A 55,180-nucleotide genomic window follows, 5' to 3' on the forward strand; every position below is an offset into this window, starting at 1 on the left:
CACCCCCGAACGGGTCGCCGAGATCTGCGGGATCGACGCGGGCGACCTGGTCGCGGCCGCCGAGGTGTTCGGCACCTCGTCACGGGTCCTCTCGACGGTGCTGCAGGGCTTCTACCAGTCCCACCAGGCGACCGCGGCCGCGGTCGGGGTCAACAACCTGCACCTGCTGCGCGGCATGATCGGGCACCCGGGGGCGGGGGTGCTGCAGATGAACGGGCAGCCCACCGCGCAGAACAACCGCGAGTGCGGCGCCGACGGCGACCTACCCGGCTTCCGCAACTGGGACAACGCCACGCACGTTCGCGAGCTCGCCGAGCTGTGGGACGTCGACGTGTCGACGATCCCGCACTGGTCGTCGCCCACCCACGCGATGCAGCTGTTCCGCTACGTCGAGCAGGGCTCGATCCGGTTCCTGTGGATCGCCGGCACCAACCCGGCGGTGTCGATGCCCGAGCTGGCCCGCATCCGCACCCTGCTCGGCGGCGACCAGTGCTTCGTGGTGGTCTCCGATGCCTATCGCACCGAGACCACCGAGCTCGCCGACGTGGTGCTGCCCGCCGCGCTGTGGGGCGAGCGGACCGGCACCTTCACCAACGCCGACCGCACCGTGCACCTGTCCGAGCAGGCCGTGCACCCCCCGGGCGAGGCCCGCAGCGACCTGGACCTGTGGATCGACTACGCCCGCCGGATGGACTTCCGCAGCCGCTCCGGGCGCCCGTTGCCGTGGTGGGACTCGCCCGAGGACGCCTTCACCGAGTGGACCCGCGCGACCGCCGGACGACCGTGCGACCAGACCGCGCTGACCTACGACGTGCTGCGGGAACGTTCGGGTGTGCAGTGGCCGGTCACCACCGACGCGCCCGCGGGGACCGAGCGGCTCTACACCGACGCCGTGTTCAACACCGACACCGACTACTGCGAGACCTACGGACACGACCTCGGCACCGGGGCCGCCGTCACTCGCGAGCAGCACCGTGCGTGGCGTCCCGACGGGCGGGCGGTGCTCAAGGCCGCCCGTCACAGCACCCCGCCCGGGGCCCCCGACGACGCCTACCCGATGCGGCTGATCACCGGTCGCACCGTGCACCACTTCCACACCCGCACCAAGACCGGCCGCGCCGAACAGCTCGAGGACGCCGCCCCCGCACCGTGGGTCGAGCTCGCCACCGCAGACGCCGCTCGCCTTGAAGTAGGCGAGGGCGACACGGTGCGGGTGTCCAGTCCCCGCGGCGCGCTGAGCCTGCCCGTGCGGGTCACCGGCGTTCGAGAGGGCACCGTGTTCGTCCCCTTCCACTATGGACGCCAGGCCGCGAACGAGCTCACCATCACCGCCTGGGACCCGGTGTCCAAACAGCCCCAGCTCAAGTTCTGCGGTGTCCGCGTCGACCCGATCGCTGAGGTGTGACCGTGCCGTTGCGCACCTATCTCGGACTGCTCCACGACGCCGAACAGACCCTCGCCGACTCGTGGCGGCTGGTCGCCGACGGGTACGCCGCCGAAGCCGACATCCACCACCTCGGGCACGCCCTCGCCGAGGAGTGCGAGGAGCACATCGCCCGCCTCGCTCCTTTGATCGCCCGGTACGGCGAGCGGCGCCACGACGAACCCGAACGACTCCGCGAGGGTCCGGAGCCGGGGAGGTTCTCCTGGCCGGTCTGCCCGGCGGCGGGCGCGAGGTCGCCCACTTCAACGGAGACGTCGCCCGCGTGGCGCACATGGTCAGTCGCTGGTGTCCTTGTTCTGGTCGATGATCGTCTGGCGCTCGGGGGTGATCCAGAGGATCACGCGTTCGGACTTGATGCCCTCGGGCGGGTAGTCGGTCCCGAGGTACTGGTGCGCGACCTCGTCGATGTGCTCGCGAGCCTCGGACCCGGTGGTGGTGCGCTCGACGCGCCCGCGAATCTCGGCGTAGCGGTAGGGGTCGCCCTCGTCGCGGATCAGCACCGTGATCCGAGGATCTTTCTGGAGATTCTGGTACCGCTTGCGGTGGGTCTCGGTGTTGAGGACCAGCGAGCCGTCCTTGATCGCGACCCACAGCACCTGGGTCTGCAGCTTGCCGCTGGGCAGGACCGTCGTGACCGCTGCGAAGTTCTTGCCGTTCGCGAGCTCCTCGGTGACCGGGTGGAGCTGCGGTCCGTTCTTCGTGTCCGCCATGAGGGGTCCTTTCGTGTCGCAAGGGGTGGGGCTCCGGAGGCGTGGCCGTCGGGGTCAGGGCTGGAGCTGGGCGAGCAGGCCCGCCATGTCGGTGGCGCCCCACCGCTCGACGATCTGGCCGTCCTCGAAGCGTCCGAGCTGCAGCCCGCGCACCTCGATGCGCCGGCCGGTCGCGGCGACGCCCTCGAAGTCGCCCTGATGGGTCCCGGTGAGCGTGTAGGCGAACGCGATCGTGTCGTCGTCGGCCACCATCCGCTCCGGGGTGATCGTGAAGTCGGGGAATGCACCGACCAGATAGTGGAAGAACCGGCGGTACCCCTCGCGGCCCTGCTCCTGGAACGGCGCCGGGTCGTGGTCGACCGCGTCCGGCGCGAACATGATGTCCACCCCGGCGTCGACGTCCCCGGCGTTGAGACGCTCGGCGGCCTTCTCCTGTGTCGCGATGTTGTCGTCTCGGCTGCTCACGGGTCCTCCTGGGGTTTGAGGTGGATCGGGCGGCCCGCGGTGCCGCGGGCGTCACCCCGCGGCACCGCGCCATCGGGGTCAGGCGGCCGGCTTGAGCAGGACCTTGGTCCAGCCCTGGAGGCGCTCATCGAAGCTCTCGTAGGCCTCGGGGGCCTGGTCGAGGGACAGTTCGTGGCTGACGATGAACGAGGGCGCCGCCTTGCCCTGGTGGATCAGCTGGGCGAGCTGACGGTTGTAGTTCTTGACGTTCGCCTGCCCGTTGCCGATGCCCTGGCCCTTGAACCACGTGGTGCCGTAGTCGAGCGGGTAGCGTCCGATCTTCGCGTCCTCGCTCGGCGCGCCCGGGTCGCCGGGCAGGAACAGTCCGACGACGCCGATCTTCCCGGTGGGCCGCACGGCCTGGAACAGCGAGTTCAGGGTCATCGACGGGTTCTCGTTGCCCTGGGCGTCGTGGGCCTGGTAGCCGACGCACTCGCAGCCGCGGTCGGCGCCGCGGCCGTCGGTGAGGTCGAGGACCTGCTGGGCGGGGTCGCCCTGCGAGTCGTCGATCGGCGTCGCCCCGGCCCGCTCGGCGAGCTTGAGCCGGTCGGGGTGGCGGTCGACGACGAACACCTGGCTCGCGCCGCGGATCACCGCCGAGTAGGCCGCCATGATCCCCACCGGGCCGCCGCCGTAGACCACGACCGACTCGCCCGGTCGCATCCCGGCGAGCTCGGTGGCGTGCCAGCCGGTGGGGAAGATGTCGGAGAGCATCGTGTAGTCGTTCTGCTTGTCCTGCGCGTCCTCGGGCAGGACCAGGCAGTTGAAGTCGGCGTAGGGCACCCGGAGCAGCTCGGCCTGGCCGCCCGCGTAGGGGCCCATGCCGTAGAAGCCGTAGGCGCCGCCGGCGGTGCCGGGGTTGACGGTCAGGCAGAAGCCGGTGTTGCCGCGCTCGCAGTTCTCGCAGAACCCGCAGCCGATGTTGAACGGCAGGCTGACCTGGTCGCCGACCCGGACGCGGTCGACCCCGTCGCCGACCTCGACGACCTCGCCCATGTTCTCGTGACCAAGAATCTTCCCGGACTCGAGCCCGGTGCGTCCCTCGTACATGTGCAGGTCCGACCCGCAGATGTTCGTGGTCGTGATGCGTACCAGGACGTCGGTCGGTTTCTCGATCGTGGCGTCCGGTACGTCCTTCACCGACACCGACTTCGGGCCCTCATAGACCAGTGCCTTCATGTGAGATCGATCCTCTCCAACTAGCGGGAAAGACAAGTACGACGTGCACGAGCGCTGGCGCGGCCCGATCAGTTGGTGACGGCATCGTGCAATTCCGCTGGCGGCGGCGGGATCGTCGGCGTTGCGGGTTCGACTCATCCGCGATCGCGCAAGTGGCCTCCGCGGCTTTCACGTCGCGAATGCTGTGCAGTGATCATCGTGGGTGCGCCCGGTGACGAGGTCGCGGGGTGCCGGCACGGGCTCAGGCGGAGGGGGCGGCTGTGTCCACCACCCAGTCATGCCCTCCTCCACCACAGGGAGGCTGGTGCGCGAGGGGTGGCCGATCGGCGGACGACGTCAAACGTCACGGATGCCGCAGTCGGACCCGGGTTGCCACGCATCGGGGTCTGGGTAGCCGCTGCGATGGCCATAGCAACGACGAACCCCGCCACGGGTGAGGCCGTCCGCGAGTTCGACACGCTGACCGAGGCGCAGCTGGAGGAGAAGCTCCAGCGCTCGTGGGAAGCGTTCGGGACGTATCGGGACACGACGTTCGAGCAGCGCGCCGGCTGGCTGCGCCGCGCGGCCGACATCTTCGACGAGGACAACGGACGGCTCGCGCAGCTCGCCACCCTGGAGATGGGCAAGACCCTCGTGGCCGCTCGCGTCGAGGTCACCAAGTGCGCCGACGGCTGCCGCTGGTACGCCGACCACGCCGCGGAGTCATGGCAGGTCAACGCCAAGACGATCTGGGTCCAGTGAGTACCGCGACCTTCTCCGGCGTGGCCCACGTGGCGCTGGTCGTGCGGGACATGACGACGAGCGTGCGCTTCTATGAGGAGGTGCTCGGCTTCGAGCGGGTCGGCGAGGTCACCGAGGGCCCGCCGTCCGAGGGCCATCCCCGGCGGTTGATGCGCCATCCCGGCGGCGGACTGACGCTGGGCGTCCACGAGCCCTACCGGCGCAGCGGGGACCGCTTCGACCCGCAACGCACCGGGCTCGACCACGTCGCGGTGACCGTGCCAGACCGGGCCACGCTGGACGCGTGGTCGACGCGGTTGGCCGAGCACGACGTCGAGCACTCCCCGACCCGCGACGTGGGCTACGCGCAGTTCGTGTCGTTCTGCGACCCGGACGGCATCGCCTGGGAGATCTGGCTGCCCGCGGCGGCGTGATGGCACCGACAGCCATCCCGGCAGGGGCGAGTAGCCCCACGTCCGGGGCGACGGGCGAGTCGCCCCGCCGTGGCACGACATATGCGACGACCAGCAGTAGCTCACGTCAGCCGAGCAGGCTGCCCCTCACGGGCGACGAGATCGACGGCAAGGAGATCGCAGGTGAGCGAGCGGGTGTGCCTGATCACCGGAGCCAGCCGAGGCATCGGCGCCGCCAGTGCGCGCGAACTCGCGGCGCGCGGTCACGCTGTGGTCGTCAACCATCGTGACAGCGCGACCGATGCCGAGGCCGTCGCGCACGACGTCCGGGCAGCCGGCGGGGCGGCGCTGGTGGTGCAGGGCGACGTGACCGAGCCGGGCGACGTGACGCGCGTGATCGACACGGTCGTCGGACACTGGGGACGGCTCGACGTGCTGGTGCACAACGCCATGACCCCGTTCCCGATCACCCCGTTCGCCGACCTGAGCTGGGAGCAACTCGGCACGAAGCTCGACCAGGAGATGCGCGCCGCGCACCTGCTGACCCACGCCGTCCTGCCGGAGATGATCGACCGCCGCTACGGACGGCTGGTCTACCTGTCCACCGGCCTGTCACGTCGCCCCCGAGACGGGATGATCGCGCTCGGTGTCGCCAAGGCCGCCCTGGACTCCTTCGTGCGCTACGTCGCCGCCGAGGTGGCGCCCCACGGCGTCACGGCCAACGTCGTCGCCCCCTCCACGGTCGACGACACCGCCGTGAGCGGGCGGCTCTCCGACGAGCTCACGGCACAGCTCGCCGCCGCGACCCCGATGCGCCGCCTCGCCCGACCCGAGGACGTCGCGCGCACGGTGGCCTACTTCGCGGGCGACGACGCCGCCTTCACCACCGGCAGCTGGGCACCGGTCAACGGCGGCCTGATCATGCCCTGACCCCGGGTCGCGAGCACCCCGACAACTCGACCCGCACCAGGAGCAGCGCGTTGCACACCCTCGACCTCACCTACGTCGGTCACGGCCTACACGAGGAGCTCGTCGCCTACGTCGCCGACCAGGAAGGCTTCCCCGAGCAGGAGGGCGTGCACCTCGCGGTGCGCGACGGGGTGAACTGGGACGACCAGCGGCTGCGGCGCGGCGCCACCATCGGGCTCGGGCGCTCGGTGTTCGCCCGGCTCACCGACGGCGTCGAATGGACCGCCCTGTCGGTCAGCACCCATCGCCCGCTGTTCTGGTTCGTCGGCGGCCGCGACGTGCGCGCCGTGGACGAGCTGCGGGGACGTCGCCTGCTGGTCCACGCCCCGCACACCGCCCCGGGATGCTTCGCCCGCATCGTCCTGCGCCGTCACGGCCTCGACCCCGACCGCGATCTGGAGTGCGTGATCCGCCCGCCCGGGGACTACGGGATGGACCTGCGACGGCTGCGCGCGGGCGAGGTCGACGCCGCCTACCTCGGCAGCACCCTCGACCCCGCACAGATCGCCGCCGAGGAGGGGTTCCACGAGCTCGCCTGGGTCGGCGACCACCTGGCCATCCCCACCGTCGGACTCGCCGTCGATCCCGCCGTCGTCCCGCTCGACGATCCGGCGGTCGCCGCCGCGGTGCGCGCGCAACGGCGGGCCCTGGCCCTGCTCGCCGCCGACCCGGAGTCCGCCGTCGCCTACCTCCAGCGGTTCCTGGGCCGCGCCACCCCCGACGAGGTCCGGCGCTACCACGCCCGCTTCGTCGCGCCCTGGTTCACCGCCGACGGCCAGGTCGACCTCGCCGCGGCCGACGAGGGCCTCGCCGCCGTCGCCCACGAGCTCGGCGTCACCCACGTGCCCCGAGCCGCCGACGTCTACCGCACCGACCACGTCACCCTCTGACCGGCGTCCCTTGCCAGCACTTGGGGCTCCCGGGATCGAGACGATGGGCCCGACGACGTGACTGCCGTGACTCCCGGCCGTGTGGTGACCACCGAGGACCGCGACTCCCGCGACTGACACCGCTCTGCTCGCGCTCATCGAGAGGATCTCGAGGGTGCCCGTCGCGACCTTGGCCACGCCGACTCCGTCGAGCTGGCCGCGATCGCATTGATCGTCCACGACGCGCGGTCCGACGGTGGAATCCTTACTCCCCATGGCGCGGATTACGGCCCGCTTACGTCACAACACAGACGATGCCGACGGGCCTCCGCTCATGATCGACACTCGGCAGCACGTCCACTGACCTGCACAAACGAGCACCGGAAATCACCGTCGTCGCCGTGACTCCTGTCCACTGGGTTCGGGGTTCGAGTCCCTGACGGCGCACCCTTTCTGCTGTCAAAGTTCTGCGGACCGATCTTCGAGGTGACTCCGGGCCGCCCCTACGGGCCGTTTACCCCGGGCGATCGCGCCATCTCAAGATCGGGTCTAGAGGGCTCAAGACCCGGTCCTGCGCCGCCACTGACTCGCAAACATCCGCGTCGGATGCCGCACGCTCACTCGCAGATCGTTGGCAGAGCGTGCGTCGACTCGGTGACCGCTGTCGCCCGTCGACAGCCCGAGCCGATACCCGCTCGACCGCAGCACTCGCCCGCGGTCGTTAAGCAGGGGCCGCTCCCCTGGGACGCCGCCCGCTCCGGCTTGGTCGGCGTTCAGGTCTTCGCCTGGCCGCGCCGCCACGGCGGGACCGTGATTTCCCCGGCCGGCCACTGACGCGCCCCCCACCCGAGCGCCCGGCGTCCTCGACTGATCACCCGATCCGGGGGCATCCAGTGTGCGGTCTGGTGCAGCCGTCGGTGAGCGGCAGGCTCATGGACATGGGGGACCTCCTCACGCCCCGCGACCTTGGCCAACGACCGTCTCATATGTTTGGCGCAGGCCGTTCGGCTGATAGGCCGCCGCAGAGGCTCGGGGCTGGGTGTCGCCGCTCATGAGATCGCCGATCTCGATGGCGCCGCCACCGCTGCTTCGATGACCTGTCGTTGGCTCCCGAGCCGATCGATGTGTGTCTCGACGACGTCACCGGGCTGCAGGTAGGGGAAGCGCCCGGACAATGCGACCCCTTGCGGGGTCCCGGTCAGGATCAGGTCGCCGGCCTCGAGCGCGACGTATTGGGAGAGATCGACGATCAGGGCCGCGACGTCGAAGATCATGTCGGCGGTCGTCGAGTCCTGCCGTGGTTCACCGTTGACCCAGGACGCGATACGCAGGTCGCTGGGGTCGATCTCGTCGGCCGGCACCAGGGAGGGGCCGACGGGGCAGAACCCGGGCGCGATCTTGCCCTTGGACCACTGCCCTCCGGAGACCTCCATCTGCCGGCGCCGGTCGCTGAGGTCGTTGGCGATCGTGTAGCCCGCGATCGCGTCGGCGGCGTCGCTGCGCTGGGCGAGTCGGTGGGTTCGTCGGCCGATGACGACGGCCAGCTCGACTTCCCAGTCGAGGGTGTCGCAGCCCGCGGGTCGCGTGACGGTGTCGTGGGGCCCGATGACGGTGTTCGGGTGCTTGAGGAAGACGATCGGATCCGTCGGAGGGGCAGAGCCGGTCTCGGCCGCGTGGGCTGCGTAGTTCTGGCCGATGCACAGCACCGCGGTGGGGCGGGCCACCGGCGGCCCGACGCGGAGGTGCCCGGGGTCCTCGATGAGCGGCAGTGCCCCGCGTTGCAGGGCGTCGCGGGCGGCCGCGAGACCTCCGGCAGCCAGCCACCGGCCGTCCACGTCCCGGGTCAGGGGGGAGAGATCGAACAGGTCGCCGCCCACACGCGCGATGGGACGTTCCCGGCCCTGCTGGCCGAGTCGCAAGATGTCCAACCGGCTACCTTCCTCCTCCTGGAGCTCGAGGCGTGCTCCGACGCTTGGTCGTCGCGTCCTCGGCGGTGTCCTGGGCCCGCCACTCGCGGGTGATGCGCGTGGTGAGGTTGTCGAGATGGCGGATCATCGCGGTTTCCGCGGCCTGCCCGTCCTGGTCCTCCAGCGCGCGCAGGACCCGTTCGTGCTCCAGGACCGCCGGTCCGCGGCTGGTGACCCACGCGGTGGAGTAGGCGGCGAGGATCACCTGCGTGCGCACCCTTTCCAGAGACTCGGCGAGGCACTCGTTGCCCGCGAGATCCTGGATCGCGTGGTGGAAGTCGGAATCGGCGCGACGTGCGCCGTCCTGGTCGCCGCTGTCCACGGCGCTGCGGAACCGGTCGTGGACGATGACCAGTTCCTCGAGGGTCCGCTCGTCGATGCGTGGGGCGGCCAGCCGCGCGGCGAGTGCTTCGAGCTGGGTGCGGACTGCCAGGGAGTCCAGGAGCTCGTAGCGGTCGGGGGCGGCCACGGTGATCGTGCCCGCCACCCGTCGCAGCAGTCGCTCGGAGAGCAGCCGCTCGACCGCGTAGCGCACCGGGCTGCGGCTCATCTCGAGGTCGGTGGCCAGCCCGAGCACGCTGACCGGGGCACCCACCCCGAGGACGCCGTCGAGGATCCGGTTCCGGATCAGACCGTAGGCGGCGTCGGCGAGGGAGTCGGTCCGGGGGTCGGTGCGGGGGTCGGAATTGAGGTCTGCCGAGGTCACGAGTGGCCCTCTCGCTCGGTGCGCTTCTGAGTGGTGGGCGGAGAAGCCTAACCAGCCGGGATCGCCAGACCGGCCTCGGCGAGGTCTGCCCACCGGCGATGCCCCCCAGCCTCGGGCGCGGGGACCAGCCGAACGAGGTCGGGGGTCAGCTCGGCGATCGAGCGGGCCCCGAGCAAGGTCATGGTGGTGGTGATCTCTTCCTCGAACAGGGCTGCAACCCGACGCACGCCCAGCTCGCCGGCGGCCATGAGGCCATAGAGGTAGGCTCGCCCCACGAGCACGGCGTTCGCGCCGAGCGCAAGGGCCGCCACGACGTCGGCGCCGGAGGTGAAGGCGCCGTCGACGAAGACCTCGCTGCGGCCGTCGAGGCGATCGAGCACCTCGGGCAGCTGGCGGAGCGGGGTGGCGGAGCGGTCGAGCTGGCGGCCGCCGTGGTTGCTCAGCACGATCGCGTCGGCGCCCGCGGACGCGATCCGGGCCGCGTCCTCCGCGGACTGGACTCCCTTGACCACGAGCTTGCCCGGCCACTGCTCGCGGAGCCAGTCCAGGTCCTCGAAGTCCACGGCGGGGTCGAAGAGCGTCGCGGCCAGCTCGGCGACGGTGCCCTGCCACGAGTTCAGCGACGCGAAGCTCAGCGCGCGGGTGGTGAGCAGGTCGATCCACCAGTGGGGGTGGCGCGCACCGTCGATGAAGGTCCGCAGTCCCAGTGAGGGTGGGAGGGTCATGCCGTTACGGACATCGCGCAGTCGCCGGCCCGCGACCGGGGTGTCGACGGTGAGCACGAGGGCCTCGTAGCCGGCGGCGGCGGCGCGGTCGATGAGCTCGCGGCTGCGGCCCCGGTCGCTCCAGAGGTAGAGCTGGAACCACCTCCGACACCCCGGGATGATCTCGGCGACGTCTTCCACCGAGCAGGTGCCCATGGTCGAGAGCGCGAAGGGCACGCCCGCCGCCCCGGCCGCGCGCGCGGTCGCGAGCTCGCCCTCGTGGTGCAGGACGCGCGTGAAGCCGGTCGGGGCGAACACGATCGGCAGCGCACTCGGGGCGCCGAGGATCGTCGCGCGGGTGTCGACGGTGGACACACCGCGCAGTACCCGCGCGATGAAGTGAACCGAGTCGAGATCCTCGCGGGCGCGAGCCAACGATCGCTCGGACTCCGCGCCGCCCTCGACGTAGTCGAAGACCGCTCGAGGGACGCGGCGGCGGGCCATCGCGCGGAGATCCTCGACGCTGGCCGCCCGCGAAGCCCTGCGCCGGTCGCCGTCGAGCACCACCGGGCGCGGGCGCAGTAGATCGGCGAGCTCCGCCGCTCGCGGCAGCCGACGCGCCCCGTCCAGCCCTGTCCATCGCATGACCGGAACACTGCATCCACAGGATCGCGTCGTCAAGCTCGATTGCATCCATCTGCGCGGGATACACGCGCGTAGTGCGTAACCTGGTGTTGACTGAGTCACGGTTTCGGACTACACCTGAATTCACCCCAGACCGAGGAGGAGCTTGTGTCATCGCGTCCGCCGTCCGTGCTCGTACCGCTGCCCGACCGCGACTTCGACACCACCGAGTCGTCGATCGCGTGGCGCGCCTTCGTCGACGCCGGCATCGAGGTCACCTTCGCCACCGAGACCGGCCGGGTCGCCGCCTGCGATCAGCGGCTGCTGCGGTCGGGCTTCTTCAACTGGTTCCCGGCCGGGCCGGACGCCGTGGACGCCTACCGGGCGATGTCGAGCTCCCCGGCCTTCCGGTCCCCCATCACCTACCGCGACATCGACCCCGCCGACTTCGACGCGGTCCATCTCGGCGGCGGGCACGCCCAGGGCATGCGCCAGTACCTCGACAGCGGGGTCCTCCGCGAGCGCGTGCTCGGGTTCCACCGCCTGGACAAGACGATCGGCGCGATCTGCCACGGCTCGCTGATTCCGGCCAGGACCATCGATCCCCGCACCGGGGCCAGCATCATCGAGGGTCGCCGTTTCACCACCTTGACCCGCCCGATCGAGAAGTTCGCGTTCCGCTGCACCTGGTTCCGGGTGGGCCGCCGCTACCGGACCTACTGGAAGTACACCGAGACCGAGGTCAGACAGGCCGTGGGGCACTCCGGCGCGATCGAGCGCGGCGAGACCCGCTTCGGCGCCTTCGGGTACTCCCTGACCCACGACGAGCCGATGGTGGTCGAGGACGGCCACTTCCTCAGCGCCCGCTACCCCCTCGACGCGCCGCGCTACGCCGAGGCGTTCGTCCGTCGCCTGGTCGACGACCGCGCCGCGGCGACGCCGTAACGGCTCCCCGCTCCCCCTTCTCCGGCCGAGGCTCACGCTCGGCTGCCGTCGGCTCCCGCCGCGGCGAGAACCACTGCACCCGCCACCACGCCGGCCCGTGGCCGGCACCAGACGACCTTCGAGAGGCAACACCCATGTCGAACCACGCCCCTGCCGACGAGCGCCGGGATCGGCGCGGCACCAACGCCCTGTTCTCCGCGAACCCCCTCAAGCTCGGGCTCTTCGGGCCCAACTGCGACCGCGGCTGCGCGATGACACTCTCCGACGACGTGCCGCTGCTGACCTGGGACTACACCAAGAAGATCGCCCAGCTCGCCGACGAGGCCGGCTTCGAGGCCCTGGTCCCGGTCGCCCGCTGGAAGCAGATCGGCGACAACGGCTTCAACGGCCGCAACTTCGACACCTACACCTGGGCCGCGGGTCTGGCCTCGGTGACCGAACGGATCACGCTGGTCACCACCGCGCACGTCCAGGCATCTCACCCGGCGGTCGCCGCCAAGCAGGTCGCCACGATCGACCACATCAGCGGCGGCCGGACCTGCCTGAACATCGTCAACGGCTGGTTCGAACCGGAGTTCAAGATGCTCGGCGGATCGTTCCTGCCGCACGACCAGCGCTACCGATACACCAGCGAGTGGTTCGAACTGCTCGAGCGGTTCTGGCTCGAGCAGGACGACTTCGACTTCCGCGGCGAGTTCTTCACCGTCGAGGGCGGATACTCCCAGCCCAAGCCGATCCAGCTCCCCCGGCCGGCCATCATGAACGCCGGGGGCTCGAAGACCGGTCGCGACTTCGTCGCCCGCTACGCCGACTCCGGCTATGCCCTGCTCGCTGGCTACGACCTCGCCTCGACCCGGGCGCTGGTCGAGGAGCGCCGGGCTGAGGCCGCAGCCTACGGGCGAGAAGTGGACACCTGGACGACCGCCTACGTGATCCAGCGCGACACTGCCGAAGAAGCCGAGGCCTACCGAAAGCTGGTCTTCGTCGACGAGGTCGACGAGAGCGCCGGCCAGACCGCCGCGCACTATCTGGGTCTGAACTCCTCGGCCATGGCGCCCGACCAGTGGGAGGAGTTCAAGCTGCACCTGCGCGCCGGCTACGGCGGCTACCCCTTGGTCGGCACCGCCGAGCAGATCGCGGAGAGCCTCATCGGGCTGAGCCAGGCGGGGGTCACCGGTGTGTCGCTGTCCTTCGTCGACTTCGTCTCCGGCCTCGACCGTTTCGTCGCCGACGTGATGCCGCTGCTCGAGAACGCCGGCGTGCGCAAGCCGGTCTCGGCGCTGTCCGCGGTCTCCTGAACCCGCCCGCTATGGCTGACCGCAACCCAGGAGCCGACGGCCCCCCGCCCGCGGGCCCCAGCGCGGGACCGCTGGACGCGTCGGGACTGCGCCTGGTGCTCGGTGCTCACCCCGAAGGGGTCGTCGCCCTCGCTGCCGTGGTGAACGGTGCCCTCGAGGGCATCGCGGTCAGCACCTTCACCCCCGTGAGCCTGGAACCCGCCCTGGTCTCGGTCTGCGTGGCACACACCTCGACGACGTGGCCACGACTGCGCACCGCGGCGCATCTCGGGATCAGCGTGCTCGCCGAGGACCACGCACAGCTGGGACGCCGGCTCGCATCCACCGGCCAGGACCGGTTCGTCGGAACCTCAGTCACCGTTGGGGCCTCCGGGGCCGTCCTCATCGACGGGGCCTGCGCCTGGTTCGACTGCTCGGTCGACGACGAGATCACTGCCGGTGACCACCTCATCGTCGTGCTCGCCGTGCTGGAGGTACACCATCGTCCCGACGTCCGTCCCCTGGTCTTCCACCGCAGCGGCTTCGCCCGCCTCGCCTGACCCGAACAGCGGTCCCGTCCTCTCCCCCGCGTGCCGCGCCTTGCGGGCCGCGAACCCGGTGATCCTCGAAGTACCAGAGGGGGCCGGTTCCGCGGCGTTCCTCGTCTGCTGGGCCGGTCACGGGAATTCCGAGCTGCTGGGCTACACCGCCCGCGTCGCGGGCGGGCCGTCGTTCCTCGCCGCGTCCCCGGCCACCGCCCAGGCCACCACGGTGCTGGCGGCGAACCACATCCCCGTCGCCTGCACCATCGCCGAGCGCGCCGAGATCATCACCAGTCTGGCCGGCCGCCCGGGCTTCGATGCCGACACGGCCCGCCGCGCCGGCATCCCGGTGGTGGTCGCCGCCGCCCAGGGGACGCTGGGTGCCGCGCCGGGGATCGCCGAGTTCGCGGTCGACCTGGTCCAGGCGGCTGGACTGGGCCAGCTCGCCCTGGTCACCGAGATCGTCCTGGACGACGGCACCGGACCCCACGGCCTGGACGGTCTCGCCACACAGCGCGCCCTCTTCCGCGTTACCGGCCAGGAGATCATCGCCGAGCGACTGCGCACAGAAGGTCTCGCCGTCCGCGGGCCCGAAGTCGTCCTCCCGACCGACCACGGCCTCGTTCTCGCCACCGGCTACCGCGACACCCACTCGGGCGCCGAGCACCTCGTACTCCGAGGCCCGGCCACCGAGCGGTCCGCCCGACCCGTCGTCCACGTGCACCGAGAATGCCCGACAGGCGACGTCTTCAGCTCCTTGAGCTGTTCGTGCCGGTCGGAGCTGGACACTGCGCTGGCCGACATCGCCGGTTCCGGAAGCGGCATCGTGGTGTACCTGCGCGGCAAACCCGATCGGCCGCTCCACCACGGCCCCCACCTCGACGACCGCCAAGCCCACCTCGTCGCCTTCATGATCCAGGACCTCTCGCTACACCGCATCCACCTCCACCACGGCGACACCCAGCAACGGGCCGCCCTCAGCAGTCGCGGCATCGGGTGCTGACCACCTCCGGCCCGGCGAGCCGGCCATGACCCTGCGACGGCCGAATTGCCCTGATCACTGTCCCCTCGCGCAAATCCAGGCCTCTGTTCGATCCACTCGCCTCCACAGCGGCTCTTCGATGATGTCGTACACGTAGACGGCATCCAGAGTCCCTCGACGAAGAACTGTGTCGCCTGCTCGAGGTCGGCAACGGTGACCCCGACATGGTCGATACCGCGGACAGCGACGCCTTCTCCTCACAGCAGCGTCATTGAAACCGTCCCGCCGACGCCCGGTCGTACCCGAGGCGGAGGCGGCGCACTCATCATGACGACGATGCGACTGTCGCCGCCATCCACTCAATGGCGAGAAGGAATGCTCCCGTTCTTCCCGCTGTGTGAGCTCGGCGGGCGACAGACCCTGCGTGCCGTCTGGCCCGGAATCGGGCATGGAGCCGTGGCTACCGCTGTCCTCAACCGTGGAAGTTGCGCCGATAGGCCGATGGCGACACCTGCATCACCGCGCGCATGTGCAGGCGCATCGCCGCCGAACTTCCGAAGCCGCATCGCGCGGCGACCATGTCGACGCCCAGCTCGGTCGTCTCGAGCAGCTCGCGTGCCCGCTCGAGACGGCGTGCGAGGAGCCACTGCGTGGGCGAGGTCCCGGTCTCCTCCCGGAAGCGGCGCGACAGGGTGCGGGTGCTGATCCCTTCCCGTTCGGCCAGGTCACGCAAGTTGAGCGGCTTGTCAAGATGCTCGAGCGCCCAGCTCCGCGCGCGAGCCGTCCCCGCGACGCCGTCCTCCGCCACGGGACGCGCGGTGAGCTGTGCCTCGTCGGCCTGGCGGTGCGGCGGCATCACCACGCGACGAGACACGACACCGCCCACCGCAGCGCCATGGTCGCTTCGCACCATGTGCAAGCACATGTCCGCCACCGAGGCCACCCCGGCAGAAGTGAGGATATTTCCGTCTACGGTGTAAAGCACCTCGGGGCGCACCCGCACGGTTGGGAAACGCTCGCGGAACGCCGCCACTCGAGCCCAATGAGTGGTGGCGTCCCGGCCGTCGAGCAGCCCGGCCGCGGCCAAGAGGAATGCGGCGGTACAGATGGAGGCCAGGCGCGTGCCAGGTCGGACGCGGCGCAGGGCCGCTGTCATCGCGCTCTGTTCGGCATCCGAGACTCTCACCGCGTCGTGATCGGTCGAGGCCACGATGACCGTGGACACCTCGGAGAGCAGTTCCGGTCCACGCTCGACTTCGAGGGAGAAGTCCCCGTCCGTGCGGACCGAGCCCGCCTCGAGAGCGCACGTCGTCACATCGTAGAACGGTCGACCCTCGGCGTCGCAGGCCTCGCCGAACACGCGATGCACGACTCCCAGTTCCATGGCCAGAACGCCGTCTCGAACCAGGACCGCGACCCGATGCTGCTCCATGGCTCGATCCTTCCACTCCGTGTCCCTGCGACGGCTCGTGTCGAGCAGAACAACGGCCGACACTGCCCTCGTGCTTCCCCCCTCGGCCCGAGAACTCATCCTCAGCGGGACAGCCCTCGCCCACATGACGACCTTGAACCCCGACGGCTCACCCCAGATGAGCGTCGTCTGGGCGGGCCTGGACGGCGACCGCATCGTCACCGGGCACTTCGGCCGCTACCGCAAGATCACCAACCTTCTCCGGGATCCACGGATCGCCCTGTCATTCGCCGGCCCCACGCCGCTGCCCAACGGAATGCACCCCAACCTCATCGTCTACGGAGACGCCGAGATCAGCGACGGTGGCGCCGCCGAGCTGGTCGGACGTTTAGGCAAGGCCTACATCGCCCCGGACTTCGACTACCCCATGCCGCCTGGACCGCCGCCCGGTCATGTGATCACCACGACCGTGCGCCGCATCGCCGGTGTCGGCCCCTGGATGGACGCATGAGCGCCCGAGCGCCGGGACCCGGGCGTCGCACCATCGGCGACATCACCCCGAAGCTCGCCGAGCTCACCGACGACGTGCTCTACGCCGACGTCTGGGAACGTCCCGGCCTGAGCAAGCGCGACCGCAGCCTCGTCACCGTGGCCGCACTCGTCGCGCTCTACCGCGCCGACGAGCTGAACCTGCACCTCGGGCTGGCCCTCGACAACGGCGTCACCGCCGACGAGCTCACAGAACTCATCACCCATCTGGCTTTCTACACCGGCTGGCCGTGCTCGGTGACCGCAGCCAAGCAACTGCGCGCCATCCTGGCTGATCGCCCACAGAACGAGACCCTCCGACCCTGAACGGCCCCGGCCCCGACAACGTCCGGGTGAGCACGAGCGAAGATCGACGCCTCGTGGCGGGCGAGAAACGAGCCAGAGACCGACCTTTCGAGGGCGACCTCCCTCGACCCCAGGGTCGGCAGCAGGACCCGCACGCAGGGGCGAGACAGCGAGCACGCAGGCTCGCGGCTCCGCCCGGCCAAGGGCCCCTCCTCGATCTGCTCGAGCGGAGGGGCCCTTCCCGTTGGTCCTCCCGACGTCGTTCAGCCCGAATGGGCGGCTGCAGGTGATCTCACGGGGGTGCCCCGGCGGGGACCGCACGGTTCGAGCGTGTGTGTCGCTTCTCGAGCGCGGCCCGCAGCTCGAGCACCATCGCCGACACCTCGGCGGGGAGCTGCTCGAGCGCCGCGGACACCTCGTCGTCGACGTGGACGACGTACACCGGCTCAGATGCCGGTGTGCGACCGAGTCACCGACAGCGGCTCGTCCTCGGGTCGCGGCGCCCCGGTGTGCAGCTCGGCCGCTCGGCGCGCGACGCGCCGGAACACTTCCGGCTCGGACTGCAGCACCGCAAGGCGACGCCAGTGCTCGAGCACGGTGAACAGCTCGGTCAGATCTCGGCTGGCGCCCGCCCGGGTCAGCGCCTGCTCGTAGTCAGCATCGAAGCCGGCCTGGTCCTCGGGCAGCAGCGCCGACCGGATCGCTCCTGGCGACGCTCCCTTCCGCAGCGGGTGCCCACGGGCCGGCTCGTCGTCCACCGAGTACATCGCCGTCACGAACTCGACGGTAACGGCTCGACCCGGACCCGGCGAGCAGCTGAAGCCGAGCCGCACGAGTGTTTGCGGTACCCGGGCGTGCGCGCTTCGGGTACCGCTTACGCCACGCTATCGCTCTACACGACACTCAACCGAACATGATCGAGACCGGCGAGCACTGTCACTGACCAGCACGAACGCTCACACACGTCACGGCCGACGACGTGACTCTCGTCCACTGGGTTCGGGTTCGAGTCCCTGACGGCGCACTCTTTTCGCTGGCCACGCTCTGCGGAGCGATCTTCCACGGTGACCCCCTCTCCTCTCGGGCACGCTAACTCCTGCGCGCACCCCGCCAGCGGTCGTTCGAAGATCGCCATGGCCTGCGTCGCTGATCGTGTCGGGCCGGAGGTCCGCGGATGGGACCGACTCCGGGTGATCGGATTGGTCGGATGCTGCTCCTGGACGCCGAGAGAGTTCCTCGGTGGGCGCCGAGGCGGGGCACGTGCCGGGCTGTTTCGCTTTCCGACCCTGTGGCGGAAGGAGCTTCGTCGAGAGTGCTGCCGGAGCGGGTCCGGGCGCGTACTCCTGGATTCCTCCACCGCGACCCGCCCGAGAACGAACCTCCTGTTTCCTCGGTGGAGCTGACCGCGAGGACGGCGATGATCGGGACGAGGTCCGGCGAGGACGCGCTGGCGTCGGCGCTGCGGGAGCTGGCAGCAAGACGCAGCGTCCGCCACGCGCACCGGACCCTCGCCGAGGCGGCGGCGGTGGTCGCGACCGTCCCTCACGGTGACGGCCGGGTGCGAGCCGCGCCCAACCTCGACGCCACGGCCCCTGACGTCGTCGACGCCGAGGCCCACCAGATCGTGGGACCGTTCGGGGTGCGGGGCGCGATCCTGCCCCACGGCAGTGAGCACGCCGGTCACGGACAACGGGCCGTCGGCAGCCGTCTCGTCGGCCAGGCCGAGGGAACCCCCCTGGAACGCTCCATCATCGACGATGACGAGGCCTTCCACCGGACGCTGAAGCGCTCCCCGCAGGAGACCGAGTCGAGCTCGTCGACGTCGCCGCGCGGCTTCGCATCGAGAACGCTCGACGGGCGCGCCCAGGAGCTGAGCGCCTGGCACGACGAACTCGGCGAGCGCCGCGCCGCCGCGGTTCGCTCACCCGAGCAACGTCAGACCACCCTGGACTCGGTGCGCCGCTGCGCGGCCGCCTCGCACGACGCGGCGGCCCTCGCCCGGAGACTCAAGGACGATGCCCGCGCCCGCTTCGCGCGTGTCCGCCGGCGAGCAGGGGAGCTCGCGGGCCCTCCCGCAGCGCCCCTCGCCGGGGCGACGCGGTGACCGCGGCGACGCCAGGTCGGGCGGTGCTCGTCTCCCGGAGATCGACCCGCCGTCGACTCCTCCGAGCCTCGTCTCGAGAGACCTCGCCGGCCCGTCCGCCGCTCCCGTGACCACGATGGCGTGACGGGTCCGACGGTGACGCAAGGCCGTCGACGACGCCCCGGCGCGCCGGCTCGCACGAGACCGTGCCGTGACATCCGCGACCGAGCGCGCCCACGCCGCCATCGAGCACCTCGACCTCGCCCGAGACCACTCACCGACGCCGGCGAAGCCACGAGGCGCACCACCAGAGCTGCCAGCGCTCTCCACCCTCGGGCCGGGGACGCCCCTCGGACCCACGACGGCGACGCCGCGTGAGGACCAGCCGCACGGGACGCCTCCAGCCGGATGTGTCCGGTCAGGACGAGCCCGCTCGGTCCGCCACGTCCGCCGAGGCAGCTCCAGCACGAACGCTCGAGACACCGATGGGCACGACATCGCGGTCAGCGGCGCAGGGTGTCGCTGGGTGAGCGGCCGTAGGTCCGGCGGTAGTCGACGGCGAAGCGTCCGGGGTTGGCGAAGCCCCATTGGGCGGCGATCGCGCCGACGGTGTCCCCGAGCGTGGGGTCGGCGGCCTGCAGGTCGCGGTGGGCCCCGTCCATGCGCACCCGCCGTAGGTAGGCCAGCGGGGTCTGGTCCCGGTGCTTGCGGAAGGCGGCCTGCAGGCCCCGCGGTCCGAGCCGCGCCGCTTCGGCGATCTCGGTGATCCCGATGTCCTCGCCGGCGTGGGTGTCCATGAACTCGGTCGCGCGCCGCACCGCCGCGGGCTCACCGTCGTCCGGGCTGCGCAGCTGCTCGCGGTGGGTCGAGTTCGGGAACACCAGCAGCGCGGCCGTCGCGAGTTGGCGGAATGTCTCGGCCAGCAGCAGCGGCGGCGGGTCGAATCCCTCGGCGAGCACGTTGTCGTTGACGTACGCGGTCAGGGCGGCCCAGTACCGGCCCAGCTCGGGCGCGACGGGCGCGACGCCGGCGAAGACGACCCCGTCGGCGGGCAGTCCGCTCATCCCGGCGCCCAACCGCGCCACACCGGCCGCGTCCAGGGTGGTCAGCCGCAGGTCGAGGCCCTCCCACTCCGCGGTGAACGGCGACCAGGTCGGGGTCAGCATGACCGGCGTCGAGACGGTCCGGCGCTCGCAGGAGATGCTCAGCGGCATGTGGTTGAGCGGCTGGTTGATGATGAGGAGTCCGGTCGACGGGGCCGAACGTCCCGAGAACTCAGCTGAGAAGCCCATTCGGTCGACGCTGAACGAGCCTGCGGTCGTCGTGCTCCGTGCGAACACGAAATCGGTGAGGTCGCCCGACAACCGCGGGGTGTGGTCGGTGTAGGCGGTCCGCATCAGCTCGTGGGCTTCGTCGGGTCTCGTCGTCGACCAGACCTCCCGGCGCACGCCCGGCGGGAACCGCGCGGACGGCGTCGCCGTCACCGGATGCTCCCCGCACGCACCACCGGGGGCAGAGGCACGTCGATCACAGGACACCTCCACCACCAGGCAGACCTGGGACTCGCGCTGGCCGACGAGCGAAGTCGCTGCTCGCCGAGGCGCACCGTAGCCCCGGCGCGCCCGCGTTGTCGTCCCTTGCTGCGGCGTCCCCACGCTCAGCGCCCCTGGCGCCGACCACCCCCATCGATGGACACTGCACGAACTGCCTGGCCCATCACGGTCAAGCGGCACCACGTCGGTGTCGAAAGGAGGTCGCGATGCCCGAGCCTGAGTTCGCCCCGGCCGACGGCGTCGCACCGCGACGGTCACAGTTCGCCACGACCGACCCGGACGAGGCCCAGGAGTTCATCGACCAGATGTACAGCGCCCGGCCACCCAAGGTGGGGAACCTGTCGCTGTCCGCGCCGGTGGCGATCTCTCAAGTCAGCGCGGGCGGGCTCAGCTACGTGGACTTCACCATGCCCCCGGACGTGACCCTGCACCTCGACGGCACCGACGACCTGTCGGTCACCACGCTCATCGCCGGGGGCACTCACGCCGAGCTCGGCAAGGACACCGAGCGCTACACCCGCGGGGACGCGTTCCTGGGCAGCTTCCCGCGCGGGGACTACCTGGTCCGGTGCGTCGATTTCCGAGCCGGGATCCTGACCGTGCCGGCCGCCGCGTTGGCCCGATCGGTCGCGGCACTGCCCGACCGCAACCCCGCACCGTTGCGCTTCGACTCGCTGGCCCCGAGCTCCCCACGCGCCGCCGCGCAGTGGAAACGCGCCGCCGCCTTCGCGCGCGAGGTCCTCGACGACGACCAGACCGCCGCGAGCCCGCTCGTGCTCGGCAGCACCGCCCGGCTGCTGGCCGCGACCGCGCTGGCGGTGTTCCCCAACAACCTGCTGCCCGAGCACGGCGTCACCGGCGACCAGAGAGCCACCCCGGACACGGTGCGTCGGGCCGAGGAGTTCATCCACGCCCATGCGCACACCGACATCGACCTGACCGATCTCGCCGCCACGTGCCACGTCACGCCCCGCGCCCTGCAGTACGCCTTCGCGCGCCATCACGACATGTCGCCGATGCAGTACCTGCGTCGCGTCCGGCTCTTCCGCGCTCATCAGGATCTCCTCGACGCCGACCCCACCAGCGGCACCACGGTGACGACCGTCGCCGCCCGGTGGGGCTTCGCCCACCCGGGCCGCTTCGCCACCGCCTACCGCCGGACGTTCGGGGAGCCTCCGAGCAGCACGCTGCGCAGCTGACGCCTCGTTTCGTTTCCCGGCTCGCGCTCCCGGCACGTGTTCGGTCCACGTGCTGCCCGGCGACGGCACCACCGACGACGATCGGCGTACATCCGGGGAAACCGGAGACAGGACCGCCGATCCGCGCGCCGAGCCCGTCGGAGCGGGTGTCGCCGCCCCGTGCCAGTCCGGAGGACCACACGATGCTCGATCCGGGTGGCATGGCGCCGACTCCGTGCATCGCGGTGGACCGCTACACCGGCAACGACCGCGACGAGATCGAGCGTTTCCTCACGGAGACCTACGGCGTCACGTCCCTGCATCACCCCCGACGGGGCGACGAGGTGTGGTTCGAGCACACGACCGTCGCCACCGGCGATGTCGCTCTCAACCGCCTGACCAGCACCCTCCCGTTCGCGACGACGACCGGACCGCTCCGGCAAGTGATCGTGGTGAGCCCACGCGGCGGCACCCTGACCTGGACCACCAACCGCCACGGCGAGGTGCGGGTCGCCGATCGAGGTGTCGCGCTCGCTCCGGTCGGGGAGGACTTCGGTTGCGTCGTCGAGCCCTGCGAGATCGACGTTGTCGCGCTCGATGCGCCACGGCTGGCCGACTACGCCGCCCACCACTGCGGCATCGCCCCCGGCACCCTCGAGTTCACCGCGCTGCGTCCCCTCTCGCCTGCCCTGGCACGCCACTGGCTGAACATCGTCACCCACGTCCACGACGACGTGCTCGCCAACCCCTGGGCCGCTGCCCAGCCGATCCTGCGCGACCAGGCCTTCTGCGCCCTGGCCGCCGCCCTGCTCTCCACGTTCCCCAACACCGCCCTGGACCACGTGACCGACCCCGACACACCTCGGATCACGAGCGAGGTCTCGCCGACGACGCTGTCCCGGATCCTCGACGACCTCGAGACGCACGAGCCCGGCATGGTCGCCGCGCTCAGCGGACTGCCCGTCCATGAGGTCCTCGATGAACTCCGCCGCCGCACCCGGCCCCACACCGCATAGGCGGCGACTCGTCGGGCGAGCCCAGGTGCTGATGAACCCCTGAGGTGTGGGTCGCCGGCGTGTCCGAGGTCGCATCCGCTCTGCCGGAGCACGTCGTCACAGCTCACGGGCCGCGACGCACGTCGACTCCGCCCATCGCATCCCGGTTCGACGTGACGTCCTGACCGCTGGACACCGGGACCGGGGACGGGACTCCTCGACGACCGAGACGCAGTTCGCCCGGCTCGAGCAACGACCGTCGGGAACGAGGCGGCTCTTGACACACCCACTCCGGCCTCCCTAGATTCCGTCGAGTTACCGCACGGTCGAGTTTCCAACCACTTGGTAAGATCGGCGGTCACCTCAGTCACCACTCTCGATCCTGAGGAGCGCGACGATGCGCGCACACGATGCTCTGTGGCAGCCGATGCAGATCGGTCCCGTCTCGCTCAAGAATCGAGTCGTCGTGACTCCGCACGCCTTGGCGTACGGTCGCGACAACATCATGACCCAGCAGAGCGTCGACTATTACGAGGAGCGCGCGAAGGGCGGCGCGGGGCTGATCCTCACCGAGGCCCAGGTCGTCCACCCGTCGAGTCGCGGCATGATGCTCCGGACGCTGCAGAGCTGGCCGACCGAGGTGATCCCGGTCTACGAGCGGGTGGCGAAGGCCGTCCACCGCCACGGCGCACGGGTGTTCGTCGACCTCTCGCACTTCGGGGCCGAGGACAACAACACGATGCACCTCGACAACTGGCGGGCGCTGTGGAGCGCCTCGGGGCTCCCGTCCGCGATGTTCGGCGAGATCCCGCGCCCCATGTCCGAGAGCGACATCGCGGAATTGGTCGACGGATTCGCCCGGAGCGCACGGAACGCCGAGGTCGCCGGCATGGACGGCGCGGAGATCCATGCGGCCCACGGATACCTGCTGTGCAGTTTCCTCTCCCCGCTCACCAATCGGCGGACCGACGCCTACGGCGGTTCCACCGAGAACCGCTGTCGCCTGGTGATCGAGTGCGCGCGGGCCGTGCGGGCCGCGGTCGGGCCGTCGTTCGCCGTAGGCGTGCGCCTGTCCCTCGACGAGTTCGTCGCGGGTGGGATCGACCCGGACGAAGGCGAGCGCGTCCTCCGGACCCTCGACGCCGCCGGGCTCTTCGACTACTTCAGTGTCAGCGGCGGGAGTTCGACGACGTTCCACTACACCGTCTCGCCGATGAGTGTCGCCGGGACGCCACTGGTGGACCTGGCGGCACGGGCCAAGACGATCGTCGACAAGCCCGTGATCACCGCCAACGGCATCGCCGACCTGGACACCGCCACCGGCATCATCGAGCGCGGCGACGCCGACCTCGTCGCGATGACCCGCGCGCACATCGCCGACCCACACCTCGTCACGAAGGCCCTGACCGGACGCGAGGACGAGATCCGGCACTGCGTCGCCGGCAACCAGGGCTGCTTCTCGCGGATGGCCAAGGGCTGGTCGCTGACGTGCACCCAGAACCCGTCCGCGGGACGCGAGGCGGAGCTGGGGCTCGGGACACTGCAACCCGCCGTCGACCCCCGCACGGTCGTGGTCGTCGGCGGCGGACCGGCCGGGATGCGCGCCGCCGAGACCGCCGCCTCCCGGGGCCACCGCGTCGTGCTCCTCGAGCGCAGCGACCGGCTCGGCGGCCAGATCCGCTACGCGGCGCAGCTCCCGACACGCGGACGCTGGGCGACCATGGTCACCGACATGGAGCGCACGCTCGACAAGTTCAAGGTCGACGTCCGGCTCGCGACGACGGCGTCGGTGGAGACCGTCGCGGCGGAGGACCCCGACCACGTCGTCGTCGCGACCGGCTCGTCCTGGCGCACCGACGGCTACCTGGCCGCCGTCGGCAACCACGGTGGCATCCCCGGCCTCGAGCACACCGTGACGCTCGACCCGATCACCGCCATCGTCGACCCCGACCGTGCGGGGCAGCGGGTCCTGATCATCGACGACACCGGCGAGTACCTCGCCCTCGGACTCGCGGAGAAGCTCGCGGGCGAGGGCCGCAGCGTCGAGATCGTCAGCACGCGCATGGTCATCGGCGACAACACGCTGATGAACCTCGACGTCGCGCACGTCTATCCGCGCCTGCACGCGGCGGGGGTCGTCCTCAGCCCGCAGCACGCGGTCTTCGCGGTCACCCCGCAGGGCGCGGTGGTCGGGCGCATCTGGGACGGGGCGCAGCGCGTCGTCGAGGTCGACTCGATCGTCACCGTCGCGATGCGCGACCCCGAGGAGTCCCTGGTCGAGGACCTCCGCGCGCGCTGGCCCATCACCCAGATCGGCGACTGCGTCGCGCCCCGCCGGGTCGACGAGGCCATCTACGAGGGCGAGATGGCCGGCCGCGGGGTCTGATCTCCCACCAACCTGCGAGGAGGCACCCGTGCCCACATGGAAGATCGGCGACATCACGGTCAGCCAGATCCTCGAGATGCCCCTCGAACCGGGCGAGCTCGACGGGCTGATCGAGGAGGCCACACCCGACGCCGTCCGGGCGATCGAGTGGCTGCACCCGCACTACGCGAACGAGGCCGGCCAGACCCTCTGGAGCCTGCACGCCTTCGTCGTCGAGACGCCGGAGGCCCGCGTCCTGGTCGACGCCGGGTGCGGCAACCACAAGAACCTGCCGCTGATCCCGAACTGGGGCGGTCTGCACAATCCGTTCCTCGAGAGGCTCGCCGACGCCGGCTACCGGCCCGAGGACATCGACTACGTCCTGGCCACCCACCTGCACCTCGACCACGTCGGCTGGAACACCGTGCTCGACGACGGCCTCTGGCGACCGACGTTCCCGAACGCCCGCTACACCTACGTGCGCGACGAGTTCGACTACCACCGCGGGCTGGCCGAGGGCGAGTCCACGACCTCGGACCTCTCGCACGCGGTCGTCTACGAGGGCGCGAACCCCGACATCCACGTGCAGACCCGGCTCGTGTTCGCCGAGTCCATCCAGCCGTGCCTGGACGCCGGCCTCGTCGACCTGGTCGAATCCGACCACGAGGTCACCCCCGGGGTGCGCTACGCCTCGACACCCGGTCACACCAAGGCCCACCACAGCGTGCGGCTGGAGTCCGGCGGCGAGGTCGGCGTCGTCACCGGCGACTTCATCCACCATCCGATCCAGCTGGCGCGCCCGGCGTGGAGCTCCCGCGGGGACTGGGACCGCGAGCTGTCCGCGACGAGCCGCACCTCCTTCCTGGAGTCGGCGGCGGGCACGGAGACGCTGGTCCTCGGCACCCATTTCAGCGGTCCTGCCGGCGGCCACGTCGTTCCCGACGGCGAGGCGTTCCGCTTCGCGCCGATCCAGGGGAGCTGACCCGTGCCCGACGCAGTCATCGTGTCCGCGGCCCGCTCGCCGATCGGGCGCGCCGTGAAGGGCTCGCTCGCGGACATGCGTCCCGACGACCTGACGGCCCAGATGGTCCGGGCGGCCCTCGACCGCGTCCCCGAACTCGACGCGGCGCAGGTCGACGACCTGATGCTCGGATGTGGCAACCCCGGCGGGGAGCAGGGCTTCAACATGGCCCGGATCGTCGCCGTCGCGCTCGGCCACGACCACCTGCCCGGCACCACCGTCACCCGGTACTGCGCCTCGTCGCTGCAGACGACGCGGATGGCGTTCCACGCGATCAAGGCCGGCGAGGGGCACGCGTTCGTCTCGGCCGGCGTCGAGACCGTGTCCCGCTTCGGGAACGGCACCTCCGACTCCCTGCCGGGCACGCAGAACCCCCGGTTCGACGAGGCGCAGGAGCGCACCGTCCGGCAGGCCGAGGAGAACCCGCCCTGGACCGATCCGCGCGAGGCGGGTCTGCTGCCCGACGCCTACATCTCCATGGGGCAGACGGCGGAGAACGTCGCGTCGCACACCGGGATCGGGCGCGACGAGCAGGACCGGTGGGCCGTGCGCTCGCAGAACCGCGCCGAGGAGGCGATCGCGCGCGACCACTTCGCCCGTGAGATCACCCCGGTGACGACGCCGGACGGGCGGACGGTCACCACCGACGACGGCCCGCGGGCCGGGACCACGCTGGAGAAGGTCGCCGCCCTGAAGCCGGTGTTCCGGGTCGACGGGACGGTGACGGCCGGCAACTCGTGCCCGCTCAACGACGGCGCCGCGGCCCTGGTCGTCATGTCCGACTCCCGGGCGCGGGAGCTCGGTGTCCGGCCGCTGGCCAGGATCGTCTCGACCGCGGTCTCCGGTCTGTCACCCGAGATCATGGGTCTCGGCCCGGTCGAGGCGTCCCGCCGGGCCCTCGCGCTGGCCGGCATGGCCGTCGACGACGTCGACCTCGTCGAGATCAACGAGGCGTTCGCCGTGCAGGTGCTGGGCTCCGCGCGGGCGCTCGGGATCGACGAGGACAAGCTCAACGTCTCCGGCGGCGCCATCGCCCTCGGCCACCCGTTCGGCATGACGGGGGCCCGGATCACGGCATCGCTGCTCAACAACCTCGACGCCCACGACGGCGAGGTCGGCCTCGAGACGATGTGCGTGGGCGGCGGCCAGGGCATGGCCATGGTGATCGAGCGGCTCCGATGACCACCGTGATGAACCGGCGGGACCTGGAGTTCCTGCTCTTCGAGTGGCTCGACGTCGCGTCGCTGACCGAGAGCCCCCACTTCGCCGAGCACTCCCCGGAGACGTTCACCGCCCTGCTCGAGCTGAGCGAGGACCTGGCCGAGACCTACTTCGCCCCGCACAACCGCCTCGGCGACACCGACGAACCGCGCATCGCCGACGACGGGACGGTGACGCTGCCGGCCGAGACCGGCGCCGCACTCGCGGCGTTCGCCAAGGCCGACCTCCTCGCGGCCCAGTTCGACGGGTCCGTCGGCGGGATGCAACTCCCGCTGTCGGTCTTCCAGGCCTGCATGGCCTTCTTCCAGGCGGCCAACACCGCGACGACCGGCTACGCGTTCCTGACGATCGCCGCGGCCAACCTCCTCTGCGCGCACGGCAGCCCGGAGCAGGTCGACGCCTGGGTGCGGCCGATGCTGACCGGCGAGACGTTCGGGACGATGTGCCTGAGCGAGCCGGAGGCCGGATCGTCCCTGGCCGACGTCACCACCCGTGCGACGCGCAGCGCGGACGGCTCGTACCGCGTCGTCGGGACCAAGATGTGGATCTCCGCCGGGGACCACGAGCTCGGGAACATCGTCCACCTCGTCCTGGCCCGGACCCCGGGGGCGCCGGCCGGGGTCAAGGGCCTGTCGCTGGTCGCGGTGCCCAAGTACCTGCCGGACGGACGCCGCAACGACGTCGTCCTGATGTCCCTCAACCACAAGACGGGCACGCGGGGCACGACCAACGCGGTGCTCGCCTTCGGCGACGGGACCCACGCGCCGACGCCCGAGCCCGGCGCCGTCGGCTACCTCGTCGGCGAGGAGCGTCGGGGCCTGGCCCAGATGTTCCACATGATGAACGAGGCGCGCATCGGCGTCGGGCTCGTCGCGGCCGCCGTGGGGCAGGCGGGCTACCGGAAGGCCCTCGAGTACGCGACCGTGCGCACGCAGGGCCGGTCACTCACGAACCGGGACCCGGCGTCACCACCGGTCCCCCTGACCGACCACCCCGATGTCCGCCGGATGCTGCTGGCGCAGAAGGCCTACGTCGAGGGCGGCCTCGCGCTCGTGCTGCGGTGCGCGATGCTGGTCGACCGGCTCCGGGTCGTCGAGGACGACCAGCAGCGACGCCGCCTCGGCCTGCTCCTCGACCTCCTCACACCGATCGCGAAGAGCTGGCCGTCGCAGTGGTGCCTCGAGGCGAACTCCCTCGCGATCCAGGTCCACGGCGGCTACGGCTACAGCCGTGACTTCGACGTGGAGCAGCACTGGCGCGACGACCGCCTCAACCCGATCCACGAGGGCACTCACGGCATCCAGGCCCTCGATCTCCTCGGGCGCAAGGTGACGGCCGACGGCGCCTTCGCCGAACTGACCGCCGCGATCCGCGCGACCGTCGCCGCGGCGGAACGGCTCGACGACCTGCAGGAGTACGCCGAGGCCCTCGACGACGTGCTCATGCACCTGGGCCACGTCACGTCCCTGATCACCGAGCCCGAGCACGCCACCGGCGGCCTGGCCAACGCCGCGCTCTACCTCGAGGCCGCGGGGCACGTCGTCGTCGCCTGGATCTGGCTGGAGCTGGTCGTCGCCGCGCACGGACAGGAGGGCCGGTTCTACGACGGCAAGCGGGCCGCCGCGCAGTACTTCTTCCGCCACGAGCTGCCGAAGGTGTCCGCACCGCTCGACCTGCTCGCGAGCCACGACCGCACCGCGCTGGACCTCGATCCGCGCTGCCTGTGAACCAGGAGCCCGACGTGACCTCACGACCGATCCCCTACTACTGGTCCAGCATCGACTGGCCGCGCTTCGTCGAGGACTATCCGCCGCCTCCCCTGTTCACCGGGACGATGGCCTCGCGGTCCGACGACGAGCTCCGCGACCTGCAGGAACGGCGCTTCCTGGCCCGCGTGCAGGAGGCGTGGGAGGTCCCGTTCTACCGGGACCGGTGGAGCGCCGCCGGCCTGGAGCCCGGCGACGTCCGCGGGCTGGAGGACATCGCGCGGATCCCGACGTTCACCAGCGAGGACCTCAAGGCGAGCATCGCCGACGAGCCGCCGTTCGGGTCGCACCAGAACTTCGCCCTGAAGGCCATGGCCACCCCGCTGAAGATTCAGTCCAGCGGCGGCACGTCCGGTCTTCCCCGCCCCACCCTGTTCGACCCGGTGTCGTGGGAGGTGCAGGCGATCCAGTTCGCGCGTGCGTTCGTCGCGCAGGGCGCGGAAGTAGGCGACATCCTGCAGATCACGCTGACCAACAGCCTCGCGAACACGGCGTGGTGCTCATCGACCGCGGCGCTGAACTGGTGCGGCCTGGTCCCGCTCACGACCGGCTCCGGCGCGGTGACGCCGTCGGTCAGGCAGCTCGAGCTGGCCCGGGAGTGGGGCACCGCAGGCTGGGTCGCCTTCGGCGAGTACATGAAGATCCTGGCCGAGACCGCGGTCCGCGAGGGCATCGACCTCACCACGGACCTGCGGACCCGCTTCATCCACACCTACCTCGGGGTCGACGAGGAAGGCCATCTCCGCAAGCTCCTCTCCGAGGCCTGGGGCGCGGAGGTCTTCGACAACTACGGCACCCACGAGGTCGGGCTCCTCGGGTTCGAGTGCGCGGCCCACGACGGCCTGCACGTCAACGACGACACCGCGATCCTCGAGGTAGCCGATCGCGACACCGGCGACATCCTCGACGTCGGCCGACCAGGCAACCTCGTCGTGACCAGCCTGCACCGGTCGGTCCCGCCGGTCATCCGCTACGACCTGAAGGACCTGATGCGGACCGGGCACCGCGAGACCTGCGGCTGCGGTCTCCGCACGTCCAAGCTCTCCGGGTTCCTGGGTCGATCCGACGAGATGGTCAAGCTGCGCGCCACCAGCGTCTATCCGCGCTCGGCGCAGGACGTCGTCGCGGGAGACGCCCGGACCACCGGCGAGTTCCTCTGCGTCGTCGAGACCGTCGGCGAGGGTCTCGCGTCCCGGGAACGGATGCGCGTGCAGATCGAGCGCGCCACGCCGGCGGACCAGGACCTCCAGGCCGACATGGCGAGGCTGCTGCACGCGGCCTTCGGAGTCGCCGTCGACGTCGAGATCGTCCCCCCGGGCTCTCTCGCTCCGCAGACCGGGCTCGGCGGCGAGGGCAAGGTCAAGCGCCTGCTGGACCTGCGGTGAGCGTGCTGCCCGACGCCGCCCGGCCGGAGGCGATGTTCCGCCTCGACGGTCGCGTCGCCCTCGTCACCGGTGCGTCCTCCGGACTCGGGGTCGCGTTCGCGCGTCACCTCGCCGCCGCCGGCGCCCGTGTCGCTGTGGCCGCCCGACGGACCGCGATGCTCGAACGGACGGTGGCCGCCGTCGAGGAGGCCGGCGGTACCGCGGTGGCGGTGACCACCGACGTGCGGGACCCCGAGCAGTGCCGACTCGCCGTCGAGGGCGCCCGTGAAGCCCTGGGCGGGCTCGACGTCCTGGTCAACAACGCCGGGATCGGGAGCGCCGTCCCCGCCACCCGCGAGACGCCCGACGAATTCCGCTCGGTGGTCGACCTCAACCTGCACGGGGCCTACTGGATGGCGCAGGCGTGCGCGCGGGTGATGGAGCCCGGGAGCTCGGTCATCAACATCTCGAGCGTGCTGGGCCTGACCACCGCGGGACTCCCGCAGGCCGCGTACAGCGCGAGCAAGGCCGGACTGATCGGGCTCACCCGCGACCTGGCCCAGCAGTGGGGGCCGCGCAAGGGCATCCGCGTCAACGCCATCGCGCCCGGGTTCGTCGAGACCGAGATGACCGAGCAGTACCACCCCGACTACGTCGCCGGCGTCATCCGGCCCCGGCTGCTCGTGGGCCGGTTCGGGTCGCCGGACGAGATCGCGGCGGTCGGCGCGTGGCTGGCGTCGCCGGCCGCCGGCTACGTCACCGGCCAGACGATCGTCGTCGACGGCGGCATGTCGATCACCTGAGCGCACCGTTCACCCGACCTGTTCTGAGGAGCACCAGATGCAGTTCAACGGTATCCACGGCATCAACATCGCCGTCCGGGACCTCGACCAGTGGACGAAGCGGTTCGAGGAAGTGTTCGAGGTGGAGAGCGAACCGGTCGACGAATCCGGATTCGCGTTCCCCGGCCTGCGCGGCTCGTCGTTCGACCTCGGCGGCTTCCACCTCAATCTCATCGCCAGCGACACCGAATCGACCTCGGTCGGCCGGTTCCTCGATCGACGCGGGGAAGGGGTCTTCCTCGTCTCGGTCGGCGTGCAGGACGTCGACGTCGCCACACGGGAACTGCGCAACACCGGACTGGCACCGCTCCTCGAGGAGCCCGCCCGTGGGGAAGGGCACGCCGGTGTAAACTTCACCCACCCGCGGGACATGGCCGGAGTCCAACTCGAATTCATCGAGGTACCTCGCTGATGCCCAGAAGCACGATCATGCAGGACGAGCTGACCCGGACCGCGACCAGGCTGTTCCAGGCTCGCGGGATCCGCGCCGTCTCGCTGCAGGACATCGCCGACGAGGTGGGCGTCACGAAGGCCGCCCTCTACCACTACTTCGCCAACCGCGACGACCTGCTCCGGCACGTCTTCGGCGACTGGATCAAGCGAGACATCGCGAAGCTGGATGCCGTCACCTCCATCCCCGGCAGCGCGCGGGAGAGGCTGCACGGCTACGTCCGGCACCACATCGCGTGTCTCACAGAGAGCATCGAGCTCTACAGCGTGTCGTTCAGCTCCGAGGCCGAGCTCCCCCCAGAAGTGCGCTCCGAGTTCCGGAAGTTCAAACGGGAAAGCGATCTCGTCGTCCAGGACATCATCCGCGAGGGCGTGCGCAACGGAGAATTCGTCGACAGCGACGAGCACACCACGGTGTTCGCCATCGACGGGATGTGCAACTGGCTGTGGAAATGGTACAAGGCGTCGGGCCCGATGAGTCCCGATCAGATCGCCGACCAGTTCGCCGACCTCATCCTCTACGGCCTCGCGACCCGCGACTCCCAGGCGACCGAAGGCCCGGCCGGGCGAAGCCGTGACGAGATGCTCCGATACCACGCCCGGGCCATCCGTTTCCATTCCGAGCGACTCGAGGCCCTCACCGGCGACGAGGCCCACGATGAGGACTTCCCGACCCACGTGACCGACTAGGCACCCTTTCTCCCTGGTCACAGCCCCGTGCGTGCATCCCACGCCTCCGTGGGAGTAAGTTTCACAATGTGAGCAGCACTGACGACGTGTCGGACGTCGTGGACGGTCGGATCCGCGGGGCCGAGACCGCCCGGCGGACCCTGCGCCTGCTCGAGGCGCTGGCCGCCCATCAACCGGTCCGGCTCGACGATCTGGCCGAAGCGGTCGGGCTGAACAAGTCGACGGTGTACCGGCTGGTGCGTGTCCTGCAGGAGGAGGGCTACACCGAGCGGCTGTCGCAGGGTGGCTACCAGCTCGGGGCCGCCGTGACGGCGCTGGCGGCGCGCACGGCGATGCCCGCGGCCACGCTGGACGCGATGCGCCCGGCGCTGCAGGAGCTGGCCGAGAGCACGGCCGAGACCGTGACGGTCCATCGCCGGGTCGGCGACACCGCGGTGCTCCGCCTCGGGGTCGAGAGCGAGCAGCACGTCCTGCGGCAGGTCGTGCGGGTCGGTGAGACCACCCCCCTGACCCGGGGGTGCGCCGGCCTGGCGATCCTCGCGTCGCTCCCGGACGACGACCGGGAAGGGGTCATCGAGCGCGCGGACGGGTCGGAGGCCCGGGAGCGGCTGGGCGAGGCGTTCGTCGACGGCGTCGCCCTCTCGCGCGGAGCCAACCACCCGGGTGTCCTCGGTATCGCCGTGGCCGTGCCGCCGGGGGACCGGACCCGCGGTGCGGCGCTGAGCGTCACCGTGTCGGGTCCCGAGAGCCGGTGGACGAAGGAGCGTGCGCTGCAGCACGCCGGGCAGCTCCGCAGCTGCGCCGCGCGACTCGCCCACCTCGCTCCCAGCGCGTAGGAGTCGGGCTCAGCGCGCCGCCTCGGCCGGCAGGTAGCCGTCGGCGACGAGGCGGTGGAGCAGGCCGCCGGCGGCCAGGATGTCGAGCACCATCGGTGGCTGCGGGGCGACGTCGACACGTCGCCCGCCGGCCTCGGCCCAGCCCTCGGCGAGGTCGACGGTGAGGTCCTCCCCCTCCCCGACGAGGTCGCGGACCCCCGGCACGGTGAGCGCCGGCAGCCCGTTGTTGATCGCGTTGCGCAGGAAGAGCGAGTTGAACTCCTCGGCGACCAGCGCCGCCACGCCGAGGTGGCGCAGGAGCGCGGCGACGGGCCGGCTCGAACCGATGCCGAAGTTGCGGCCCGCCACGAGGACGTCACCGGGTTCGACCTGGTCGACCCACCCCGGGCGCAGCGCATAGAAGACATGGCGCGCGGCCTCGGGGACGTCCATCTTCATGGCGTAGCCCGGGTACATCGCGTCGGTGTCGACGCTGTCGCCGACCACCCACGTGCGGCCGGTGATCCGCCAGTCCGCGCTCATGCGATCTGCTCCTGTCCCGCCAGCAGGTGGCGGGGGTCGACGGGATGCCCCGCGACGGCGGACGCGGCCACGGTGGCGGTGGAGGCCATGTAGATCTCGGCGTCGGGGCTGCCCATGCGGCCGCGGAAGTTGCGGGTGGAGGCGGTCAGGCACACCTCGCCCTCGCCGAGCACCCCCATGTGGTAGCCGAAGCACGCGCCGCAGGTGGAGTTGGTGACGACCGCTCCGGCGTCGGCGAGGACGCCGAGGTAGCCCAGGTGCAAGGCGTCGCGGTAGACCCGCTGGGACGCGGGGGTCACGATCAGACGGACGCCGTCGGCCACGGTCCGGCCCTCGAGGATCTCCGCGGCGATGCGCAGGTCGTCGAGCTGGCCGTTGGCGCAGGACCCGATGAAGCACTGGTCGAGGCGGCGGGTCTCGATCTGGGAGATCGGTACGGCGTTGTCGCTCACCGCGCCGGGGCGCGCGACGTGGGGTTCGAGCGCGGACAGGTCGACGGTGCGCACCGCGGCGTATGTCGCGTCGGGATCGGGGTCGGCGGCGACGTAGTCCTCCGGCGCGGCCCCGTGCTCGGTGAGGAAGCGGCGACACGCGTCGTCGACGGGGAAGGTCGCGAAGTCCGCCGAGACCTCCGCAGCTTGCGTGGCGACGGTGCGCCGTTCGTTCATCGGCACGCTCGCCAGGCCGTCACCGCCGAACTCGAGATTGTGGTTGGTGGCGTCGCCCCAGGTCCCGGCGATGTGCAGGAACACGTCCTTGCCGCCGACACCGACCGGCAGATCGCCGACCAGGTCGTAGCGGATCGTCGGGCCCACGGTGTACCAGGTCCGGCCCGTGCACAGGATCGCCAGCACCTCGGCCGGCCCCATGCCGCGGGCGGCCGCGTTGTACGCGCCGGCCGCACAGGTGTGGGAGTCGGTGCACGTCAGCACCTGGCCGGGTCGGGCGAGAGCGTTCTCCGCGATCACCTGGTGACAGATGCCGTGCCGCCCCACGTCGAAGAACCGGCTGATGCCGAAGTCCCGCGCGAACGCCCGCGCCCGCGGGCCACCGTCGGCGTCGCGGACCGTCGGAGCGGGGACGGCGTGGTCGAGCACGATCGCCGTCCGCTCGGGGTCCGCGATCGCCAGCGGCGTCACCCACCGCGCGAACTGCAGGTCGATCAGGACGTTCATGTCCACCTCGGCGACCACGGTGTCGCCGGCACGGACCTCGTCGCGCCCGGAGGCACGGGCGAGGATCTTCTCGATCATGGTCATGGGCACCGTCGAACTCCTCAGCGGTAGCGCTTGTCGAGATCGGCCCACGCTGCGAGACCGACCACGTCGAACAGGCCCGCCGGTCCGCCCACCGCGGCCGCGGGCGCGCCGCCCATCGCCGCGAGCGCACGGCCGGCCGCGGTGGCCACGGGTGCCAGCAGGGCACCGGGATAGAGGGCGGCGGCGAAGCCCCACCCCTCGAGGTCGGCGTCGTCGACGTCGGGGGTGAGACCGCCCGGGACGACGTTGAACACCAGCGGGACGCCGGTGTCCCGACCGACCTCGTCGGCGACCCGCTCGATCTCGACCCGCGACTGCGGCGCCTCCACGAACACCGCGTCGGCGCCCTCGGCGGCGTAGCGGCGGGCCCGGCGGATCGCCTCGTCGAGGCCGAGGGGGCCCCGGGCGTCGGTGCGCGCGATGACGACGATGTCGTCCTCGCGGTGCTCGAGCGCGGCGGCGAGCTTGGGCAGGTACTCGTCGACCTCGATGAGCTCCTTGTCCGCGAGGTGCCCGCACCGCTTCGGGAAAGCCTGGTCCTCCAGGTGCATGGCGGCCACACCGGCCCGCTCGTAGGCGCGGACGGTCCGCACGACGTGCACCGGGTTGCCGTAGCCGGTGTCCGCGTCGGCGATGAGGGGCAGCTCGGTCGCGCCCGCGAGCACACCGATCCGCTCGACCATCTCGGTCTGGGTGACCAGCCCGATGTCGGGCAGCCCGAAGCCGGAGGCGGCGATCCCCGCGCCCGTCGCGTAGGCGGCGTCGAAACCGGCCCGCCGCGCGAGGTGAGCGCTGATCCCGTCGAACACCCCGGGCGCACGCAGCAGCCCCGGCTCGCCCAGCAGCCGCCGCAGTCGGGCGGACGGAGAACTCATGGGACGCACGATGGCACACCGAATCCACCATGTGCAACTACTTGCACTTAGTGGCAAACTCCCGCTACTGTCGCCACACTGTGGTGCTCCAGTTCACAGTGTGACGTCCGAATCCCGTGCCGAGGAGAAGCCCGATGTCGACGACGACCACCGAGACCACGACGGGGGTGGAGCACGGCGACCTGCGTGACTCGCCGAGTGCGCTGAAGCTGGGGGTGTTCTCGTTCAACGCCTCGGGCGGTCTCAACATCACGACGGAGCCCCGGAAGTACCACGTGAGCTGGGAGCACACCTCCGCGATCGCGCGGCAGGCGGAGAAGATGGGTCTCGAGTTCGTCCTCCCGGTCGCGAAGTGGCGCGGCTACGGCGGGGAGACCGACTTCTACGGCGAGTCCTACGAGACCCTCACGTGGGCGGCCGGGATCGCCGCGCAGACCAGTCGGATCACCGTGGGCGCCACCGTGCACGTGCCGGTGATCCATCCGACATTCGTCGCCAAGGCCGGGGCCACGGTCGACCACATCTCGGGCGGGCGCCTCGCGCTCAACGTGGTCATGGGCTGGTATCCGAAGGAGATCGGCCAGTTCGGCCTCACGCCGGCCGACCACGACATCCGCTACGAGCACGGCGACGAGTGGGTCACGCTGCTCAAGCGGCTGTGGACGGAGGACGAGCCCTTCGACGTCGACGGCCGCTGGACCTCGGCGTGGTCGGCGCTGTCGAAGCCCAAGCCGGTCCGGCGTCCACTGCTCATCAACGCCGGCACCTCGCCGGCCGGGGTGGACTTCACGGCGCGCCACTGCGACATCAGCCTGGCCAGCCGGAACGCCCTGGAGGGCTCGGACACCTTCGTCGGTGACATCAGGACGACCGCCCGCGAGAAGTACGGCCGCGACCTGCGGGTCATCAACGTCGCCCACGTGATCTGCGCGGACACCGAGAAGGAGGCCCGGCGACGTCGGGAGCTCCTCGCCGAGAACGGCGACAAGGTGGCGGCCGACAACTTCATGGACTTCCTCGGGATCGGCAGCCAGTCCTACGAGGAGACCCTGAAGCTCTATCGCGACTACTTCTACACCAGCGGAGCCGCGCTGCCGCTGATCGGGACGCCCGAGCAGGTCGCCGAGCAGATGGTGGCCGCGTCGCGGGCCGGCTTCGACGGGCTCGCACTCGGGTTCTTCGACTACCTCGACGAGATGACCGCGTTCGAGGAGACCGTCATGCCGCTGCTGCGCGAGGCCGGCATCCACACCTGAGGAGGACATCATGGGTCTGCTGCAGGACAAGATCGCTGTGATCACCGGAGCGTCGGGCGGCATCGGGTCCGCCACCGCGCGCGCCTTCGTCCGCGAGGGCGCCACCGTCGTGCTCACCGACCTCGACGACGAGCGCGGCACGAAGCTCGAGCACGAGCTGACGCAGGCCGGGGGGACCGTCGCCTTCGTCGGGGCCGATGTGACCCGGGCGGCCGACGTCGACGAGGTGGTCCGCACCGCGGTGTCCCGGTTCGGGCGGCTCGACGTCGCCGTCAACTGCGCCGGCTACATCGGGGTGTTCAGCCCCCTGCTCGGCTACCCGCAGGAGGAGTTCGACCGCGTCCTCGACATCAACGTCCGGGGCACGTGGAACTGCCTGCGCGCCGAGATCGACGCCATGGTCGAGGCCGGCGGCGGCGGCGCCATCTGCAACGTCTCCTCCGTCGCCGGCGTCGTCGGCGCGGCCGGCGACGCCCCGTACGTCGCGGCCAAACACGCCCTCGTGGGCATGACGCGGGCCGCCGCCCTCGAGCACGCGGGCGACGGCATCCGGGTCAACGTCATCGCGCCCGGCAGCACCGACACCGAGATGCCGCAGCGGCTCACCGGCGGCGACCCCGACATCCTCGCCGCACTGCGCAGCGTCATTCCCGTCGGACGGTTCGGCTTCACCGACGAGATCGCCGAGCCGATCGTGTTCCTCTGCTCCCCCGGCGCCTCGTTCGCCACGGGTGCCGTGTTCAGCGTGGACGGGGGCCAGAGTGCGGCGTGACGGCGCGGAGACACTCGCCCCCGGGGTGCACCGGGTGCGCGTCGGGCACGGCGACACCGAGAACGCCTTCGTGATCGAGGGCGACGACGGCCTCACGCTCGTCGACGTGGGTTGGGCCTCCGCGCCGGGCGTCATCATCGAGGCGCTCGCCGGGCTGGGGCACGGCCCGGGGGCAGTCCGGCGGATCGTCGTGACCCACGCCCACCCCGACCACGTGCGGGGCCTGGCCACGATGCGCGAACACACCGGCGCCGAGGTCCTCGTCCACGCCGCCGACGCGGCGTGGCTCGGTGCCGGGAGGGTGCCTCCGGGCGGACGCAGCCGCGCGGTCGGGAGCACTCTGGACCGGCTCCCGATCATGCGGTGGACCCCGGTGACGCCCGACCGCACGCTCTCCGACGGTGACGTCGTCGACGGCGGGCTGCGCGTGATCCACACCCCCGGGCACACGGCCGGGCACATCGCCCTCCACCACGAACCCACGCAGACCCTGCTCCTCGGCGACGCCGCGTTCCACCTCCGCGGCCTCGGGCTCGGTCCGGCCACCCTCGCGCACGACCCGGACAGCCGACCCGACGCCGTCGCCCGGCTCCCCCGCGACGTCGCCGCCGTCGGGTTCGCCCACGGCGCCCCGTTGACCGGCGACGCCACCGACTCCTTCCGCGAGTTCATGAGCGCGACGAGCGGACGGACGCCGAAACGGTGACGAGCCAGGACGTCGGTACGAGGCACGGGTGCCACCGGCGTGACCGCGAGGTTTGCCGCCCGGACACGTCGACGATCCCGCGCCGGTGAAGCCCACGGTGACCGCCTCCGCCCCCGTGACGTGGCTTCGCCGCGTCGCCATGACCGTCCTCGGCGTCCTGCTGGTCGCCGTCGGCGTGCTCTTGCTCGTCCTACCCGGCCCCGGCCTGCTGCTGGTGCTGGCCGGCCTGGTGGTCCTGGCGAACGAGTACCCCTGGGCGCGGCGATGGACCGAGCCGGTACGCCGGCAGGCCATCGCTGCGGCGCGTGCGAGCGTCGCGACGCGCCCACGGATGGCGTGGACGGCGATGGTCGGAGTCGCGCTCGTCGTCTCCGGCGTCGTCTGGTCGACCGTGGAGTCGCTACCCTTCGGCGGGGTCGCCACCGGCTCGGGCCTGATCCTGTCCGGGCTGATCCTGCTAGGTCTGCTCGTCTACAGCGTCAGGCAGTTCGGCTCGGCGAAGCAGGCCCCCAGGCGCGTGCGGTGACGGCCACACTTCCTCCCTGATCACCATCTCGAGCGGACGTCGCCTGACGCCGGCGGCCTGACCGACAGCGTGCGGCGAGGAACGACCCCTCGGCAGCGACCCCCGGCGGCGACAACGGCGCTCAGGTCCGGGGACCGCGAGTCGCGCCGAACGGCGTCTCGACCGGGGACGGGCACGGTGTCGGGCTATCCGCTGAGCGGGTAAACCTCTTCGCATGTCGTCCACACAGGAGCGCGACGAGCGCGAACACGTCAGCCAGGAGAGCGACGAGCGCGTCGGCGCCGATCTGGCGCGCACCCTCGAGGAGGCCGCCCGCGCGCTGCTCGAACGCGGCGAGGAGGAGGGCGTCGAGCACACCCTCGGGCTGGTGGTGCGCGGTGCGGTCCAGACCGTCCCGCACGTCGAACAGGCCGGCATCTCGCTGGTCGAGCGCGGCGGCCGGGTGCAGTCCTACGTCCCCAGCAGCCAGGTCGTCCGCGAGCTCGACGAGCTGCAGAACGAACTCGGCGAAGGCCCTTGCCTGGACTCCATCTGGTACGAGCAGCGCACACTCGTCGACGACATGGACCAGGCCCACGACCGCTGGCCCCGGTACGCCCCGGCAGCCCTCGAGCGCGATGTCGGGTCGTTGATGTCGTTCCAGCTCTTCACCGAGCGCGGCAGCGCCGGTGCCCTCAACCTCTACGCCGCCCGGCCGCACGTGTTCGACGAGAGCACCGCCGACGCCGGGCGGCTCTTCGCCGCCCAGGCCGCGCTCGTGCTGCACGGCGCCCAGCACATCCAGGGCCTGCACCTCGCGCTGGACAACCGCGACGTCATCGGGCAGGCCAAGGGGATCCTGATGGAACGCTTCGGCATCGGCCAGCAACAAGCGTTCTCGATGCTCGTCGAGTCCTCACAACACACCAACATGAAGCTGGTCAAGGTGGCCGAGTGGCTCGCCGGCGAGCACGAGAAGAAGAGCGGCACCTCCTGAGCGTCGACCTCGGCCCGCACTCCCTGCACGCCACCGCTGTGGCCCTCCCCCGGTGCGCTCAGATCGCTGCGCCTGCTCGCGCGAGGTCCACGCGCACGTCGTCGCCCTGGCTGAGCAAGGGCGTCGACTCCTCGAGGAAGTGCGCGAGTGCACCGTGCGCGGCTGCTCTGACCGGCCGCCCCGTGGCATCCACGACCCGCCACCACGGCACGTCGTGACCGTCGTTCCGCAGAATCTGACCGACGGCGCGCGGGCCCGTGCCGGCCGCCTCGGCGACATCGCCGTAGGTCATCACCCGCCCGTCGGGGATCGAGGACACGATGCCCAGGACCCGCTCGGCCACCTCGTTCACGATCTTGCCCCTGACTGCCGCCGGTCGTCGTCCGCCCTCTCGAGGACGAACGTCTCGGAGGGAGAGAGGACCCCGTTCGCCTGCACGGTGACGTCGTGCGCACCCGGGTAGTAGGTCCGGGTGGTGATGGGGCGGAAGGAGTGGGTCTTCGTGACGACGGCGCTGCCGCCGGCAGCGATGCGTCGTGACCCGAGATTGAAGGTCTTCGCGCTCACGGAACCGTTGGCGCGCCGGAATCCGATCGAGTAGTCGATCGCCACGGTCGCGTCCGTCTCCCCGTGGTTCGTGACGGCGGCGGTGAACGTGAGGTCCCCGTTCCACGGAACGACGTCCCCGGCGATGCGCGGTCGGGCCACGTGCAGGTCGTTCCCGGTGAACCCCACGAGTGAGAGCGCGGCGGGGTCGGCGCGCTTGACCAGCGTCCTCAGGCCGTGCCGGAGCAGCCGGGGAGTATGGGCGTCCGGGTCGCCCGCCCACGCGGCGGCGACGTCCGTGACGACGGAGGGGTCGACGCGACTGAGGTCGTTGAGGTGGTTGGCGACCGAGCGCCGCACGTACTCGGCCGGGTCCCGATAGGTGGCGTCGAGGATGCCTCGTGTCGCACGAGGGTGGGCGAGCAGCCACGGCACCCGTTTCGCCCAGGGCAGGTACGCGCGAGAGCCCTCGGTGGCGAGCCGCCGCACGTGCTCGCTGTCGTGCCCCGTCCAGGTCCTCATGATGTGCAGGCCGCGCTCGGGCCGGGCGACGAGGAGCTCGCGCACGGCGAACTCGCCCGTCAGCCCGACGGTGAGCCGGGCCAGCAGTGCCATGGCGGCGTCGAAATCCCGCGTCGACCCGCTCTCGAGCGCCCGCGACGCGACGAACTCCGTGACGGGCCAGATCATCCAGCCCTCGAGATGCGGCCCGTCCAGGACGTCGCGCACCACCCGCCGGGCAGCGGGGAACCCCGCCGGGACGTCGCGCAGGAGGGCGTCGCGGACGACGTCCACCCGCTCCCGGAGGCGGAGGCCCGGGACCTCGTCCTCCGCCCGGGCCAGGGCGGAGAAGTCGCCGGTGGGCGCGACCGCCTCCATCGCGGCCCGCAGCCGTGCCACGACCGCCGGGCTGATCAGCTCGTCCATGGCGCCCACGGCGACTCCTCTCCGACGGTGGTGGACGAGCGGCGCCCCCGCCCGTCCACCACCTTCCTAGATCGCCGGGACGGTCCCCCCGTCGATCACGTACTCCGCACCGACGATCGCCGAGGCCTGGTCGGACACCAGGAAGGCCGCGAGGTCGGCGATCTCCTCCGTCCTCGCGAAACGACCGAGGGGCACGCCGCCGAGGGATTCGAGGATGCTCTCCTTCGCCCCCGCCCGGCTGAGGCCGTTCCCCTCCGCGAGCCGGTCCACGAACCTCTCGTAGGCCTCGGTCTCGATTCCACCGGGACTCATCGCGTTGACCCGCACGCCGTGCGGCGCCAGCTCGTTCGCCAGGCCCTTGCTGTACGTCCGCAGCGCGGCCTTCGCCGACGCGTAGGCGAGGGTGGAGTCGTGCAGCGGCATCTGCCGCTGGATGGACGTGAAGTGCAGGACGACGCCGTGCCCGGCCCGGACCATCGACGGCACGAGCGCCCGGTCGAGACGCACGGCGCCGAGGAAGTTGAGGTTCAGCTCGATCATCCACTGCTCGTCGGTGATCTTCGCGAACCCGCCGGGTGGTGTGGACGAACCCCCGACGACGTGCACGAGGATGTCGACACCGCCGGCCTCCTCGATGCGCGACGCGACCAGCGCCGTGCCCTCGACGGTCGAGGTGTCGGCCGCGATGAAGCGGTCCGGGAGCTCGTACCCGTCGGGCATCGTCCGGGCCGTCACGTACACATCGGCGCCGAGCTCACGGAGCCGCTCGGCCACGGCCCGACCCGATCCCTTCGATCCCCCGGTGACCAGGGCCCGACGCCCGTCGAGACCCCCGCGATCCGCATTTCCCATCTCTGCTCCTTCGTCGTCCGTCCGCGGGGCGCTGTCAGGGCGCGATGACGAGCTCCGCGATGGCGTCGCCGTCCATCACGAAGCGGTAGCGCAGGTCGACGACGCCACCGGGGAAGTCGCCCTCCAGGTGCTTGGTGGCGACCCAGTGCGTGTCGTCGGTGCGCTCCGCGCCGACGAGGGTGCTGGTGACGGTGAACCCGGCTCCGGCCTCGGACAGGAAGCCGCGGATCTCCTCGCTCCCGCGGTAGGTCGAGCCGTCGTCGACGACCACGGCGGTGGGCGTGAAGGCGCGCAGCGCGGTGTCCGTGTCGCCGGCGTCGTGCGCGGCGAGGTAGGTGCGGATCGTGGCCGGGAGCTGGTCGGGCTGGATGGTGTTCGACGTGGTCATGGACCCACCGTGCGATCTCCCGGACCGGGAGGGTCAAGCGCTGGACCCTCCCCCCGGGGGAGGGTGCATCGTGGCGCCGTGCTGACGATCGGTGAGTTCTCCCGGCTGAGCCACCTGAGTGTGCGGACGCTGCGCCGCTACCACGATGCGGGCCTGCTCGAGCCGGCGTCGGTGGACGACGCGACCGGGTATCGCCACTACGACGTCGACCAGATCCCGACGGCCCAGGTGATCCACCGTCTGCGGGAGCTCGACGTCCCCCTGTCCGACGTGCAGCGCATCCTGCGCTCCGGCGACCCGGAGATCCGCGCCACGCTGGTCGCGGACCACCTGCGGCGGCTCGAGTCCGAGCTCGAGCGCACCCGGGGCGCGGTGGCGTCCCTGCACCGGCTGCTGGCGCCGGAGCCGCCACCGCTGGACGTCGAGCTGCGCGCGGTCCCGGCGACGACGGTGGCCGCGGTCGAGGACGACGTGACGGTCGACGAGGTGCTCGCGTGGTACGCGGGCGCCATGGCCGAGCTGGACGCGGCGGTCGACGACCCGACCGGCGCGCCGGGAGGGCTCTTCCACAACGAGCTGTTCGAGGACGGGCGCGGGCACGCCCTCCTGTACCGGCCGACGGCACGGCCGCCGCGCAGTGGCCGCGTGCACCCCGTGACCCTGCCCGCGGTCGAGCTCGCCGTCACCACCCACGTCGGCGAGCACGACGACATCGAGGTCGCCTACGGCGAACTGGGCACCTGGGTGGTGACCAATGCGCTCGCGGTCGCCGGCCCGGTACGGGAGACCTACCTGGTCGGCCCCCGCGACACCAGCGACCCGTCGGCCTGGCGGACCGAGATCGGCTGGCCGGTCTTCCGCGTGGCCGCGCACTGACGGTCCCCGCGGGTTCGTGATGTCGCCGGCGAGCATCTGGTGACCGGCGCGGTCCGGGCACTACGGTCCGGCCATGTTCGAGGGTGACGAGATCGTGCTGGGCCCCCTCCCCAAGGGCATCGTGCGGGCCGGGGAGGGTCAGCACCGGCGGGTGTGGAACATCCTCGGCCACACCTACTGGGCGCGGGCCGTCAGCGAGTCCAGCTTCGCCTTCGAGACCCTCGACCCGCCCGGGACCGGCGTGCCGCCCCACGTCCACCCGACCCAGGACGAGCACATCCACGTCCTCGAGGGCGTGTTCACCCTCTACCTCGACGGGCAGTGGGAGAAGGCGGGCCCCGGGGACACGGTCCTGATGCCGCGCGGGCTCCCGCACGCCTACTACAACCGCAGCGAGATCGACTCCCGAGCCCTGTTCTGGGTGAGTCCGGCCGGCAGGCTGGCCCACCTGTTCGACCAGCTGCACGACCTCTCCGACCCCGCCGAGGTCGTCCGGCAGTCCGCGCTCCACGACGTCGAGTTCCTGCCGCCGGGCTCGGTCCCCGGCGCCTGACCGACGCGGACCGGGAACGGAGCTCGATCGTGGCGTCGCTGACGGTGGACGACCGCTCCCACCGACTGGTCGAGGGCTCGAACGTCGTCGGTCGCGGCCAGGACGCCGACGTCGTGCTCACCGACCCCTCGAGCCGACGGTGACGTCCGCACCCGTCAGAACTTCTCCATGAATCCGGCGTCGACCGGGAGGCAGGTCCCGGTCACGTAGCGGCCCTCGTCGGAGGTCAGCCAGGCCACGGTGCTCGCCATGTCCTCCGGCTCGATCCACGGGACGTCGAGGAGGTTGAGTGCGGCGAAGGCGTCCCGGACGTCGTCGGCCGTCGGGTTCTCCTGCCCGGGGGCGAAGGCGCCACGCACGACCGGGTTGTTCACCATCGGCGTGTTCACCGTGGTCGGGTGCAGCGTGTTCACCCGGATCGCGTGCGGTGCGAGCTCGTTGGCCAGGGTGCGCATGAGCCCGACGACGGCCTGCTTGGCCATGTTGTACTGCACCTGGCGCGGGAATCCCCGCATGCCCGCGACGGAGCTGGTGATGACGACGCTGCCGCCGCGGCCGCCGTCGATGATGTGGGGTACGGCGGCACGGCAGGTGTAGTAGACGCCGTGCATCATGATGTCGATGCCGTCGTGGTACATCGAGTCGGGCATCTCGGTGAACGGCGCCGAGGCCCAGACCCCGGCGTTGGCGATGGCCACGTCCAGCCCGCCGAGCTCCGCCACCCCCTCGTCGACGGCCTTGCGGAGGCCGCCGAAGTCGCGCACGTCGGTCTGGCGGGCCACGACCCGCCGGCCCAGATCCTCGATCTCCCGCGCGGTCGACGCGAGGTCCTCGGGCGTGGCCATCGCGTAGGACACGCTCTCGATCGGCGTGCAGGCGTCGACGGCGATGATGTCGGCGCCCTCGGCGGCGAGGCGGAGCGCATGGCTGCGGCCCTGTCCCCGGGCGGCCCCCGTGATCAGTGCGACCTTCCCGGCGAAGCGGTCGCCGGCCGGTGTCGGACTCACCGGAGGGCCAGAGGGTTCAGCGGTGCGCCCAGGCCCCCGGCCACCCGGAGATTCGGGGCGCTGAAGAAGAACTCGTAGCGCCCGTCGCGGGCACACGCCGCCCCGAGCTCTTCGAGGTCGAACAGCTCGCCGAGCGTCAGGCCCATGTCCCGGATCGTCACCATGTGGAAGACCCACGCCTGCTCGGGATCGGACGGGCTCACGGGCCCGTCGGGCAGCGACGACATCGCCTCCACCGAGTTGTTGTCGGCGCAGACCGCGGCGACGTCGTGCTCGCGCAGCCAGGTCGCCGACTCCAGCGAGAGCCCGGGTGACGCGGCCCAGAACTCCCCGACGGACAGGCCCGCCTTGAACCGCTCGACCCAGCCGGTGCGGATGACGAGGATGTCGCCGGGTTCGACGGAGACGCCCTGCTGTGCGACGACGGCGTCCAGCTCCGCCGAGGAGATGACGTGGTCGGGCGGGAGCGTCTCGAGCCCGTGGTGGCGCGCGACGTCGAGCAGCACTCCTCGGCCCGCGACGCCGGCGGACACCTTGTCGATCCCGCAGAACTCGGCGCCCTTCCAGGTCACGCTGCGGTTCGAGAAGCCGTTGTACATCTGGCCGTCGTAACTGATGTGTGCCAGCGCATCGAACTGCGTCGCCGCCTGCAGCGGCATGCTGATGTGGTCGTCGGCCACGCAGATGTCACCGCGGTACTCGGGCGCATAGCCCTTCTCCGTGACGAGGTGGATCGGGTTGTAGCGCTCGGTGCCCTGGTGCTGTCCGGGCTGGGGTCCGTGCGCGTCGAGGGGGAGGCCGAGGCTGACGGCCTCGCCGGAACTCACGGTCTGCGCGGCAGCGCGGAGCTGCTCGGGGCCGACGAGGTTCAGGGTGCCGATCTCGTCGGCGTTCCCCCAGCGACCCCAGTTGCTCAGCGACTTGCCGAGCTCACGAAACGTACTCATCCATTCGCTCCTGTCGTCGTCGACGGTTGCTGCTCGGCCCCGGCGAGGGGCCGTCGGTCCGGGACTCGGTGCCGGCCGTGGGCACCCAGTTCGCGACGGGTGTCCAGTAGTAGATCTCCAGCTGACGGTGGGTGAACCGCCAGGCGCCGTCCCGGCGTTCGAGCCGGTCGCGGTAGATGCTCGCGATCTGGCTCGGTCCGGACCGGAGGTCGGTCAGGAAGACGTCCACCGTGACGGTGTCGGTCGCCGTGCCCGCGTCGAGGTCGATGTCGATCAGCGGGTCGGCGAACCAGTGGTGCATGTGGGGAATGACTTTCCACTGGGCCTCGAAGCTCGCCACGATCTCCTCGATGCCCTCGTGCCGTCCCAGGTGCCCCAGGTCCAGCACGGAGTCGGAGAAGAAGACGCTGCGCAACAGGTCGCGGTCCTGCAGGTCGAGGCCGTGCGCGAAGCTCGAGATCAGCCGCGCGATCTCCCACCGGGCCTCGAGCAGCTCCACGCGCCGGACCAGGTCCGCGTCGCTCGTCATGTACTCAGCTCCTTCCGTGATCGTCGCCGGCCGCGGCCAGCTCGGCCGCGTACGCCGCGCGGAGCACGGCGGCGTCGGTCGCAATGCCGACCATCCCGAAGCCCTCTGCCCGGCGCCGGGCCGCGACGGCGCCGGACGGGGCGTGGACGCCGGCGAGGGTTCCGTGTGTCGAGCACGCGTCCAGTACTGCCTCGAAAGCCCGCCGGATCGCCGGACCCTCGTCCCCTCCGGGTGTCCCGCCGAGAGCGACGGCCAGGTCGGACGGCCCGACGTAGACACCGTCCAGCCCGGGGACGGCGCAGATGCGCGACGCGCTCGCCACACCCTCGGGCGTCTCGATCATCGCCAGACAGAGCACCTCGTCGTTCACCTCCGACGGGGTCCGGTCCCGGTTGAGGTGCCACCGGGCGCGGGTGGGACCGAAGCTGCGCTCGCCGAGGGGCGGGTACTTCGCCGCCCGTACCGCCCGCTCCGCGTCGGACGGGGTGTTCACCATCGGGACGATGACCCCGTGCGCGCCGAGATCGAGGGCCGGCCCGATCTCGGCGAGGTGTCCGACGCGGACCAGCGGTGTCGCCCCCGAGCTCCCGCACCCGAGGAGCACGGTGCTCAGCGCGTCACGCCCGACGACGCCGTGCTGGAGATCGACGCAGACGAAGTCGAAGCCGCCGTCGGCGCACATCTCGGCGACGAGAGGAGAGCCGAGCGTGATCCATGCACCGAAGGCGGTCGTCCGGCCGCCGGCACCGCGGCGCAGCCTGTTCTCCGGGGCGGTCGTGGTCACCGCGGGAACCCGGGACCACTCGGCGCGCGTCCCACCTCAGACGCCGACGTGCTCGGCGCCGTCCTGGGCCCACGCCGAGGGTGCCTCGCACGGGACCGTGCCCATCTTCGCGGGGACGGAGATCTCCAGGACGTCGAGGTCGTGGGACATGCCGACCTCGTTGTGGCGGTACCCGCCGGGGATCAGTGCGGAGTCCCCGACCTCCATGTGCAGGGTCGTCCCGTCCTCGAGCTGCAGGTCCTGCCAGCCCTGCACGACGTAGATCCACTGCACGGAGCACACGTGGTAGTGCCACCCGGTGACCTCGGAGTACCCGTTGTTGATCTTGGTGCGCTGGGCGCGCATGCGGCCGCCGGTGGCCTCGGTGACGCCGTGGTCGTGGTACTCCATCCAGTCGCGCCGGCCCGTCATGACGGGGAGGTCGCCGGCCCGCGCGGCGACGAACTCGATCGGTGCGCGTCGTCCGCCCGGGTCTGCGGACTCGAAGGTGACGGTGGGTTCGACTTCGGTGCTCATGAGCGTCCTTCCGCTGGGCTGCCGACCGGGGCCGGGACGCTGCAGAGCGTGTGGTGGCCGGTACGGCCACGCACAGGAGGTTCTGGTCATCAGAATTGGGTGGGCAGAGTCGCGCGCTCCCCCGCCAGCCCGCTGCCGTGACAAACTCCTCGGGTGGAGCCGATCTCGGAGAAGAGACCGCCCGCGTACGCGATCACGAGTGTCGATCACGCTCTCCGGCTCGTCACCGCGCTGCAGCTCGAGGGAAGCCTGACGGTCGCGACGGCGGCGGAGAGGCTGGGCGTCGCGCGGTCGACCGCCCATCGCATCCTGCAGATGCTCGTGTACCGGGACTTCGCCCGGCAGGACGACGGACGCGTCTACCGGCCCGGCCTCCTCCTGGAGCTCGCCGCACACTCACCGTCGCGCACGGCGTGGCTGCGCAGGACCGCGCTGCCGCATCTCCAGCGGCTCAGTGACACCTTCGAGGAGTCGGTCAACCTCTCCATCCCGTCCGGCGCCACCACGCGGTTCATCGCCGGTGTCGAGTGCCGGCGGGCGTGGCGGGTGACCTCGCGGGAGGGGATGGTCTACCCGCTCTACCCGACCACCACCGGGATGCTCCACCTGGCGTCCCTGTCCGATCACGAGCTCCGCGAGTTCCTGCGGTCCCAGCCCGATCTCGAGGAGCGGCCGAGCGTCGTGCAGGACGTCGAGCGCGCGCGTCGCGGGGGGTTCGCGGTGAACCGGCAGCGCACCGAGAAGGGCCTCGTCGCCGTCGGCGTCCCCATCCGCGGGACGTCGGGCGAGCTGCTCGCGGGCCTGTCGGTCACGATGCCGATCCGGCGCTACGACGAGCGACGGCTGGACGGCATCGTCGCGTTCCTGCGGGCGATCGGCGCCGACGTGGAGGCGGATCTCCGGGTCTCGTGAGGGGCCCGGGCGACGGTCCCTCAGGACCGGCGTTCCGCGACCGGGGTGAGTTCGGACGGAGGGACCGGCCCCCGGCCCGCGCCGAGGGTCGGGCAGGTCGTCGCGCCCTCGCCGCTCACGGTCACCGTGAGCGCGTCGAGGCCGGTGATCGACAGGTCGATGCGGTCGCCGTCGTGGACCTCGCCGACCCCTTCGGGCGTCCCGGTGGACACCACGTCGCCGGGGTGCAGCGTCATCACGCTCGAGACGTAGGCGATCAGGCGCGGGAGGCCCCAGATCAGGTCGCGCAGGTCGGCTCGCTGGCGCAGGGTGCCGTTGACCCGCAGGTGCAGCTCGAGCTCGTCGATCGGGGGCACCTCGTCGGGCGTCACCACCGTCGGGCCGAGCGGGGTGAACGTGTCGAATGACTTGCGCAGGGAGCGGTCCTCGCCGCCGCGCATCGTCATGTCGAGCAGACCGGTGTAGCCGAACACGACGTCGAGCGCCTCGCTCTCGGGGACGTGGCGGGCGGTCCGCCCGATCACGGCGGCGAGCTCGCCCTCCTGGTCGATCCGCCGGTCGACGTAGGGCAGGCGGACCACCCCGCGGTCGGCGGCCAGCGAGCTCGGGGCCTTGAGGAAGACGCCGAGCGCGTCGATCGTGCTCGCCGAGCTCATCTCGGTCTGGTGGGCGCGGTAGTTGACCGGCGCGGCGACGATCTTCGTGGGGTCGGGGACGGCCGGCAGCACCTCGACGGTCGCCGGGTCGACCTCCGGGGCCCCGGCGAGCGCCCGGTGGTCGGGAGCGCTCGCGGTGAGGCGCCGCACGGGGCTGCCGGGACCGTCGGGCAGGAGGTCGGTGACGTCCCGGAGCGCGCCGTCCCGGACGACGCCGACCCGGGTGCGCCCGTCACGGTCGCGGAAGGACGAACAGCGCATCAGCGGGCTTCCAGTCGGGTCGGGGGCGGGGACGGGACGCCGGCCAGGGCGGGAGCGGCCGCGTCCGCGGGCAGGGGCGCGTAGAGCCAGTCGAACTCGCGGTAGTCGTCGGGCGCGCGGTCGCCGAGCACGCGACGGCGCAGGGCCAGCACCAGCGGGTCCTCGGTGTGCCAGAGCTCCCCCCAGGGACGGGCGCTGGTCTGGCAGCGCGTCGCACGCGCCCACCGGGCCCCCTCGAACTCGCGGTACGCCCGGTCGACGTCGGTCGTGTGGCACGCGAACCGGTACCCGAGCTCGACCGCGTCCTCGAGCGCCTGGCACGCGCCCTGGCCGAGGTACTGCAGCATCGGGTGCGCGGCGTCGCCGGTGAGCACCAGCGGGCCGCGGATCCAGGTGCTCGCCGGTTCGCGGTCGTACATCGGCCAGTGGCGGTCGCGCCCGATGCTGGCCACCGCGTCGCGGACCGGCCGGCACGAACGTGCGAAGGCCTCGTCGAGCTCCTCGGGCCACGCCCAGTCGCCGGGCGCGGTGTGCCCCGCGTGGAAGCGGGGGCTGCGGAACACCGCGACCTGGTTGTAGAGCTCGCCGCCGCGCACCGGGTACTGGATGAGGTGCGTGCCGGGGCCGATCCACAGGACGACCTCGTCGGGCGCGATCGCGTGGGCGGCGTCGCGCCGCGGGATCGTGCCGCGGTAGGCGGCGTACCCGGCGCAGACGGGCACGTCGTCGACGACCGTGCCGCGCAGCGTCGAGTGCAGCCCGTCGGCGCCGACGAGCGCGGGGGTCTCGTAGACGGTGCCGTCGGCGCAGCGCACGCGGGCCCGTCCGGGCTGCAGCGCCACGTCGACCACGGTCCGCCCGTTCTCCAGGGTGACGAGGGGATGCCGGCGGCAGTGGTCGACGAGCGTCTCGAGCAGGTCCGAGCGGTGCAGGACCAGGTAGGGGTAGCCGTAGCGCTCGACGAACGCCGGCCCGAGGTCGAGGGTCGTGATCGGCCGGCCGGTGAGGGCGTCGATCAGCTGCGCCCGCGGGGGCCGGACCGCTCGCGGCAGGACGTCGTCGAGCACCCCGAGCGCGTCGAGGGCCCGGCTCGCGTTCGGCCCGAACTGCAGGCCCGCGCCGATCTCGGTGAAGCCCGCGTTCCGCTCGATCAGGTGCACGGCCCGGCCGTGGCGGGCCAGCGACAGCGCCGTCGCGAGACCGCCGATCCCGCCGCCGACGACGAGGGCCGGGACCTGTCGCGACCGGGTCATCCGCACGTCTCGGTGCGCAGCAGCCCGAGCGCCTCGAGCACCGGCGCGTCGCTGGTGCTGAACAGGTCGATCTCGGCGTCGGCGTGCACCGACCACGGCGTCCACGACGGCACCGCGAGCAGGTCGCCCGGCTCGACCGCGAAACGCTCCGCGCCGATCCGGATCTCGCCGCCTCCGTGCAGCACGCACAGCACGCGCCCACCGGTCTGGCGGGCCGGGACCGTCGCGGCGCCGGCGAGGACGCGCGCGATCTCGCAGCGCATGGTCGGCATGACGTCGCCGCCGGAGACCGGGTCGGTGTAGCGCAGGACGGCGTCGCCCTCCCCCGTGGCCTCCAGCAGCCCCGTCAGCGCGCGGTCCGTGTCCGCCCAGCGATAGGCGAGCAGCGGGGACCGGCCCGGCGGCGGGGCCGCCCCGCTCGGGACCAGTCCCGGACCGCCGCCGTACCGGGCCTCCGAGCCCGAGCGCACCGCGGTGCGGGTGTCGGCCTCCTCGGTGGGGCCCTCCTCGAAGAAGATCGCGTCGAGCGCCGCGACCACGGGCAGGTCGAGCACGTCGACCCAGATCATCGGCTCGTCGCGCGGGTTGTGGTGCTCGTGGAAGGTCCAGCTCGGCGTGAGGACCAGGTCGCCGGTGCCCATGTGCAGGGGATCGCCGTCGACGAGCGTCCAGACGCCCTCGCCCTCGACGACGAACCGCAGCGCGGCCGGGGTGTGGCGGTGGGCGGGCGCGACCTCGCGACCCCGCAGGTACTGGATCGCCGCCCACAGCGTGCCGACCGCGTACGGGGCGCCGCCGAGCCCCGGGTTGGCGCAGGCGAGCACCCGGCGGTCGCCGCCCCGGTCGACGGGGACGAGCTCCCCGGCGCGCGTGCCGAGCTCGCGCAGGACCCGCCCGGACCAGCGGTACGGGACGGCCTGCACGCGGGGCTCGGCGGTGAGCAGACCGGCGAGCTCCCAGAGCGGCTGCAGGCCCTGGTCGGCGAACCGTCCGTACAGCTCGTCCAGCTCCGGGTCGGTGGCCTTGAAGCGCCGGGTCGCCATCGTCCTTCTCCGTTCACCGGAAACGCTACGTATACTGACTATTTACGGGACAGTACGTTCGGGCACATCGACGGTCAAGAGCGGAGCCGATCACCGACTATCATCCGTATACGTTCGTCTTGCCGAGCTCCGAGGAGGCGCCGTGTCCGAGGTCGTCGGGGACGTCGTGACCGCCCACCGAGCCCTCGCCGCCGCGGGTCAGGCCGACCTGGTGTGGGGCCACGCCGCGGTGCGCGACCCCGCGGGGCGCGGCCTCTGGACGAAGGCCGCGGGCTGGGGCATGGAGGAGGTCACGCCCGAGCGGGTGGTGCTGCTGTCCGACGACGGGGAGGTTCTGGCCGGCGAGGGACCGCGGCACATCGAGTTCCACATCCACGCCGCCCTGCTGCGGGCGCGTCCCGACGCGTCCGCGACCGTCCACACGCACGCCGAGGCCGCGGCGGCGTTCGCGGCGCTCGACGTGCCGCTGCGCCCCCTGTCCCACGACGCGGTCCCGTTCGCCGACCCCGACGTCGCGCGGTTCCGCCGCACGAGCGACCTCATCGCCACCGCCGCGCTGGGCGACGCGCTCGCCGCGGCGGTCGGGACGGCCGCGGGGTGCCTCGTGCCGGGCCACGGGCTGGTCACCGTCGGGGCCGACGTGGCGAGCGCGGTGATGTTCGCGGCGCTGCTCGAGCGCGCGTGCCGGATCCAGCTCGCCGCGGCCGGGGGCGGCGGTCCCGCGATCTGGACGCCGGACGCCGAGGTCCGTGTGAAGCGCGAGAGCGTCTGGAACGCCCGGCAGCTCGACGCCGGCTTCCGCTACCTGGTGCGGCGGGCGGACGCGCTCTACGGACCCGCCGGGTCGGGACCGTCGGCGTCCTCGGCGTAGGCCAGCAGCCGGAGCCGGTCGAGGAACAGACCGCGCTCCCGCTCGGCCGGCAGCGGGGCGAGCATCCTGACCTGCACGCGCTCGACCGCCGCGGTGATCTGGGCGACCTCGCCGCGGGCGTCGTCGGTGAGGGTCAGCAGCCGCCGGCGGGCGTCGCCGGGATCCCGCGTCCGCGCGACCCAGCCGCGGCGGGCGAGCCGGGCGACGATGTCGGCCATGCTCGACCGGTCGACGGACGCGAGCTCGGCACCCGTGCCCTGGTCGACACCGTCGGCGTGCGACCACAGCGCGCTGAGGACCGCGTACTGCGGTGCGGTCATCACGCGGCCGACCTCCTCGTTCCAGGCCACCGTGTGCACCTGCTGCGCGCGCCGGATGAGGTGGCCGGGCGAGTTCGCCAGGACCAGGATCGAGTCGTCGACGTGGCCGGGCACCGGAGGCTCACCCGCGTAGGCGACCAGCCGGAGGGCGTCCACGAACGCCTCGCGCGTCCCCGCCGGCAGGGGCGCGAGGACGCTCGCCTGGACCGCGGCGACCCGGCGGGTGACGTCCGGGATCGCGGTGCGGGCCAGCGCGGTGAGGCTCAGCGTCTTGCGCCGCGCGTCGGCGGGGTCCTTGCGGAACCGCAGCCAGCCCTGCCCCTCGAGGCGGGCCACGACGTCGGCGGTGCTCGACTTGTCCAGCGAGGCGCGCTCGCCGACCGCCCGCTGGTCGAGCGTGCTGTCGGCGCCGATCGCGCAGATCACGGCGTACTGCGGGCCGGTGAGGTCGCCGCCGAACTCGCGCGTCCAGAGCAGCGTGTGCCGCTGCTGCGCGCGCCGCACGAGGTGTCCGGGCGCCTCCCGGAGCTCGACCATCGAGGCCTGCGCCCGCGGTCGTCCCCGTCCTGGCATCACGTCCGTCACCGGGCGAACCCCTCCTCCCCCACTCTGCGGAGATCGTACTCGGCACGGTCGACCGTGTACGGATCGCAGGGCGTCAGCTCGCCGGCCGGGCCGAAGCTGCACATCAGGCCGTTGACAGGCATCGGGACCGCTCGTAGCTTCCTCAATACTCCGTATACGTTGTATTTCCTTCCCTGCCGTCGAGGAGGACGCCGTGACCGTGGGAACCCGCCCGGAGACGCCGCGCGCCGACCAGCTGCGCGAGGCCCGCCACCCCGTCTACGTCGACCGGACGCTCCGGCTCGGGACCTTCTCGACCAACCTGTCCGGCGGCTGCGCGATCTCGACCGTCGACGGCGTGCTCGAGGCCGACTGGGGCCAGACGACCGCGCTCGCCGCGATGGGCGACGCGATGGAGTTCGAGGCGCTCGTGCCCGTCGGCCGCTGGCGCGGCTTCGGCGGCCCCACCAACTTCAACGGCGCCGGGTTCGAGTGCTTCACCTGGGCGGCCGGGATCGCCAGCGCCACCGAGCGGGCCGGGCTCTTCGTGACCTCGCACGTCCCGACCATCCACCCCGTCATGGCGGCCAAGCAGGCCGCCACGATCGACCACATCTCCGGCGGGCGGCTCGCGCTCAACGTCGTCACGGGCTGGCACGCCCCGGAGATCGAGATGTTCGGCGCGGAGCTCCTCCCCCACGACGAGCGCTACGCGGTCGGCCAGGAGTGGGTCGACATCATCGTGCGGCTCTGGACCGCCGAGGAGCCGTTCAGCTACGACGGGAAGTACTTCCGGGTCACCGAGGCCTCGATCGCGCCCCGGCCCCTGCAGGCGCCCCACCCCGTGCTGATGAACGCCGGCAGCTCCGGGGCGGGACGGCACTTCGGCGCCCGCAACTGCGACGTGCTGTTCGCCAGTTCCGACCTCGCGCAGCAGAGCCCGGAGGCGATGCGCGTGAAGGTCGACGACCTCAAGCGGCTCGCGCGCGAGGAGTACGGCCGCGAGGTGCAGGTCTGGACCAACGCGTACGTCGTCCAGGAGGACACCGAGGCCGAGGCCCGGCAGTTCCTCGACTACTACGTCAACCAGCGGGGCGACTGGGAGGCGGTCGACAACCTCGTCACGGGCATGGGCATCAACTCGCAGTCCTTCGCCCCCGAGACGCTCGAGGCCATGAAGTTCCACTTCATCGCGGGCTGGGCCGGCTACCCGATCGTCGGGACGAAGGAGCAGGTCGCGGACACCCTCATCGAGCTGAGCACCACCGGCGGGCTCGACGGGGTCGTGCTGTCGTGGCCCCGCTACCTGCAGGACATGG

General features: G+C 71.6%; 60 protein-coding genes (2 of these 60 only partly in view). 34 read left to right on the top strand and 26 right to left on the bottom strand.

Going from position 1 to position 55,180, the window contains the following annotated elements; all coding sequences use genetic code 11:
• Window positions 1–1,405: the 3' portion of a molybdopterin oxidoreductase family protein gene (locus WCD58_RS20640; RefSeq protein WP_337704948.1), read on the top strand. The gene continues 92 nt to the left of window position 1, outside the view; 1,405 of the gene's 1,497 nt are visible here — the last part of the coding sequence; its start codon lies beyond the left edge, outside the window; its stop codon occupies window positions 1,403–1,405.
• A gap of 314 nt (window positions 1,406–1,719) precedes the next feature.
• Here the strand turns inward: WCD58_RS20640 and WCD58_RS20645 are convergent, their stop codons facing one another.
• From WCD58_RS20645 to WCD58_RS20655, 3 genes are all read right to left on the bottom strand, one after another.
• On the bottom strand, window positions 1,720–2,154 hold the full coding sequence (locus WCD58_RS20645) for a PPOX class F420-dependent oxidoreductase (RefSeq protein ID WP_337704949.1): 435 nt from the start codon (window positions 2,152–2,154) through the stop codon (window positions 1,720–1,722).
• 54 nt (window positions 2,155–2,208) lie between these two features.
• Window positions 2,209–2,619, bottom strand: a complete 411-nt coding sequence (locus WCD58_RS20650; protein WP_337704950.1) for an ester cyclase — start codon at window positions 2,617–2,619, stop codon at window positions 2,209–2,211.
• Window positions 2,620–2,697: 78 nt separating this feature from the next.
• Window positions 2,698–3,837 (bottom strand): glutathione-independent formaldehyde dehydrogenase, encoded by a 1,140-nt coding sequence (locus WCD58_RS20655; RefSeq protein WP_337704951.1) that lies wholly within the window; start codon window positions 3,835–3,837, stop codon window positions 2,698–2,700.
• A 315-nt stretch (window positions 3,838–4,152) separates the two neighbouring features.
• On the opposite strand from WCD58_RS20655, the gene WCD58_RS20660 reads away from it, so the two are divergent.
• The 4 genes from WCD58_RS20660 to WCD58_RS20675 all read left to right on the top strand — a co-directional run bounded on the left by WCD58_RS20660 (window position 4,153) and on the right by WCD58_RS20675 (window position 6,829).
• Complete coding sequence (locus tag WCD58_RS20660; protein ID WP_337704952.1) at window positions 4,153–4,578, top strand: aldehyde dehydrogenase family protein; 426 nt, start codon at window positions 4,153–4,155, stop codon at window positions 4,576–4,578.
• Window positions 4,575–4,991, top strand: a complete 417-nt coding sequence (locus WCD58_RS20665; protein WP_337704953.1) for a VOC family protein — start codon at window positions 4,575–4,577, stop codon at window positions 4,989–4,991. The genes WCD58_RS20660 and WCD58_RS20665 overlap by 4 nt, the downstream gene beginning before the upstream one ends.
• A 162-nt stretch (window positions 4,992–5,153) precedes the next feature.
• A complete protein-coding gene (locus tag WCD58_RS20670) occupies window positions 5,154–5,900 on the top strand; it encodes an SDR family NAD(P)-dependent oxidoreductase (protein WP_337704954.1) in 747 nt (248 codons plus the stop codon).
• A 50-nt stretch (window positions 5,901–5,950) separates the two neighbouring features.
• Window positions 5,951–6,829, top strand: a complete 879-nt coding sequence (locus WCD58_RS20675; protein ID WP_337704955.1) for a substrate-binding domain-containing protein — start codon at window positions 5,951–5,953, stop codon at window positions 6,827–6,829.
• Window positions 6,830–7,857: 1,028 nt separating this feature from the next.
• Here the strand turns inward: WCD58_RS20675 and WCD58_RS20680 are convergent.
• The 3 genes from WCD58_RS20680 to WCD58_RS20690 are packed head-to-tail and all read right to left on the bottom strand — an operon-like array spanning window position 7,858 to window position 10,830.
• Entirely contained in the window at window positions 7,858–8,736 is an 879-nt protein-coding gene (locus tag WCD58_RS20680; RefSeq protein ID WP_373696256.1) for a fumarylacetoacetate hydrolase family protein, read from the bottom strand.
• A 4-nt stretch (window positions 8,737–8,740) separates the two neighbouring features.
• The gene (locus tag WCD58_RS20685; protein ID WP_337704956.1) at window positions 8,741–9,481 is read right to left on the bottom strand and encodes a GntR family transcriptional regulator; all 741 of its coding nucleotides are present in this window, start codon (window positions 9,479–9,481) and stop codon (window positions 8,741–8,743) included.
• Window positions 9,482–9,528: 47 nt separating this feature from the next.
• Window positions 9,529–10,830, bottom strand: a complete 1,302-nt coding sequence (locus WCD58_RS20690; RefSeq protein WP_337705205.1) for an alpha-hydroxy acid oxidase — start codon at window positions 10,828–10,830, stop codon at window positions 9,529–9,531.
• Window positions 10,831–10,977: 147 nt separating this feature from the next.
• Here WCD58_RS20690 and WCD58_RS20695 point away from each other — a divergent pair, with 147 nt between their 5' ends.
• From WCD58_RS20695 to WCD58_RS20710, 4 genes are all read left to right on the top strand, one after another.
• Window positions 10,978–11,754, top strand: coding sequence for a type 1 glutamine amidotransferase domain-containing protein (locus WCD58_RS20695; RefSeq protein ID WP_337704957.1), 777 nt, complete (start codon window positions 10,978–10,980; stop codon window positions 11,752–11,754).
• A gap of 134 nt (window positions 11,755–11,888) precedes the next feature.
• Window positions 11,889–13,052 carry an LLM class flavin-dependent oxidoreductase gene (locus tag WCD58_RS20700; protein ID WP_337704958.1) on the top strand — a complete coding sequence of 388 codons (1,164 nt, stop codon included), beginning with the start codon at window positions 11,889–11,891 and terminating at the stop codon, window positions 13,050–13,052.
• An 11-nt stretch (window positions 13,053–13,063) separates the two neighbouring features.
• Window positions 13,064–13,591, top strand: a complete 528-nt coding sequence (locus WCD58_RS20705; protein WP_337704959.1) for a flavin reductase family protein — start codon at window positions 13,064–13,066, stop codon at window positions 13,589–13,591.
• A 40-nt stretch (window positions 13,592–13,631) separates the two neighbouring features.
• Entirely contained in the window at window positions 13,632–14,576 is a 945-nt protein-coding gene (locus WCD58_RS20710) for a 3,4-dihydroxy-2-butanone-4-phosphate synthase (protein WP_337704960.1), read from the top strand.
• Between the two features lie 451 nt (window positions 14,577–15,027).
• Here WCD58_RS20710 and WCD58_RS20715 read toward each other — a convergent pair whose 3' ends face one another.
• Window positions 15,028–15,987 (bottom strand): GlxA family transcriptional regulator, encoded by a 960-nt coding sequence (locus tag WCD58_RS20715; RefSeq protein ID WP_337704961.1) that lies wholly within the window; start codon window positions 15,985–15,987, stop codon window positions 15,028–15,030.
• On the opposite strand from WCD58_RS20715, the gene WCD58_RS20720 reads away from it, so the two are divergent.
• Complete coding sequence (locus WCD58_RS20720; protein ID WP_337704962.1) at window positions 15,986–16,477, top strand: pyridoxamine 5'-phosphate oxidase family protein; 492 nt, start codon at window positions 15,986–15,988, stop codon at window positions 16,475–16,477. The genes WCD58_RS20715 and WCD58_RS20720 overlap by 2 nt on opposite strands.
• The gene (locus tag WCD58_RS20725) at window positions 16,474–16,821 is read left to right on the top strand and encodes a carboxymuconolactone decarboxylase family protein (RefSeq protein WP_337704963.1); all 348 of its coding nucleotides are present in this window, start codon (window positions 16,474–16,476) and stop codon (window positions 16,819–16,821) included. Before WCD58_RS20720 ends, WCD58_RS20725 begins: the two co-directional genes overlap by 4 nt.
• 271 nt (window positions 16,822–17,092) lie before the next feature.
• Here WCD58_RS20725 and WCD58_RS20730 read toward each other — a convergent pair whose 3' ends face one another.
• Together WCD58_RS20730 and WCD58_RS20735 are read right to left on the bottom strand one after the other, a co-directional pair.
• A complete protein-coding gene (locus WCD58_RS20730; protein ID WP_337704964.1) occupies window positions 17,093–17,242 on the bottom strand; it encodes a hypothetical protein in 150 nt (49 codons plus the stop codon).
• 4 nt (window positions 17,243–17,246) lie between these two features.
• Window positions 17,247–17,558: a DUF6247 family protein gene (locus tag WCD58_RS20735; protein WP_373696257.1), complete on the bottom strand. Its 312-nt coding sequence runs from the start codon at window positions 17,556–17,558 to the stop codon at window positions 17,247–17,249.
• 659 nt (window positions 17,559–18,217) lie between these two features.
• Between WCD58_RS20735 and WCD58_RS20740 the strand changes: the two genes are divergently transcribed.
• Window positions 18,218–18,904, top strand: coding sequence for a hypothetical protein (locus WCD58_RS20740; RefSeq protein WP_337704965.1), 687 nt, complete (start codon window positions 18,218–18,220; stop codon window positions 18,902–18,904).
• A 482-nt stretch (window positions 18,905–19,386) separates the two neighbouring features.
• Here the strand turns inward: WCD58_RS20740 and WCD58_RS20745 are convergent, their stop codons facing one another.
• On the bottom strand, window positions 19,387–20,367 hold the full coding sequence (locus WCD58_RS20745) for a helix-turn-helix transcriptional regulator (RefSeq protein ID WP_337704966.1): 981 nt from the start codon (window positions 20,365–20,367) through the stop codon (window positions 19,387–19,389).
• Window positions 20,368–20,642: 275 nt separating this feature from the next.
• On the opposite strand from WCD58_RS20745, the gene WCD58_RS20750 reads away from it, so the two are divergent.
• From WCD58_RS20750 to WCD58_RS20800, 11 genes are all read left to right on the top strand, one after another.
• The gene (locus tag WCD58_RS20750; protein ID WP_337704967.1) at window positions 20,643–21,635 is read left to right on the top strand and encodes a helix-turn-helix transcriptional regulator; all 993 of its coding nucleotides are present in this window, start codon (window positions 20,643–20,645) and stop codon (window positions 21,633–21,635) included.
• Between the two features lie 182 nt (window positions 21,636–21,817).
• The gene (locus WCD58_RS20755) at window positions 21,818–22,630 is read left to right on the top strand and encodes a hypothetical protein (protein ID WP_337704968.1); all 813 of its coding nucleotides are present in this window, start codon (window positions 21,818–21,820) and stop codon (window positions 22,628–22,630) included.
• Between the two features lie 406 nt (window positions 22,631–23,036).
• Entirely contained in the window at window positions 23,037–24,995 is a 1,959-nt protein-coding gene (locus WCD58_RS20760) for an oxidoreductase (RefSeq protein WP_337705207.1), read from the top strand.
• 28 nt (window positions 24,996–25,023) lie between these two features.
• The gene (locus tag WCD58_RS20765; protein ID WP_337704969.1) at window positions 25,024–25,956 is read left to right on the top strand and encodes an MBL fold metallo-hydrolase; all 933 of its coding nucleotides are present in this window, start codon (window positions 25,024–25,026) and stop codon (window positions 25,954–25,956) included.
• 3 nt (window positions 25,957–25,959) lie between these two features.
• Window positions 25,960–27,177, top strand: a complete 1,218-nt coding sequence (locus tag WCD58_RS20770) for an acetyl-CoA C-acetyltransferase (protein ID WP_337704970.1) — start codon at window positions 25,960–25,962, stop codon at window positions 27,175–27,177.
• Complete coding sequence (locus WCD58_RS20775) at window positions 27,174–28,943, top strand: acyl-CoA dehydrogenase (protein WP_337704971.1); 1,770 nt, start codon at window positions 27,174–27,176, stop codon at window positions 28,941–28,943. Before WCD58_RS20770 ends, WCD58_RS20775 begins: the two co-directional genes overlap by 4 nt.
• Window positions 28,944–28,957: 14 nt before the next feature.
• Window positions 28,958–30,367 carry a phenylacetate--CoA ligase family protein gene (locus tag WCD58_RS20780; protein WP_337704972.1) on the top strand — a complete coding sequence of 470 codons (1,410 nt, stop codon included), beginning with the start codon at window positions 28,958–28,960 and terminating at the stop codon, window positions 30,365–30,367.
• A gap of 32 nt (window positions 30,368–30,399) precedes the next feature.
• Complete coding sequence (locus tag WCD58_RS20785) at window positions 30,400–31,149, top strand: SDR family NAD(P)-dependent oxidoreductase (protein ID WP_337705208.1); 750 nt, start codon at window positions 30,400–30,402, stop codon at window positions 31,147–31,149.
• A gap of 37 nt (window positions 31,150–31,186) precedes the next feature.
• Window positions 31,187–31,600: a VOC family protein gene (locus tag WCD58_RS20790; protein ID WP_337704973.1), complete on the top strand. Its 414-nt coding sequence runs from the start codon at window positions 31,187–31,189 to the stop codon at window positions 31,598–31,600.
• A gap of 17 nt (window positions 31,601–31,617) precedes the next feature.
• Entirely contained in the window at window positions 31,618–32,328 is a 711-nt protein-coding gene (locus WCD58_RS20795; protein ID WP_337704974.1) for a TetR/AcrR family transcriptional regulator, read from the top strand.
• A 68-nt stretch (window positions 32,329–32,396) separates the two neighbouring features.
• Window positions 32,397–33,164 carry an IclR family transcriptional regulator gene (locus tag WCD58_RS20800; RefSeq protein WP_337704975.1) on the top strand — a complete coding sequence of 256 codons (768 nt, stop codon included), beginning with the start codon at window positions 32,397–32,399 and terminating at the stop codon, window positions 33,162–33,164.
• A 9-nt stretch (window positions 33,165–33,173) separates the two neighbouring features.
• On the opposite strand, the gene WCD58_RS20805 is transcribed toward WCD58_RS20800, so the two are convergent.
• The 3 genes from WCD58_RS20805 to WCD58_RS20815 are packed head-to-tail and all read right to left on the bottom strand — an operon-like array spanning window position 33,174 to window position 35,820.
• Window positions 33,174–33,686, bottom strand: coding sequence for a LeuD/DmdB family oxidoreductase small subunit (locus WCD58_RS20805; protein WP_337704976.1), 513 nt, complete (start codon window positions 33,684–33,686; stop codon window positions 33,174–33,176).
• Entirely contained in the window at window positions 33,683–34,945 is a 1,263-nt protein-coding gene (locus WCD58_RS20810) for an aconitase/3-isopropylmalate dehydratase large subunit family protein (protein ID WP_337704977.1), read from the bottom strand. Before WCD58_RS20810 ends, WCD58_RS20805 begins: the two co-directional genes overlap by 4 nt.
• Before the next feature lie 17 nt (window positions 34,946–34,962).
• Window positions 34,963–35,820 (bottom strand): isocitrate lyase/PEP mutase family protein, encoded by an 858-nt coding sequence (locus WCD58_RS20815; RefSeq protein WP_337704978.1) that lies wholly within the window; start codon window positions 35,818–35,820, stop codon window positions 34,963–34,965.
• A 134-nt stretch (window positions 35,821–35,954) separates the two neighbouring features.
• Between WCD58_RS20815 and WCD58_RS20820 the strand changes: the two genes are divergently transcribed.
• From WCD58_RS20820 to WCD58_RS20840, 5 genes are all read left to right on the top strand, one after another.
• Window positions 35,955–37,076, top strand: a complete 1,122-nt coding sequence (locus WCD58_RS20820) for an LLM class flavin-dependent oxidoreductase (RefSeq protein ID WP_337704979.1) — start codon at window positions 35,955–35,957, stop codon at window positions 37,074–37,076.
• Window positions 37,077–37,086: 10 nt separating this feature from the next.
• Entirely contained in the window at window positions 37,087–37,848 is a 762-nt protein-coding gene (locus WCD58_RS20825) for an SDR family NAD(P)-dependent oxidoreductase (RefSeq protein WP_337704980.1), read from the top strand.
• A gap of 34 nt (window positions 37,849–37,882) precedes the next feature.
• Window positions 37,883–38,554: an MBL fold metallo-hydrolase gene (locus WCD58_RS20830; protein WP_337704981.1), complete on the top strand. Its 672-nt coding sequence runs from the start codon at window positions 37,883–37,885 to the stop codon at window positions 38,552–38,554.
• Between the two features lie 97 nt (window positions 38,555–38,651).
• Complete coding sequence (locus WCD58_RS20835; protein ID WP_337704982.1) at window positions 38,652–39,080, top strand: PGPGW domain-containing protein; 429 nt, start codon at window positions 38,652–38,654, stop codon at window positions 39,078–39,080.
• 214 nt (window positions 39,081–39,294) lie between these two features.
• On the top strand, window positions 39,295–40,056 hold the full coding sequence (locus WCD58_RS20840; RefSeq protein WP_337704983.1) for a GAF and ANTAR domain-containing protein: 762 nt from the start codon (window positions 39,295–39,297) through the stop codon (window positions 40,054–40,056).
• A gap of 58 nt (window positions 40,057–40,114) precedes the next feature.
• Here the strand turns inward: WCD58_RS20840 and WCD58_RS20845 are convergent, their stop codons facing one another.
• The 4 genes from WCD58_RS20845 to WCD58_RS20860 all read right to left on the bottom strand — a co-directional run bounded on the left by WCD58_RS20845 (window position 40,115) and on the right by WCD58_RS20860 (window position 42,769).
• Window positions 40,115–40,408 carry an MGMT family protein gene (locus WCD58_RS20845; protein WP_337704984.1) on the bottom strand — a complete coding sequence of 98 codons (294 nt, stop codon included), beginning with the start codon at window positions 40,406–40,408 and terminating at the stop codon, window positions 40,115–40,117.
• Window positions 40,405–41,529, bottom strand: a complete 1,125-nt coding sequence (locus WCD58_RS20850) for a YhaZ family DNA alkylation repair protein (protein WP_507237434.1) — start codon at window positions 41,527–41,529, stop codon at window positions 40,405–40,407. The genes WCD58_RS20845 and WCD58_RS20850 overlap by 4 nt, the downstream gene beginning before the upstream one ends.
• 66 nt (window positions 41,530–41,595) lie before the next feature.
• Window positions 41,596–42,381 (bottom strand): SDR family oxidoreductase, encoded by a 786-nt coding sequence (locus tag WCD58_RS20855; protein ID WP_337704986.1) that lies wholly within the window; start codon window positions 42,379–42,381, stop codon window positions 41,596–41,598.
• Window positions 42,382–42,415: 34 nt separating this feature from the next.
• Window positions 42,416–42,769 (bottom strand): nuclear transport factor 2 family protein, encoded by a 354-nt coding sequence (locus WCD58_RS20860; RefSeq protein ID WP_337704987.1) that lies wholly within the window; start codon window positions 42,767–42,769, stop codon window positions 42,416–42,418.
• A 78-nt stretch (window positions 42,770–42,847) separates the two neighbouring features.
• On the opposite strand from WCD58_RS20860, the gene WCD58_RS20865 reads away from it, so the two are divergent.
• The 3 genes from WCD58_RS20865 to WCD58_RS33865 all read left to right on the top strand — a co-directional run bounded on the left by WCD58_RS20865 (window position 42,848) and on the right by WCD58_RS33865 (window position 44,341).
• Window positions 42,848–43,645: a MerR family transcriptional regulator gene (locus WCD58_RS20865; RefSeq protein ID WP_337704988.1), complete on the top strand. Its 798-nt coding sequence runs from the start codon at window positions 42,848–42,850 to the stop codon at window positions 43,643–43,645.
• A 73-nt stretch (window positions 43,646–43,718) separates the two neighbouring features.
• Complete coding sequence (locus tag WCD58_RS20870; protein WP_337704989.1) at window positions 43,719–44,198, top strand: cupin domain-containing protein; 480 nt, start codon at window positions 43,719–43,721, stop codon at window positions 44,196–44,198.
• A 29-nt stretch (window positions 44,199–44,227) separates the two neighbouring features.
• Window positions 44,228–44,341, top strand: coding sequence for an FHA domain-containing protein (locus WCD58_RS33865; RefSeq protein WP_507237433.1), 114 nt, complete (start codon window positions 44,228–44,230; stop codon window positions 44,339–44,341).
• Between the two features lie 12 nt (window positions 44,342–44,353).
• On the opposite strand, the gene WCD58_RS20875 is transcribed toward WCD58_RS33865, so the two are convergent.
• From WCD58_RS20875 to WCD58_RS20895, 5 genes are read right to left on the bottom strand one after another with little or no spacing between them, the layout of a single operon-like run.
• On the bottom strand, window positions 44,354–45,205 hold the full coding sequence (locus WCD58_RS20875) for a mycofactocin-coupled SDR family oxidoreductase (RefSeq protein WP_337704990.1): 852 nt from the start codon (window positions 45,203–45,205) through the stop codon (window positions 44,354–44,356).
• The gene (locus WCD58_RS20880; protein WP_337704991.1) at window positions 45,202–46,152 is read right to left on the bottom strand and encodes a cyclase family protein; all 951 of its coding nucleotides are present in this window, start codon (window positions 46,150–46,152) and stop codon (window positions 45,202–45,204) included. Before WCD58_RS20880 ends, WCD58_RS20875 begins: the two co-directional genes overlap by 4 nt.
• Window positions 46,136–46,681, bottom strand: a complete 546-nt coding sequence (locus WCD58_RS20885) for a nuclear transport factor 2 family protein (RefSeq protein ID WP_337704992.1) — start codon at window positions 46,679–46,681, stop codon at window positions 46,136–46,138. The genes WCD58_RS20880 and WCD58_RS20885 overlap by 17 nt, the downstream gene beginning before the upstream one ends.
• Window positions 46,682–46,685: 4 nt before the next feature.
• On the bottom strand, window positions 46,686–47,465 hold the full coding sequence (locus tag WCD58_RS20890; protein WP_337704993.1) for an HpcH/HpaI aldolase family protein: 780 nt from the start codon (window positions 47,463–47,465) through the stop codon (window positions 46,686–46,688).
• A gap of 36 nt (window positions 47,466–47,501) precedes the next feature.
• A complete protein-coding gene (locus WCD58_RS20895) occupies window positions 47,502–47,981 on the bottom strand; it encodes a cupin domain-containing protein (RefSeq protein WP_337704994.1) in 480 nt (159 codons plus the stop codon).
• Between the two features lie 153 nt (window positions 47,982–48,134).
• Between WCD58_RS20895 and WCD58_RS20900 the strand changes: the two genes are divergently transcribed.
• Complete coding sequence (locus WCD58_RS20900) at window positions 48,135–48,893, top strand: IclR family transcriptional regulator (protein WP_337704995.1); 759 nt, start codon at window positions 48,135–48,137, stop codon at window positions 48,891–48,893.
• A gap of 20 nt (window positions 48,894–48,913) precedes the next feature.
• Here WCD58_RS20900 and WCD58_RS20905 read toward each other — a convergent pair whose 3' ends face one another.
• From WCD58_RS20905 to WCD58_RS20915, 3 genes are read right to left on the bottom strand one after another with little or no spacing between them, the layout of a single operon-like run.
• Window positions 48,914–49,810, bottom strand: a complete 897-nt coding sequence (locus WCD58_RS20905) for a fumarylacetoacetate hydrolase family protein (RefSeq protein ID WP_337704996.1) — start codon at window positions 49,808–49,810, stop codon at window positions 48,914–48,916.
• Window positions 49,810–51,063 carry an FAD-dependent monooxygenase gene (locus WCD58_RS20910; RefSeq protein ID WP_337704997.1) on the bottom strand — a complete coding sequence of 418 codons (1,254 nt, stop codon included), beginning with the start codon at window positions 51,061–51,063 and terminating at the stop codon, window positions 49,810–49,812. The genes WCD58_RS20905 and WCD58_RS20910 overlap by 1 nt, the downstream gene beginning before the upstream one ends.
• Complete coding sequence (locus WCD58_RS20915) at window positions 51,060–52,106, bottom strand: cupin domain-containing protein (RefSeq protein ID WP_337704998.1); 1,047 nt, start codon at window positions 52,104–52,106, stop codon at window positions 51,060–51,062. The genes WCD58_RS20910 and WCD58_RS20915 overlap by 4 nt, the downstream gene beginning before the upstream one ends.
• 142 nt (window positions 52,107–52,248) lie before the next feature.
• Here WCD58_RS20915 and WCD58_RS20920 point away from each other — a divergent pair, with 142 nt between their 5' ends.
• Window positions 52,249–52,977, top strand: a complete 729-nt coding sequence (locus tag WCD58_RS20920; RefSeq protein WP_337704999.1) for a class II aldolase/adducin family protein — start codon at window positions 52,249–52,251, stop codon at window positions 52,975–52,977.
• Here the strand turns inward: WCD58_RS20920 and WCD58_RS20925 are convergent.
• A complete protein-coding gene (locus WCD58_RS20925; RefSeq protein WP_337705000.1) occupies window positions 52,935–53,882 on the bottom strand; it encodes a MarR family winged helix-turn-helix transcriptional regulator in 948 nt (315 codons plus the stop codon). The two genes, WCD58_RS20920 and WCD58_RS20925, sit on opposite strands and share 43 nt — an antisense overlap.
• Before the next feature lie 193 nt (window positions 53,883–54,075).
• On the opposite strand from WCD58_RS20925, the gene WCD58_RS20930 reads away from it, so the two are divergent.
• Window positions 54,076–55,180, top strand: partial view of an LLM class flavin-dependent oxidoreductase gene (locus tag WCD58_RS20930; RefSeq protein WP_337705001.1) — the 5' portion only. Its footprint extends 53 nt past the window's final position; the window shows 1,105 of its 1,158 coding nt (coding positions 1–1,105); the start codon lies at window positions 54,076–54,078; the stop codon falls past the right edge of the window.

The organism is Actinomycetospora flava (assembly GCF_037400335.1).
GTDB lineage: Bacteria > Actinomycetota > Actinomycetes > Mycobacteriales > Pseudonocardiaceae > Actinomycetospora > Actinomycetospora flava.

What these genes read in the sequence shown, in the direction of transcription:
- WCD58_RS20645 (WP_337704949.1), bottom strand. Translation starts at nt 2,154, where the DNA reads ATGGCGGACACGAAGAACGGACCGCAGCTCCACCCGGTCACCGAGGAG.
- WCD58_RS20655 (WP_337704951.1), bottom strand. Translation starts at nt 3,837, where the DNA reads ATGAAGGCACTGGTCTATGAGGGCCCGAAGTCGGTGTCGGTGAAGGAC.
- WCD58_RS20690 (WP_337705205.1), bottom strand. Translation starts at nt 10,830, where the DNA reads ATGCGATGGACAGGGCTGGACGGGGCGCGTCGGCTGCCGCGAGCGGCG.
- WCD58_RS20700 (WP_337704958.1), top strand. Translation starts at nt 11,889, where the DNA reads ATGTCGAACCACGCCCCTGCCGACGAGCGCCGGGATCGGCGCGGCACC.
- WCD58_RS20705 (WP_337704959.1), top strand. Translation starts at nt 13,064, where the DNA reads ATGGCTGACCGCAACCCAGGAGCCGACGGCCCCCCGCCCGCGGGCCCC.
- WCD58_RS20720 (WP_337704962.1), top strand. Translation starts at nt 15,986, where the DNA reads ATGGCTCGATCCTTCCACTCCGTGTCCCTGCGACGGCTCGTGTCGAGC.
- WCD58_RS20715 (WP_337704961.1), bottom strand. Translation starts at nt 15,987, where the DNA reads ATGGAGCAGCATCGGGTCGCGGTCCTGGTTCGAGACGGCGTTCTGGCC.
- WCD58_RS20725 (WP_337704963.1), top strand. Translation starts at nt 16,474, where the DNA reads ATGAGCGCCCGAGCGCCGGGACCCGGGCGTCGCACCATCGGCGACATC.
- WCD58_RS20740 (WP_337704965.1), top strand. Translation starts at nt 18,218, where the DNA reads ATGATCGGGACGAGGTCCGGCGAGGACGCGCTGGCGTCGGCGCTGCGG.
- WCD58_RS20750 (WP_337704967.1), top strand. Translation starts at nt 20,643, where the DNA reads ATGCCCGAGCCTGAGTTCGCCCCGGCCGACGGCGTCGCACCGCGACGG.
- WCD58_RS20755 (WP_337704968.1), top strand. Translation starts at nt 21,818, where the DNA reads ATGCTCGATCCGGGTGGCATGGCGCCGACTCCGTGCATCGCGGTGGAC.
- WCD58_RS20760 (WP_337705207.1), top strand. Translation starts at nt 23,037, where the DNA reads ATGCAGATCGGTCCCGTCTCGCTCAAGAATCGAGTCGTCGTGACTCCG.
- WCD58_RS20775 (WP_337704971.1), top strand. Translation starts at nt 27,174, where the DNA reads ATGACCACCGTGATGAACCGGCGGGACCTGGAGTTCCTGCTCTTCGAG.
- WCD58_RS20785 (WP_337705208.1), top strand. Translation starts at nt 30,400, where the DNA reads ATGTTCCGCCTCGACGGTCGCGTCGCCCTCGTCACCGGTGCGTCCTCC.
- WCD58_RS20790 (WP_337704973.1), top strand. Translation starts at nt 31,187, where the DNA reads ATGCAGTTCAACGGTATCCACGGCATCAACATCGCCGTCCGGGACCTC.
- WCD58_RS20795 (WP_337704974.1), top strand. Translation starts at nt 31,618, where the DNA reads ATGCAGGACGAGCTGACCCGGACCGCGACCAGGCTGTTCCAGGCTCGC.
- WCD58_RS20805 (WP_337704976.1), bottom strand. Translation starts at nt 33,686, where the DNA reads ATGAGCGCGGACTGGCGGATCACCGGCCGCACGTGGGTGGTCGGCGAC.
- WCD58_RS20810 (WP_337704977.1), bottom strand. Translation starts at nt 34,945, where the DNA reads ATGACCATGATCGAGAAGATCCTCGCCCGTGCCTCCGGGCGCGACGAG.
- WCD58_RS20815 (WP_337704978.1), bottom strand. Translation starts at nt 35,820, where the DNA reads ATGAGTTCTCCGTCCGCCCGACTGCGGCGGCTGCTGGGCGAGCCGGGG.
- WCD58_RS20820 (WP_337704979.1), top strand. Translation starts at nt 35,955, where the DNA reads ATGTCGACGACGACCACCGAGACCACGACGGGGGTGGAGCACGGCGAC.
- WCD58_RS20825 (WP_337704980.1), top strand. Translation starts at nt 37,087, where the DNA reads ATGGGTCTGCTGCAGGACAAGATCGCTGTGATCACCGGAGCGTCGGGC.
- WCD58_RS20840 (WP_337704983.1), top strand. Translation starts at nt 39,295, where the DNA reads ATGTCGTCCACACAGGAGCGCGACGAGCGCGAACACGTCAGCCAGGAG.
- WCD58_RS20850 (WP_507237434.1), bottom strand. Translation starts at nt 41,529, where the DNA reads ATGGACGAGCTGATCAGCCCGGCGGTCGTGGCACGGCTGCGGGCCGCG.
- WCD58_RS20855 (WP_337704986.1), bottom strand. Translation starts at nt 42,381, where the DNA reads ATGGGAAATGCGGATCGCGGGGGTCTCGACGGGCGTCGGGCCCTGGTC.
- WCD58_RS20860 (WP_337704987.1), bottom strand. Translation starts at nt 42,769, where the DNA reads ATGACCACGTCGAACACCATCCAGCCCGACCAGCTCCCGGCCACGATC.
- WCD58_RS20870 (WP_337704989.1), top strand. Translation starts at nt 43,719, where the DNA reads ATGTTCGAGGGTGACGAGATCGTGCTGGGCCCCCTCCCCAAGGGCATC.
- WCD58_RS20880 (WP_337704991.1), bottom strand. Translation starts at nt 46,152, where the DNA reads ATGAGTACGTTTCGTGAGCTCGGCAAGTCGCTGAGCAACTGGGGTCGC.
- WCD58_RS20885 (WP_337704992.1), bottom strand. Translation starts at nt 46,681, where the DNA reads ATGACGAGCGACGCGGACCTGGTCCGGCGCGTGGAGCTGCTCGAGGCC.
- WCD58_RS20895 (WP_337704994.1), bottom strand. Translation starts at nt 47,981, where the DNA reads ATGAGCACCGAAGTCGAACCCACCGTCACCTTCGAGTCCGCAGACCCG.
- WCD58_RS20905 (WP_337704996.1), bottom strand. Translation starts at nt 49,810, where the DNA reads ATGCGCTGTTCGTCCTTCCGCGACCGTGACGGGCGCACCCGGGTCGGC.
- WCD58_RS20910 (WP_337704997.1), bottom strand. Translation starts at nt 51,063, where the DNA reads ATGACCCGGTCGCGACAGGTCCCGGCCCTCGTCGTCGGCGGCGGGATC.
- WCD58_RS20915 (WP_337704998.1), bottom strand. Translation starts at nt 52,106, where the DNA reads ATGGCGACCCGGCGCTTCAAGGCCACCGACCCGGAGCTGGACGAGCTG.